Source organism: Ktedonobacterales bacterium, assembly GCA_036557285.1.
Taxonomy (GTDB): domain Bacteria; phylum Chloroflexota; class Ktedonobacteria; order Ktedonobacterales; family DATBGS01; genus DATBHW01.
In genome coordinates, this window is sequence record DATBHW010000082.1 from 1 (window position 1) to 55692 (window position 55692).

Here is a 55692-nt window from a genome sequence, read left to right on the forward strand (position 1 = left end):
CTCCCAGGCGAGGGGAAGGAGCAGCAGGATGCCGGTGGGGCGGGTCAGCATGCCCAACGCCGCCAATCCGCTTGCCTGCCAGAGTCGGCCCGCGCGGGCGCGCTCGATAGCCCCCAGGCTCAGCAGCAGGAAGAGTGACTCACTGTAGGGCGCGAAACTGAAGAAGCTAACAGGGGAGCAGACCAGGCAGAGCAGGGCAAAGCGGGCGACAGGTTCGCCATACTCGCGTTGGGCCAGACGGAAGAACCAGAGATAGCTGCCCCAGGCGCCCAGCCAGGAGACGAGCAGCGCGGCCAGCGTGAAGTGCCCGCCGAGCGGCCAGGCGAGGAGCCGGATGAGCAGGGGGTAGAGGGGGAAGAAAGCGCCCAGTCCTTGATCGGTGTAGCCCTGCTGAGCGATGTGCAGGAAGAAGGCGCTGTCGAACCGCGCCCAGGAGGCGGCGAAGCCGCTGCTCCAGTCGGCCAGCGGCGGCGCGTCAGATGGCGTTGGCTGGCTGCCAGGAATGCCAGCCAGCCAGAGATGCAGCGTGGTGAGCGCCAGATAGAAGGCCAACGCCAGTAGAAAGACCAGGGAGGGAAAACTGCTCAGCAAGACGCCTGCGCGCGATTGCCGCAGGCGTTGGAGCCAGGTAGGAGAAACGAGGCCGCCGCCCTGCTCATGCAGGACAGCAGGCGCAGTCGTTGTTCGATCTTCAGAAACGGTGGTCAGGTGTTCCATGCAGCCGGCCAATAATCCTTCTCTCAACTTCCCCTTGCTAAAAACGAGACTGGCGCGTGGCCGGTCACAGGGAACGCGCTGCTTCAGGGGTTGAGGGAGAGCAGACTGTTATCAATGCTGGCAATGGTGGGGCGGCCCGCCAGCAGCATCACCTCTTCCAGTTCATGGCGCAGCATCTCAAGCACGCGCTGCACCCCATCGGCTCCATCGAGGGCCAGACCCCAGAGGATGGGGCGGCCAATCAAGACGGCTCGCGCGCCCAATGCCAGGGCTTTCAGCACATCGGTCCCCCGGCGCACACCGCCATCCAGATAGACTTCGGCGCGCCCATCTGCCGCTTCAACCACTTCCGGCAGCGCCCGAATGGCTGCGATGGCGGTATCAAGCTGACGCCCGCCGTGGTTGGAAACGACGATGCCATCCGCGCCATATTCCACCGCCAGCCGCGCATCCTCGGCGGTGAGAATGCCCTTGACGAGAATGGGCATCTCTGCGATGGACCGGAACCAGGCGACATCCTTCCAGGCGAGGGTGAGGTCCATCATCCTGGCAACGTAGGTAGGCAGCGCGGAGCCGCTGTCCTGCCGGGGCATCATAGACATCTCCGGGCCGGAAAAGTTGGCAAGCTGGACCTCTGGCGGCAGCGCAAAGTGGTTGCGCACATCGCGTTCGCGTCGGCCAGAATGCGGCGCGTCTACCGTCAGGCAGAGCGCCTGGTAGCCAGCGGCTTTAGCGCGCTGCACCAGGGCGCGCGTGATCTCGCGGTCCTTGTTGACATAAAGCTGGAACCAGAGCGGGCCGCTGGCGGCGGCGGCCACGTCTTCCAGCGTGGTTGTGGCGAGCGTACTGACGGCCATAAGCGTTTCTGCCGCGCCCGCGCCGCGCACCGTGGCAAGCTCCCCTTCGGGATGGCCCAAGCGGTGCATCGCTGTCGGCGCAACCAGGATGGGCGCGGCTACCCGCTGGCCCAGCACCGTTGTGCTGGTATCTATGGCGCTGACATCCACCAGCATGCGCGGGCGCAGGGCAATGCGCTCGAACACGGCGCGGTTTTCGCGCAGGGTTACTTCGTCCTCGGCCCCGCCCGCGTAGTAATCGTAAACCATACCTGGCATGCGCTGCTGTGCCAGTGTCTCAAGTTCCAACAGGTTCACCCATTCTGCCATTGATCGCTTGCCTCCAAAAATCACTAGTATGACTGGCGTGTCGCGTGGATCACGATGAAGCTAGGTACAGAGACATCTCTTTCGTTGCCGATCTGCTGCGCTAATTCCTGGCTAAGCTGCGGTTCCACCATCTGGCGGAGCACGCAGCCCTCTTGAATCACCAGATTGATATAGCTGCTCAGTGGGCGATGAAAGAGGTAGCCGAAGGTCTGTGGCCTCACGTACTCGTGCAGATACTCGCGCACTTCGACATAGCCCTTACGCAGCCATTCGGCCCCTGGCTCCTCGAAGCAGGGATGAAGCAGGGAGAAGATGAAATCTCCCCCTCCCTTGAGGGCATGGATGCAGTTTCGTATAGCCGCTTTGTAGTCAGCAATGTCCATCAAGACCATATTCGCAATGACCACATCAAAGGAGTTTTCCAGGTCGGTGCAGGTGGAGAGATCGGCCTGAACGTAGGTAACGCCCCGTCGCTCGGCTTCCTCACGCTGAAGCGCGTAGCGATACAAGCCCTCGGCTGGCTCGATGCCGGTCACACTAGCCCCTTTTTGCGCGAGCAGCCGACAGAGATAGCCCTGGCCGCAGCCAGCATCCAGTATGCGCTTGTCCGTGACATCTCCCAGGAGCGCAAAGATCACCGGATTCAAGAGATGCTGGCGAGCGAAATCGCCCTCCTCGCCAAACGTCTCTGCCTGGTCGTAGGTTGCCCAGGAGCGAATCGCCTCGCTATTGCTTATGTCGGGCATAGAGATGATGTTCCTTCGGGTACCTTGTCTGGATGTTCTAACCATCATTCATGTTATTGACAGTTAGCATGTCCAGACAACGTTGTCCAGATATGCTAACCGCCATTCGGGTTATTGATGGTTAGTATATCGGGGCAAGGCGCTCTATCCTAACCATCAATACCCTGAACGCGCGGCCACTTCTGCGTGATCTGTTTGGAGCGCAGCCGCTGCTGAAATTGCTCGCTGGTCAGCTACCTCTTTGCTTTGCGGCCAGCCAGCGTCAGCAGCAGGCCGCCCAGCAGGCCAAGGTTTTTGGCAAACTGGATTTGCTGCGCCTTGCGCCCGGCTTCGGTCTCTTCTTTCCAGAAGGCGTGGCCCGCGATGGTCGTTGGAATCAAGGCGAGGAAGAGGCCCGCTGCGGCCATCCTGGGCAGAATCCCCAGGCCGAGCATAGCGCCGCCCGCCATCATGGACACGCCGTTGATTTTCACGGCCAGTTCTGGCTCTGGAATGCCAAGATCGGCCACCTGCTTGACGCGGTTGCCTGGCTGGGAATACGCCCGATAGCCCCCCAGAATGAAAATGATTGAGAGCAAGAGATACGCCAGTTGTTTGATGTTCGCCATACATACCCTCTTTTCACTGATATTCGGCTGCGCCTTCGGCGCCGGGCCGCTGCTGGCGCCCCGTCATCTCGCTCCCGTTGGTTTCGCGCGCGCCAGCCAGCGCCGGTTCTTTTTCGGTGAATACCGAAACCTGCACAGACCCCGGCCCCAGCGCCTCCTCCAGCGCCTGATGCAGTTCGGCGCAGTAGCCCACATGATTATCGTCTGGCGCGAGCCGCGCCTGCCAGAAGCCGTTGCGCACCAGCAGTTCGTACTGGTCGCCGCCGGAGTGACGCTGGATATGGCGATAGGCGTCCTGCACCTTGATCTTGTCAACCAGATCGTTGCCGGTGCGCGTGACGGTGATGCGCAGGAGATATTTCGGGCGGCTCATCTCCTCATCCGAGACCTCGAAGCGTTCCGCGCCATCGGCGATGATCTTGGGCTGATCGTCGCGCATCTCTACTTTGCCGGTGATGAGCAAGATGTTATCATCCTGCCAGAGATTGGCGGTCTGCTCGTAGGTGCGCGGAAAGATGGTCACTTCCACCTGGCCGTGCAGGTCTTCGACGATGGCCGCCGCCATCGTGTCGCCCTTCTTGGTGGTGATGCGCCGCGCCTCGATGATGCGCCCGCCAATGGTGATCTTCTGGCCCGCCCACTCTTCGTTCAACCTGGCGGTGGGAACCGCGCCCCGTTTTTCCAGCGCCTCAGCGACCCGCGCCAGGGGATGCGCGGAAAGATAGATGCTCAGCAGTTCTTTCTCCCAGGCCAGCCAGGTCTGGCGCGGAATCTGTGGGGCGTCGCGCAGCTTGAAGTCCTTGACGGGATCATGCCCATCTATCGCGCCAAAAAGGCTGTCCTGGCCGATCTCCTGCATCTTGCGGTGCTGCTGCCCGATGCTGATGGCGTGGTCCAGCGACTCCAGCAGTTGATGGCGCGGCCCAAGCTCATCCAGCGCGCCGACTTTGATCAGGCATTCCAGGGCGCTGCGCGTGACGGCGCGGCTGTCCACGCGGGCGCAGAGGTCGGCCAGCGAGACAAAGGGGCCGTCGGTCTTTCGCGCCGCCAGTATCTCTTCGATGGGCCGCGAGCCAACATTTTTGATCGCCAGCAGACCAAAGCGCACCTTGCCCTCTTCGACGGTGAAGCCGATGTCGCTCTTGTTGATATGCGGGGCCAGCACTTCTACGCCCATGCGGCGGCATTCAGCGACGGCGGCCATCACCTTTTTGGCGTCGCTGGCCTCGGTGGTGAGGGTGGCGGCCATAAACTCCGGCGTATAGTTGGCCTTGAGATAAGCGGTGATGTAGGCTACCCAGGCATATGAACAGGCGTGCGCCTTGTTGAAGCCGTAGCCGCCAAACGGCTCGATCAGCGTAAAAATCTCGTCGGCGATCTTCTCATTGATGCCATGCTTGACGCAGCCCTGGATAAACTTGCTGCGGTATTTGATCAACTCTTCGGGAATCTTCTTGCCCATCGCCTTGCGAAAAGCGTCTACTTCGCCCCAGGTGAAGCCCGCCAGTTCGACAGCGATATACAACACCTGATCTTGATAGACCAGGACGCCATAGGACTCTTTCAGAAACGGCTCCAGATCGGGATGCAGATACTTGATCTGGATTTCCCCATGCTTGGCTTTAATAAAGGTCGGGATGCTGTCCATCGGGCCGGGGCGATAGAGCGCAACCATAGCGGTCAGGTCTTCAATGCTGGTGGGTTTCAGTTCTTTGATGTGCTGGCGCATGGCCCCCGACTCAAGCTGGAAGATGCCCGTTGTTTCGCCGCTGCTGAGCAGTTCGTAGGCTTTGGCGTCATCGGTTGGGATGTGGTCCAGGTCCAGGTCAACGCCATGTACTTCTTTGATGAACTTGACGCTGTTCTGCAAGATGGTCAGGTTGGAAAGGCCCAGGAAGTCAAACTTGAGCAGCCCCAACTCTTCCAGATAGGCTTGCTCGTACTGGCTGACCAGCCAGCTTTTGGGGTCTTTGGCGTCGCGCAGTTGGAGCGGCACTGAATCCATCAGCGGCTCGCGCGAGATGACGACGCCCGCCGCGTGGATGCCAACGCTGCGAATGGTCCCCTCCAGCGCCAGCGCCTTGTCCAGAATGGTTTTGGTCGTTTCGCTGTTCTCGTAACGCTGCTGGAGGTCTTTGATCGTCTCCAGGGAGCCGCGCAGCGTGACCTTGGGGCCGGTGGGGATGAGCCGGGCGATGGTGTCGGCCTCGCTCTGGAGGCTCAGGACGCGCCCAACGTCGCGCACCGCTGCTTTGGCGGCCATCGTGTTGAAGGTCACGATCTGCGCCACTTTGTCCCAGCCGTATTTTTCAGCGACGTAGATCACCATTTCCTCACGCCGGTCATCGGGGAAGTCGGTGTCAATGTCGGGCATGCTCTTGCGTTCCGGGTTCAGGAATCGCTCAAACAGCAAGCGATACTGAAGCGGGTCTACGTTGGTGATGCCCAGCACGTAGCCGATCAGGCTGCCCGCCGCCGAACCGCGCGCCGAGCAGCGGATGCCGCGCTTGCGCGCCTCGTTATAGAAGTCCCAGACGATCAGGAAGTAAGCAACAAAGCCTTTCTGGCTGATAATCGTGAACTCGTAATTCAGCCGGTCCTTGATCTCGTCGGTCATCTTGTCGTAACGCTCCTCGACGCCTTTGACGCAGAGATCATAAAGGTACGCATCCGCGTCGCGGTAGCCAGCCGGAATGGGGAAATCGGGGAGCAGCGCCTGCCCGAACGTCAGGTCAATATGGCACATTTCTGCGATGCGCATGGTGTTTTTGAGCGCGTCGGGTACGTCGCCAAAGAGCGCGGCCATCTCGTCGGCGGTCTTCAGGTAGTAGTGCTGGCTGTCGAACTTCATGCGTTTGGGGTCGTCAATGCCTTTGCCTGTCTGCACGCAGAGCAGAATATCCTGCGTCTGCGCGTCTTCGGCGCGAACGTAGTGCAGGTCGTTGGTGGCAACCAGCGGCAGGCCCGTCTCTTTATGCAGGTCGTAGAGCATCTGGTTGACGCGCACCACCTCCGATTCTGGGGCCAGGTGATCTTGAACTTCCAGAAAGAAGCGGTCAGGGCCAAACACGTCACGATACCAGTTGATGACCTGGCGCGCGCCGTTGATGTCGCCTTTGAGCAGCAGCGAGGGGATTTCGCCGGAGATACAGGTACTGGTGGCGATCAGCCCTTCGGCGTGCGCGGCCAGGGTCTTTTTATCAATGCGCGGGCGCAGGTGATACCCTTTGGTATGAGCCAGCGTCGTCAGCCGCAGCAGGTTGCGATAGCCGACCTCGTTCTGAGCCAGCAGCAGCAGATGATAGTAATCGTATTTGCCGCTGTGGTCTTCAATGGCGTTGGGGGTGAGATAGCTTTCCACGCCGATGATCGGATTGACCCCGGCGTCTTTGCAGGCTTTATAGAAGTCAATGACACCATACATCGCGCCGTGATCGGTGATGGCAAGGCTTTTCATCCCATAGCTTTTGGCCTGAAACACCAGATCGGTAATGCGCGACAAACCATCCAGCAACGAGTATTCACTATGAACATGCAGGTGGGTGAACTCACTCGCGCTCATTGGCCGCTCCTTCGATAGATACCAGGCAGTAATCCATATTCATGATGCTCACTCTTCAGTAATACTTAAGAATGCCTCACACAACCGACGGTTGGCCCCACCCCTGCCGCCTGGAAGGACGGCGCTACAACCCCATCCCTGCTCGTGCGGAGGTTGTGTGAGGCGCTCTAAGAACGTTTGCGACAGCCCTGGTACTATTTGGCCGGTCAGGAACTGCCTCAAGCATAGGAGAAAAAGGCTGTTTCAGTATACCGTAGCTGAGGAAAGGGAGCAAGAGAATAACACGCGAGATAGACGCTATGATATGATGTCAACGCGGCGCAGGCGCTGCGCATAGCAAGGAGCGTTGGATGCGAATCGCCAGTAAAAAGGGGCTGCTCACGATGGCTCAGCACTTCCTCCAACCGACAGAGCGCACTATTTTGGTCATTGAAAATGATTGGAACAATCGTATTTTGATGGAGAATCTGCTGCGTATGGGGGGCTATGGGGTTGTGTCTGCAATGAATGGGCAAGAGGCGCTGGAGCTTTTGGATCGCGGCGTGCAGGTGCATCTGGTGCTGACCGATCTTTCGATGCCGGTGCTGGACGGCTATCAAGCCGCCCAGATGATTCGAGAGAAGGCTGGCTACAAAGAGCTTCCGATTGTTGCCGTCACCGGCTATGCCATGAGTGAGGATAAAGAATCGGCTCTGGCGGCGGGCTGCGACGAGTATCTGACGAAGCCATTTCGCCAGAGTGAATTGTTGGAGATAGTGGCGCGGCTCTTGCCTGCCTGCCCGGCTCCGAGGGCAGGCGGCTAAAACCGCTCGCACAGGAAATCTATGCGTTGGCTGGAATTGACGGTCTCTGCGCACCGTGAAGCCGTCGAGGCGATCAGCGAGCTGCTCAGCCGCTACGCGCCCGGCGGCGTTGCTATCGAAGAACCCATTGCCTTGCTGGATGATGGGCAGGAGTATCGTATCCTGCCCGATGGTGCGGCGCTGGCGCGCGCCTATCTGCCGGTGGATGGCTCTGAGGAAGAGAAGCGCCAGCAGATTGAGCAGGGGTTGTGGCATCTGGGGCAGATTGGGCCAGACTTTGTGGGCGAACTCACGGCGCGCCTGGTGGCTGAGGAGGACTGGGCCAACGCCTGGAAAGCGTATTACCATGTCCTGCGCCTGGGAAGGCGCGTTGTGATCAAACCGTCCTGGCGCGACTATACGCCCAGACCAGGCGAAATAGTGGTGGAATTGGACCCCGGTATGGCCTTTGGCACGGGGCTGCACCCCACAACACGCATGTGCCTGGAACTGCTGGAGCAGCGTGTGCAGCCGGGTATGCGCGCGCTGGATGTGGGGACGGGTTCGGGGATTCTGGCGCTGGCGACGGCGAAACTTGGCGCGGCCAGCGTGCTGGCGCTGGATGTGAGCAGTGTGGCCGTCGAATCCGCGCAGGCCAACGCGCGCGCAAACGGTTTGGGAGAGCGCGTCACCGTCAAACTCGGCTCCATCGAGGAGGCGTCGGGCGGACGCTATGATCTGGTGATCGCCAATATCATTGCTCGCGTGATTGCCGATCTGGCTCCCGCGCTGGTGGGGGCGCTGGCCCCTGGCGGCTTGCTCATTGCCAGCGGCATCATTGACGAGCGTTTGCCCCTGGCTGAAGACGCGCTGCGCGCCGCTGGCCTGACTCAGATCGAGCAGGTGCGCGATGGCGATTGGGTGTCGCTGGTGGGGCGGCGGTAGGGCTGTGCAGGTGATCCGTTTTATCCGCTTGCGCGCTTTTTCTGCTCCCGATTTTGTAGATGCTCAAGCAGGACTATGCGGGCTAGTGTTGATGGGCCAATGCCGCGCTCTCTGGCCTCGCTGCTGAGCGCCTCAAAAGAATTCTCCTCAAGCCGCACCGTGAGCGATTTTTTCTGACGAGCTTTTACGAATTTCACATCTGTAACCAACTCAAGCTCGTCAGCAAACTCCTCAATGGAATGTGTATCCCAGAACGCTGCTTCTTCCTCAATAGTATTGAATGTTGGTATGTGGCTTTTTCCCGGCTCTTCTTTTTGCTCTGGTTGTTTTTTTTCTGCCATCAGTGCTTAGCGCCTTCTGTGTTGCTGATAGGCTCGCCGTTCTGCGTCGTCTGCTTCTCGCGCGGTAACGAGAGCGTAGATGTCTCGGCCTCTTGGAGCGACAAACACAGCTACATATCTACCTGCCTCGGTTTGTCCAATGATGAGATAGCGCCCTTCTCTTGCCTTACGTATGAAAGGGTTCCCGAAAACGATTTGGTTCACCTCTTCAATACTGACATGATGGCGGGCGATATGTTCTTCACGATCAGGCTCAAAAATCAATTCAACGATTTTCACAAATCAAGCATCTTTTTGCCTCTCATTATAGTATCCAGGGTCTTTGCTGGCAAGGAGCCAACTGGGTTCAGGGGCGCGTTCATACGCGGTCGGGTGCAAAGAGCTATTTAATTTACAGGGTCAGAAACATTTCGTGCTGGCTGAAGAACTCGGTGAAGCCGAGATCGCGGCAGCGCGCCAGAAATGGGCTGTCCTCCGGTTCGTTGTAGACCTGAATCCCGGCGGCATCGCCCGCAGCGGCCCGCAGGAGCGCGGCAAGGTCGGCGTTCGTCAGGTCGCTCTGGAGGATGGCCGCCTGAATCTGTATCTTCTCGTTGTTGGCTCCCCTGCCGCCGGGCCTGAAGATCAGGCCGTTAAGCTGCCCATCCGCGCCCGCAGCAGCGACAGCTTCGGCGCGCATGGTCATGAGGCTGGGAAGTTCGCGCTCCCAGTCCGGCTGATAGCCTTCGTATAGCCCTGGAAAAAGGGTAGCGGGCGCAACAGCCTTCACCTGAAGCGATGGGAAGGCATCCGGCAAGGCAGCGGTGTCTACCTCAATCCCGATCAGCCGCCGCGCAGCGACAAAACCGGCGCGCTCGTACAGCTTGATCGCTTTGATGTTCTGCGTCAGCACTTCCAGTTGCAGCGTGGTCAGGCCGCTCTCGCGCGCTACCTGTATCATCTGCGCGGCGAGCAGCCTGCTGGCTCCCGTACCGCGAAACTCCGGCGTGATGCCAAAGCCACCACACCAGCCGCGCGCGCCGCGAACGCCCATGCGCGCCATGCCGACAAACGCGCCTTGCTCATCGTGCATGACGACGGAGCAGTTCGCGTCAATCTGATAGACGCGCGCGAAACCGGCGCTCATCTCGGCGGTCAGCGCCATCGGAAAATAGTAGCCGCTGAAGCTGGCGTTGAACATCTCCGCAAGCTGTGGCTGCGTGTAGCCTAAAGTGTTGGAAAAGCGATACGTAGTCATTGTGGGGCCTGGCCTAAACTAATTTGTCGTAATCCTGGTGAGAGCCAATCCATTGCCAGAGAAATGGGAAATTATCCAAACGAAGGGTTATTCCACTTTCTGCACGAGTCCCACCGCTTCTTGAGGGACATTTAGGACTCCAACGGAGATATATCTGAATCTCTCACCGGAGGATGTCATTCGAGAGTTTCACAGCAAGTGGTGATCTACATGGCGGCTGGTGACAGCAGTGTTGTAACTCCCCCTAGTAGCTATTCTTTCACTGGTCTTTTGTGTACATTATATCAAAGTCTTTCCGCCACGTTTTCCCCTGGTCCTCAGAAGCTTCCGCGACCGCAGCAATGGTGTCGCCGTTAATCTGTGCGGTAAACCGCTGGTAGAAATCCGGATCCTGTCTCAACATGCTCCAGTGCTTGCCATCAAAGCTCATGTCGAAAATTCTCGATACACCTCGGTTGTCGTAATAAAACACTTCGAACCGCTCCGTCGGGCTGCTATAGCCGATCACGTTGACCGCTTCCGGCACGTCACTGGTACCGAGCTTGTCGCGCCAAAGGACAAAGGCATGGTCAATCCATTCAAAACTGGCTGTGCCGACGACTTTGGTCTCCAGGCTGTCCAGAAACCAGGCGTTGGACATCGCCCAATTCCAGTTGCCTATCAAGACCTCTAGGTCTTTTAACTGTGGTTTGTTCATGACTTTAGTATACCATACAACCCCCGTATTGAAGGGTTCAAGTTAGTCGCTGCGCGAGGCGCCTGTAAGTGATGTTATGGGATTCCCCTCACAATTAAGGGGCTTTTTCAACGCCCTGAGTAAGCGTGAGACGTGGTGTTTCGACGCTGTGCTATCATGAGGTGGAAAGTGGATACCGATGTCAGAGGCAGAAAGAGAGGATAGCTGGATGTCTCATACGTTGACGATCTCGGATCGGGCTTATGAAACGCTTCAGGCGCTTGCAAGCAAGCAGGGGAAAACGCTAGAGGCATTCCTTGAATCATGGGCCGAACAGCACGAGCCAATATTGCAAGGCGTGGAGCGCAACCCCTATACTGACCCGCGCTATCAGACTTTTGAGGAGTTTTTCCATGAACTGGGTGTGAGTGAAGAGCGTCTTCGCCGCCTGGAGGAAGAGGCTGAGGCTGAGGACGATGCCAACGTATGATAGGGATGAGTCATTCAAGCACGATTGGGAGCGGTTATCCATTGTTGAACAAGATCGCTTCATCAAGACAGTGAAAAAGATGGTCTATGACCTTAAATCTGGTCAGGGCTTCCGCAAGGGCTTGCGTGTGAAGGGCGTTGAGGGATATGAGGGTATCTATGAGATGACCTGGGCGCCAGACGGACGGGCGACCTTCATCTTTGGCTCGTCACCGCATGAGGGCGATGTTCATGTTATCTGGCGAAGAATTGGCAGCCACGATATTTTGCTGAAGCCCTGAGTATACGCCATGTATGCTTGACACGAGTGGCAGCCATGCGGTAGGATGGCTGCATCAGGCGGCCCGCTGTCGGCGGGGGTCTGATCCGCGTCCCAATTGGGGGCGCTGGAGTTGTTCGACGCAGAGATGGCTGGCGCGGCAAGTGTATAAAGCACCCACCGCGCCATACCCCAGCCCTGGACAGACCAGGAGATGGAGCTATGAGGATTGTATCGTATTCTGAGGTTTCTCTCCTCCTGGCGGCCACCTTTTGGAAACACTGCGCTTGCTGTGCAGTTCTCCGGGGGTAGCCGCTTTGCTTTTGGCGCGCGGGCGGGAAGCGTGGCTTTCCGGTCCAGGGTGTTGCGCCCGGCCCAGGAGGAGACTCATGAGTCTCGTATCGCGGTATCGTTTGTCGTTTCTCAGCGCCTGGCTGGCGGTGGACGCCAGAACGCGGGCGCAGGTGTCGCCGCGCCAGATGGCGGGAATAGTGGGGCGGCTGGGACAGGCGCGTGCGGTGCAGGAGTGGCTCCAGCCCTGGCTGGTGGCGGTGTTGAGCCGACGCGAGCGGCTGGGGTGGACGCTGCATCCGCCGGTGTGGCGTGGGCGGCTGGCTGGGCAGATGGCGGAGGCGCTGACGCGGGAGCCATTTGGGGTAGGGGAACTGGACCGCTGGCAGACGGGGTGGATGCGGTATCTGTTGGAGGGGGAACTGGCGCGGCTGGTATGGCTGCTGGAGGCGCCGTGTGTGGCGCTGGGGTGTGCGGGGTGGGAGCGGTGGGAGGGGGTGGGCTGGGCGCTGGCGGGGAGTCTGGCGCGCGTGGGGCAGGTGGCGCGTGCGCTGGAGGAGCGGGAGGGGGTGTGGGTCGGGCAGGGAGGGACGCAGGCGGCGCTGGAGGCGGTCTGGAGGCGGCTCACGCGGGCGCAGGGGCCGGGTGTGGCCGCCGGACAGTAGGCGCTGGCCCAGCCCATTTTGTACCGCCAGCCTGCGTGCTGGCGCAGCGGTGAGCCGCCGAGACGGCGGCGGTACGGAGGCTGGCGGGACCGGCAAGAGTCTGCCGCGTGTCCCGCCAGCCTGTGTGCTGGCGAGGGTGGGGGGTGGCCTCACTCGCTGGCCGGGTCGTAGGGGATGACGTGTTCCTGCTCGTTGGCATCATTGCGCGCGACGATGGCGATGGCCGGTTCGGTCTCGCTGAGGTTGCGCGGTTGGTGGGGGACGTTGGCAGGGATATAGACGAACTCGCCAGGGCCGTTGATGATTGATTCGCGCAGGCCGGGGCCATAGTGTGTTTCCACGCGGCCCTGCACGATGTAGATGGCCGTCTCATAGCCCAGGTGGATATGGGCTTTGGCTGCGCCGCCCGGCGGGATGACGGTGCGCTGCATCGAAATACCGCGCGCGCCGGTGGTGCGGGCGGAGACACCCACAAAGTAGGGGATTTCCTGTTTGGCCTCGATAGCAACGCCCTCTTTGACGACGATGATGCCTGCTGGCTGCTGGTCACTCATAAAACGCTCCTTAGAATGCCTCACACAACCGACGGTTGGCCCCACCCCTGCCGCCTGGAAGGACGGCGCTACAACCCCGCCCCTGCTCGTGCGGAGGTTGTGTGAGGCGCCCTTAGATGCGCTGTTGGGCGCTGGCGGCTGAAGTCGCCAGCCACTAGCCGGTGTAGGTGATACGGTAAATGACGCCGTTCAGGTCATCGCTCACATAGAGCGATCCATCTGGCCCCACCGCCAGCCCAACCGGACGCCCCAACACCTGGCTCTGGTTGTTGAGCCAGCCAGTGGCGAAGTCCTGGGGAGCGCCAGCTACCTGGCCTTGCGCGTTCAGCGGAACGAAAATCACTTTGTAGCCGGTAGGCACGCTGCGATTCCAGGAGCCGTGAAAGGCGATGAAGAGGCCGCGATAGGCTGGCGGGAACGCGGAGGCGCCGGAAGCGTTATAGAACGCGAGGCCCAGCGGAGCCGAGTGCGCCTGCATCTTGACGAGCGGCTGCGCTATGCCATTACAATCGCCCGTATGCCCAAGGTCGGGGTCAATGATGGCGCCTGCGTGGCAGACGGGCCAGCCATAGTCGCTGCCGTCTTGCAGGGCATAGACCGTTTCAGGAGGCGTATTATCACCCAGCAGGTCGCGGCCCATGTCTGTGACCCAGATTTGCTGATTCCAGGGATTGATCGCCATGCCAACCGCGTTGCGCAGCCCGCGCGCGTAGAGCCGCCCGCCGCTGCCATCAATGTTATAAACCCAGACGCTGGCGCGCATCGGATCGGATTCAACACAGTCGTTGCAGGTGGAGCCGATGGAGACATATAAGCGGTTATCGGGGCCGATCAACACTGTGCGCGTGACGTGGTTGCCGCCAGTGGGCAGGTGCGGCACGATCACCTGTTTACTGGTTGCTTTCAGGTCTGGCCCCAAGGTGAAGCGCGTGACACGCGAGGCTTCGCCAACATAAAGGCTGCCATCGCGCCCGAAGTCCAGGCTGGTGGGATCGTTGAGGTCGCTGGCAACGACTACTGGCCCGGTGGTCTGGCCGTTGTGCTGGGGGTCAGGAAAGGCCAGGATGCGCCCGCTCCCGCGCTCGGCTACCAGCAGCGTGCCGTCGGGGCTGAAGGTGATGAAGCGAGAGCCTTGCAGGCCGCTGGTGAAGGCTGTGGCCTGGAAACCTGCTGGCAGGCGCAGATAGGAAAGCGGCGTCAGCGCGGCCCCAGGGGTCGAAGGAGGAGGGGGCAGCGGCGGCGTGACCGCTGTGGGCTGATTGACGGTTTGCAAGCCACAGGCGCTTTCCAACAGCAGCACGATGAGCGCCAGCACTACAATGAGCGCCTTCCCGCGCTTGCCTGGCAGCGGAAGATGGGCGCTGGTGGCATAGCGTCTCTGTTTCACGAGGAAGCCCTGCCTGCCTAGATCGAAAGGGGATGCTGCTTATCCCTAATTTACCCACTCATCGCTGCCGTTGATCACCCGCACGCGCCCCTTGCCAGCGCCCACTTTTTGCCGCTTGTCTCCAGCGTTTGCCTCTGACTCTTTCGGCTTGCGATCTACCCAGGAAGGGAGCAAGAGCGTCAGGAAGAGGAAGACGCCCAGGGCGATAAAAGCGTTGCCGGTGCTGCTCAGGCCCAGGTTGGTCATCAGGTGCAGCGAGAAGGCCCGCGACAGGAGGAATGCCATCAGCGGCGCTAAGCTGACCGCCCCCGCGAGCAGGCGCGCGGGCAAGACCCAGGGTCGGCTGCGGTGCAGCAGACCCAGCCCTACGTTAATCAGGCACGCGCAAACGCTGATGATATTGAGTGTGATAATAAATGCCCCTGTTGACACGATGGCCCTCCCTCGCAAATGCTTGACGCGCGCTTCGATGACCAGCGGCGCAACGCTTTCGTCGCGCGGCGGTAGTTTCTCATGCTACGCCTGTCAGACGCTTTCCGTCAAAAGCGGCCACAGGCTATCGTGGATAAGAGTCTACCACAAGAAGCGCCACAGCGGTAAAAAAACGGTACTATTTGGCTGAACTTGTGACCAAAAGAACCTGCCGCCGCAAGCCATGCCAAACACTGCCCTACAAGACCCGGCCCAACCCTGACGGGCCAGCAGGCCCGACCTGGCGCAGATGGGCCAGGTATTCGGCGGCTAATCCCAGGAGCAGCAGACCCAGCCCTATGAACCAGAGATACAGGCCAATAGTCACAGGTTCGCCAGCCAGCGGCGCATCAAGGAACTGCTGCCGAGCGAACAGAAAGACCAGCCCCAGCGCGGCGGCCAGCAGCAAGAGCGTCACGAGCAGGCCAGCAAAGAAGGTCAGCACCGGAATGTTCATCACCCGATTCAAGACGATCAGCAGGAGCAGAAAGACCAGCAGGCCACCGGCCAGGCTCACCGAAGGGATGTCGAGATAGACCACGCGAAAAATGTAGAGGCCATCGCGCAGCAGATCGAGGAGCAAGCCTTGCTGAACGAGAGCAACGGGGGAGCCGTATTTCGCGGGCGCGGACCAGGGCAGCGCCAGCCCCAGGAAGAAGATGAGCAGGCCCAGCAGCGCCAGGGTGTGCGCGAAGCCCGCGCCGCTGCGGCGCGCGGTTTTGCTGGCGGGCGGCTTTTCCTGCGCCCAGATGGGGCCAGCCGCTGCAAAAGGATTGCGTTCGCTGCGTTCAAGCGAACCCTCCAAGCCCTGCGGTTTCTCGTCTTTTGGTTTGCCTGATTTCACGGGTCTTTTTCCTCTGCCTGCCAGGCATCGAGCGCCTGGCCTGACGCGCTGCTACACCACGCCTGCTGCCTGAAGGGCGCGCACCGCCTGAATGGTGACATCCAACGTAAAGGGGTCGCCATCATCGCTGGCGAAACTGCCGTTCGAGTGCTGCGCGCTTTCCAGCAGGGCGCGCGCGTGGGCGAGCAAGGGGGTGGATGGCGCGATGCCCGCGTTGAGATACGTGTTCAACAGCCAGGCCAGCGCGCCCGCGTCCCACTGGCTGTCCAGGCGCGCCTCCAGGTAGTCGCGCGTCGCCTGGGCCACTTCCGACGCTTCGCCTTCGGCGATGGTGAAGAGCGCGCCCATGATCCAGATGGTCTGCGGATATTGCTCTTCCAGTTCAAGCTGATAGAGGTAGTTGCAGGCGCGGGTCACGGCGTCCAACTGCGAATCGCGGCCCACCGCCAGATGATAGGCGGAATCGGCGGTGAGATAGGCGTTTGCCATCTCGTTTTCAGGCGACATCCAATGCGGCGGATTCAACTGAAGAATCTGTTCGCTTTCGCGCCAGCTTCCATCGGGCTGCTGGGCGCTGAGCAGAAAGTCTAGCCCGCGCTGCACAATGGGATCGCTGCGCGGACCCAACTCGGCCAGCCAGGTCAGCGCGTGATGCGTTGCCGCCAGGCTGCTCGGTTCGCCTTCTTGCTGGCGATAGGGCCAGCCTCCATCGGGATTCTGAAGCGCGCCGACCTGCTGGCGCGCTTCCTCAATTGCTGTTTTCTCGCCCAGCGCGGCATGCAGCCGGGCCAGTTCAAGGGGGCTGCCATGCTGGCGGATGTAGGCAATTGCTTGCTCAAGGTTGGCTTGCATCTCGCTCTTTTCCTATACCTGATCGTTGAGAACGTCTGAAAGTTGCCTGAACGCCTGACAACAAGAGACCGCGCGCATCATCTGCATGCCTGCTGAAAGCAACTCAGCAACGTCTCTTGTCAGCATTGTAACATAGGCAATCTGGGAAGCACAATTGCCACCGCCAGCGGATTGATCGGTTAGCTTCTTCTGCTCTCGCTGCCAGACTTGGCGACAGCTTCATCGGATGCTATACTGGCGCGCGTAGAGTTAACGCTCGCGCGCAATCTGCCAGACTTGACCAGGAGTGACGGTGATGCTTGAACAGGGAGTGTCCGTTCAGCGTGTGAAGATATGGAGCCTGGGTTTTACTGCACTCTTTGTGCTACTTGTGTTTCTGGCGGTGCTGTTCATATCTCATTTATCTGAAGGGACTCTTCGTTTCTTTTTTTACCCGGTTCAAGCGGACCGTAATCAATTGAACTATCATATTTGCTCTGAATTCGGCGCTCAATCTACGGAGTGTCTCGATGTCCAGGGCGAGTCCATATTTATATATCCCGACGCATTTCTCCTTTTGCTCTATGCTCTGGGGCTGGTGGTCCTTATTTGCCTGGCGGGACTCTTTATAACTGGATCGAAGCTGATGCGACTTGGCGTATTTCCTTTGCAACTCCTCTCGGTGATAGGCGCGGGCATCCTTGTGGTCAGCGGAACTCCTCTGATAATCCATCAGGTCGTATATGAGGCAGAGCGGATTATTCGCCCTCTCAGCTTCATCATGCTTGGTCTTAACCATTTCAGCATGCTCTTGCTTTCCTATCGAATCAGGCCCTGGAAGAAGAGATGGTGGTCTTTGTTTGGGGTGATTCCTGTTCTTGTAGGTATAGTAACTCCGGTACTCTTACTCTTGTTCCGCCCATCGGGCTGGAAGTGGCGTCCTGAAGCCCTTCCACTGCTCATCCTGGGTGAAGCGGCCTTCTTCCTCACCTTTGGCTTTTCTGTTGAGAGCGAGCTTTCTACAGGTTTCTTCATCTCCACCTACCTGCCCCTTGGCCTGGCCTTCCTGTTGATTGTGCGGACCGAGCAAATGATAAAGAATGAGCTGGGGTAGGCCGCGTGATACAATACCAGTGTGAGAGGCGTTTCTACCCTGACGAGGAGGCCGCACAATGGCGATCACCAAACGGTATCGTATGCTCATTCATGAGCCGGGCGATTTGCTGACGGTTGCTGAGTTTGCGCAACTGCCAGAGGACCAGGATGGCTGGCGCACAGAATTGATACGAGGGGTGGTGCATCGCATGCCGCCAGTGAAAGATCCACGCCATGATTGGATACTCTTTAACCTGGCAACGGCGCTGGGCGCCTACCTTAAGACGAGCCAGTTGGGAGGGCGTGCCTCCTTAGAGCAAGTTGGTTACGCGCTGACCGCTGCTGATGCGCCCGGTGGCACAGCCGTTGCGCCTGATCTGGCGTTTGTGGCGGCGGAACGCTTGCCGCAGGTGCAAGAAGCGCGGCAGCGCAAGGAATATGTTCGGCTGGCGCCCGATCTGGTGGCAGAAATTGTTAGCCCTTCGCAGGCGACTGACCGGGAAATGGAAGAGCGCGCGCAGATGTGGCTGGAAGCGGGGACACGCCTGGTGTGGAACATCTGGCCGGATGAGCAGCGCGTTGACGTGTGGATGCCAGATGAATCGCTGCGCACGCTCGGCGGGCATGACGCGCTGGATGGGCGAGACGTTGTGCCTGGCTTTACGATGGTGGTTGCTGACTTGTTTGCTTAGAGTATCCCATCTGCACTTCATGCGTCAGCAAACCCTGGACGGAGTAGTCTGAAAAGGCAGCCAGGGGTGCTGGTTGGGCAGAGGCTGGCTCAGCGCCACTTGCAGTAAACAAGGGTATTGCGCATGCTCTCAGGACTGGTCGTGAGGGCCAGAAGTTCCAGGTACTCGATATATTCACCGATGCTTAATTCCTGCTGAAGCAAGACAACTCCGGCGTGTGGCTGCTGATCGTGCGCCAGCCTGATATAGTGACGGTCACTCGTGACCATGACCAGCCCCTGCGCAGCCGCGTAGGCTAGCTGGTCATCATCATGAATGCCCTGATGGGCGCGCCCGGCTTCCTGAGTTGTCAGGACAAAGACGCCGCGCGCGCGCAAGCCTCTGGCGAGAGCTGAGCGCATATGCTCGTCAAAATAGTAGCGCAGCGCCTCACCCATGCGCCGCGCGCCTCTGCTTTTCAGCGAGCAGTTGACGCATTCGCTCAGCTATCGGCGAAGTATCGGCATCGGCGCGTTCAGCAATGAACGTGTCGTGTTCCTTAATCTCGTCGTCTATCTCGTCTTTATGATCATAATAATAGGTCAGCGCAGCATGGACCTCGGCCAGCGTCAACTGGAAGTCGCGCGCGATCTCGTCGGGCGTCTCACCCTGCCAGGTCCAGACAGCGATGTCATGTACTGAAATCTTGTGGCCTTCAATGCAGGGTCTGCCCTCGTAAAATCCAGGGGTGCGCACAATATGCTTGTATCCCGTCTCCACCGTCATAGGGGGGTCTCCTCTCTGCCTGCATACGGAGGGCTTCTCCCTGTAGTATAGCATAGCGAGAGGGCGGGGGTACAAGGCCCACCTTCTGTCTGGACTCCCGGCCACTGCTTTTTATTCTCCTTCAGCCTGGCGGGCATCAGCGCCTGCCAATGCTTGCTTGCGGCGCTTGTCCATGCGGGGGTCGGGTACGCGCAGGCGATAGAAGAGGGCGGCGATTATCCCCAGCGCGGCGGCCAGCAGGAAGGGCGGGCCATAGCCCAGGTGGTCGGCCAGCCAGCCGCCCACGAGGGGCGCAAAGGTGGCGCCGGGCGCGTAGCAGAGCGAGGAGAGCGCAATATACGTCGGGCGCGCCTCCGGTGGGCCGAACTCGATGACGAACGAGAAGGACGCCAGCAGCGTGGCCGAGAGGCTGACCCCGGTGAGCAGAAAAATGCCTGCATAGAGGAACGGCCCATGCGCCAGCAGAGCCAGCAGGCCGGCCAGCGCGCCCGCCAGCGCGCCAATTTCCAGCACCAGCCGATGACCATAGCGATCACCCACCAGGCCAAGGATGAAGTAGCTGGCTGTGGAGGAAGCGATCAGGACGGTGTTCTGGATGCTCACCTGCGCGTCGGTCAGATGCGCTTCGTTTTTGGCCGAGAAGGCGTAAAGGCCAGTCGCCAGGGCTGACGCGCCAGCGATGGCGTTGGCGATCAGCAGCAAACGAAAGCCGCCGTCTTGTCGCAGGATGCGCAGCCAGCCGCGCGGGCCGTTTGCGCCAGCGGCCTTGCGCGCGGCTTTTTCGGCGGGCGGGTGCGGAATGCGACGTGGCTCGCGGGTGAGCGCCAGCCAGATAAACGAGATGATCATCATGCCAAAGGTCAGCGAGAAGCAGAGGGCAAAGTTTGCCGGGTAGCCGATGGTTGGGGACGAGAGGATCAGCGTTGCCAGCGCCGCGCCACCAATACCCAGGAGGCCGCCCAGGCTTGTGGAGAGGCCAAAGAATCGCCCGCGCCAGTTGTCCGGGATGGCGCGCGCTACCAGATCGAGCCAGGGCGTCATGGACAGGCCGCTTCCAAACGTCTGCATGAGGATGAGGAGAAAGAAGAGGGCCAGCAGCCAGAACGGATGTGACTCGGCCAGCAGCAGCGCCGCGCCAGCCAGGACGAGATACGGCAGGCGCTCGAAGGTTGTGACGATCAGCAGGATCGGTTTGGTGCGGCGCAGCCCTTCGACGTAGCCCGCCAGAATCAGTTGTGTGCCAAAGATGCCCAGCGCGCGTATCGCTGGCGCCAGCGCGGCAGCAATGTTGGAACTGGAGAGATGATGCACGAAGAGGGGCAGCACGACATATGCCGAGCTAATATTCATCCCTAACGTGAAAAAGGCGATGTCGAAACCCATCATGGCGAAGTTCCAGCGGAAATGGCGGTCACGCTCGGCAACGCTGGCCGCCATTTCCGCCGCAATCTCCGGCGGGGTCTCCTGGGTTAACATAGGACTCCTCTCAACTTCCAATCCCACAGAAGGTACTTGCTATCTCTTGCCTCCTCCTGGTGAGCAAGAGAGCTAGAGCGGCTCAGCAGAGCGCGCTTGCTCTACAGCGGCTTCTTTGTGTGTTCGGGTGTGAACAAATCAGCTTCGGTGTTTGGCAAGCCGCAGGCGAGGTCAGCGACCAGCCGGGCGCAGCGCACAGCCATAGCGTTGCCATGCCCGGTATAGCCGCCGCAGAACAGGATATGCTGCCTGCCAGGGGCCAGGCCGACCAGCGGCAGGCTATTGGGGGTGAAGGCCATCAGCCCCGCCCAGCGGTGGGTAATGGCCGTCGTGGCGGGCAGCCCCAGGGTCTCGTAGACAAAGCGATCAAGATGCTGTTGCACCGCGTCGGTAGGAACCTGGGTCGGGGTGCGCTGGTCGTGGTCGGGCGCGTGATCGCGCCAGCCGCCAACGACCAGCCGCCCGTTCTGCAACTGCCGCCAGTATTGATAGCCGTAATGCGCGTAGATGGGGCAATCGAACAGCCGCTCCTCGACAGGCGTGGTTGCCAGCATCTGGCCGCGTGTGGGTGTGACGACACGCCCATCGGGGCGCGCTTCTGGCGCTGGCTGGGCGTCGGCGCTGGCTGCTGATTCCGGCTGAGCAGACAGCAGATCGTCGAGCCAGGCATTGGTGGCAAGGATAGCTTTCTGGGCATGGACCGCGCCAGCCGGGGTTTCGATCACGACGCCATCGGCGCTCTCCCGAAGGCTGAGCGCGGGCGTTTGTTCGTGGATGATCGCGCCTGCCTCCTGGGCAAGTCTTACCAATCCAGCGACCAGCCGCGCTGGCTGGACTTCGCCGTCGCTGGGGTGATAGGAGCCGCCCATATAGTGTTTGCGCAATCGTTTTGGCAGGCGGGTTTCGTCGAAGACTTCGGTGGCCCAGCCATCTTCGGTCAGCAGCCGCGCCGCCGCGCGCACCTCGACCAGTTCTTCTGGCGCATCGGCCAGGCGCAGGCTGCCGGTATGGCGATAGCCGGTAGGCCAGCGGCGCGCCTCTAGCTCATCAATCAATGCCCGCACCATCACATTGTTGGCGACGCTGAAGGCATAGAAGCGCCGCGCGCGCGTGTGACCGTAGAGGGCAATGGCCCGGTCATAGGTTTCAACCGTTCCGGCGAGCAAAAAACCGCCGTTGCGCCCGCTCGCGCCGTGTGCCACCGTTTCGCGTTCCAGAAGGATGACACGTCGGTCATCGCGCGCCAGCCAGAGCGCGCAGGCCGCGCCGGTGATGCCGCCGCCGATCACGGCGACATCTGCGTGGACCGGGCCTTCCAGGGCGCTGTAACGCGAGGCGCTCTGCGCCTCGTCCTGCCAGAATGAGAGGCTATCCCCTTCGAGCCGTCGCATAGTCATCCTCCACAAGAGAAACAAAAGTACCTTCTATTATAGCTCATCAGGCGCTCTCAGGCAAAGCGAGGCATATACCTGGGTTTCTACCAAACATGAGGTGTTGGCAAGCGAGGTACGATACCTGTAGCGCCGCCTTCCAGGCGGCGCTACAGGTAATAGCCCTCAGTTTTGGAGAGAACCCTTCTGCTGCGGGCGCGCCCTCTGGATGAGCAAAAGCAAGCCAAGGACAAACAGCGTGGCGCCGACGAGGCCAATTCCGCTGGATACCTGGAGCATGTGGGCCGCAGAGGCGGGAGGGGAGAAGAGACGAGAGAGGACATTCCCGAAAAGAAGAGATGCGGTTGCCCCAGCAGTAAGACAGAGCACAATGAGTGGGCTTGCTTTCCAACACGCTGGCCGGAACAGCAGGCACGCTATTCCCGCTATTTCAAGGAAAGGGCCGGTAACAACCCAGAGCAAAAAAGCCGTATCGGAAATGGGGGGAATGGAGGCGCTCCAGAGGATCACAACCCCTGGCCCAAGCGTGAGCAGCACCTGGAGCCAGATAAACACGTTGTCTGACGGCTGCCAACGAGCCAAACCATAGGAAAGTCTGAGCTGGCTGATCACAGCAAGCGCGTTCATCAGGGACAGGAACCAGGGCGACAAAAAGAGGAGATCGCTCAACGCCAGCAGCAGGGGGCTGCGTACCAGCCCTAAAAGCGTCAGCGAGCTAACAATGGCGCTTATTTCTACGACGGCTCGCAAGAGGAACCCGGCGCGCAGCGGCTTGCTGCTGACAGCCCGTAGCCCGATCAGACACACAACGGTAAGCCCACCTCTTAGTATCAGTGATGCCTGGTTGGCTGATAGGAGTACGTTATACGGGCTGTTTCCAAGCGGGCTTCCTGAAACGCCCAAGAGGGTAGCTGCGCCCCCTGAGAGGGCAACAAGCGCGAAAATCAGGATAAATCGTGGTGTCCAGACCTGCGGCTGTTCTGGCGGCGCCGTCTCCGATTCATTGCCCAGCTTCTGAGCAGAAAGCGGCTCCGGTTCGACGGTCAACGCGCTCCTCCTCGCTGGTCTGTGAAGTCATCCTTCACGAACGTCTGCTAAGCGAGCGTCAGTATAGCAGAGGGCAGGCGAGATGTATAGAGGTATCGGGCGCTCCAGGAAAGCGCGCGATAAACATGAGACATCCCGAATTTTATCCTGCTATAGCGTGTGCTGGTAGGGCAAGCGAACGCCTCGTGCGCAGCGCCGCCGGGACGGCGGCCCATCGCTGGCAAGCCGAGCCGCTCACGGTGAGCGTGATCGCTGGCGGAGCGTTCAGCCGCCGGGACGGCGGCGCTGCGCAGGGGACGCTCCCGCTGCTCGCCAGCGGCGCCACCAGCCAGCAGCGTTGCCGAGCCGCATCTCATAACATTCGGGATGACTCATGTCAGCGGCGCTTATTTGGTTTCGGTATCGCCATAGATGAGGGCGCGCTTGACTTCTTCGATGGTAGCGGTGACGGGAATGTCGCGCGGGCAAGCCTGGGTGCAGTTGAAGATAGTGCGGCAGCGCCAGACACCCAGCCGGTCACTCAGAATGTTCAGCCGCTCGGCAGCGCCCTTGTCGCGGCTGTCGAAGATGAAGCGATGGGCGTTGACAATTGAGGCCGGGCCGACCCAATCCGGGTTGGCCCAGGTCGAAGGACACGATCCGGTGCAGGCTCCGCAAAGAATGCACTTGGTACTCTCGTCGTAGCGCGCGCGCTGCTCTGGGCTTTGCAGCCGCTCGGTGTGGGGCGCTGGCTCGTCGTTGATGAGATAGGGCCTGATCTTCTCGTAGGACGCCATGAAGGGGTCCATATCCACGACCAGGTCTTTGATCACCGGGAAGCCCAGCATCGGCTCGACAGTGATTTTAGCGCCCAGGTCTTGTACCAGCGTTTTGCAGGCCAGCATGTTGCGCCCGTTGAGACGCATGGAATCGGAGCCGCAGACGCCATGTATGCAGGAGCGGCGGAAGGTGAGCGTGCCGTCTTGCCGCCACTTGATTTCGTTCAGTACATCAACGAACCGATCCATCGGGTCGGCGTCGATCTGGTAGGTTTCCCAGTGCGGCTTTTTATCCACGTCGGGATTGAACCGCTTGATTTTTACGGTAAGATTCATCTCTATGCTCCTCAGAAGGGGCTGGCGGCTGACGCCGCGCCTAAGAATACCTCACACAACCGACGGTTGGCCCCACCCCTGCCGCCTGGAAGGACGGCGCTACAACCCCGCCCCTGCTCGTGCGGAGGTTGTGTGAGGCGTCCTAAGAGTCCCGCACAAAACCGGCGATTGCCCCACCCCAGAAAGCCTGGACGCTGGCGCTACAACCCCACCCGCAAGGGTGGACCGTTTTTGTGAGGCATTCTAAGAGTGAAAGGTGGGAACGATCTTCTTCCACGATCAGCCCTGGTACTGTTCGTCGCCGACCTGTTCCATCCAGTCGGCGGTCTTGCCGTCAAGCTGTTCCTGAATGGCGATGTGCGTCATGGCCGTAGTTGGCGTGGCGCCGTGCCAATGTTTCTCCCCTGGCGGGAACCAGATCACGTCACCCGGACGAATGTCCTCGATTGAACCTCCCCAGCGTTGCGCCCGGCCACAGCCAGCCGTCACGATCAGGGTCTGGCCCAGCGGGTGGCTGTGCCAGGCGGTCCGAGCGCCAGGCTCGAACGTGACACTGGCGCCGACCGCGCGGGCCGGATCGGGCGCCTGGAACAGGGGGTCAATGCGGACCGCGCCAGTAAAATACTCGGCTGATCCTTTGCCAGAAGGCTGTGAGCCACTGCGTTTGATGTCCATGTGCTTAATGCCTCCGCTGTGCCTGCCCCAAATACCTAGTATTTTCTTTCTTGCGGCTCAAAAGTGCCAAGGGCCACCGGCTTGTAGCGCAGTTCGATCTCGTTCATTTCTCGATAGGCGAGCGTGTGCTTCAGGAAGTTGGCGTCGTCGCGCTTGGGGAAATCTTCGCGGTAGTGCGCGCCCCGGCTCTCTTTGCGCGCCAGCGCCCCCGCAATCGTCGCCTCGGAGCAATCGAGCAGGAAGCCAAGTTCAATCACTTCCATCATTTCGGTATTGAACGTGTGGCCTTTGTCCTGAATGGCGACCTGTTGGAAGCGTTCTTTCAGTTCGACAAGCTTCCTCTGCGCGTGCAGCAGTTTCTGCTCGTCGCGCACGACGCCGACGTTCTCCATCATCTCATCGCGCAGTTCATTGCGGATGTTGATCTGCGCTTCGCCTTTGTCCCTGGCGCGCAGGCGCTCCACCATATCGCGGGCAAATGCCTCTGGCTCTTTGGGCAGCGGCAGGAAATCCCACTCGTTGATAAAGCGGGCGATATGCTTGCCCGCGCGGCGGCCAAAGACGATGAGATCAACCAGCGAATTCGTACCCAGGCGATTCGCGCCATGCACCGAGACGCAGGCCACCTCGCCCGCCGCGTAGAAGCCAGGCACGACGGTCTTGTGTTCATCCCTAATCACCCGGCCCTCGATGTCGGTGGGGATGCCGCCCATTGCGTAGTGCGCCGTTGGCTGGATAGGCACCGGCTCGTTAATCGGCTCGATGGTCAGATAGGTGCGGGCAAAGTCGGTCACATCGGGCAATTTCGCGTCAATCAGTTCTTTGCCCAGGTGGGTCAGGTCAATATAGACGGCATCTTTGGTGGGCGTGACGCCGCGCCCCTCTTTGATCTCCTGGATGATAGCCCGCGAAACCATATCGCGCGGGGCCAGGTCTTTGAGCGTGGGTGTGTAACGCTCCATGAATCGCTCGCCTGTGCTGTTGCGCAGGATGCCGCCTTCGCCGCGCGCCGCCTCGCTGAGCAGCACGCCGATGCGATACAGGCCGGTGGGATGAAACTGGTACATCTCCATGTCTTCCAGGGGGATACCCCGGCGATAGGCGATTGCCATGCCGTCGCCCATGCAGGCCAGGGCGTTGCTGGTGATGCGCCAGGCGCGGCCATAGCCGCCTGTAGCAAACAGGACTACTTTAGCATGGAAGGTGTGCATCTCGCCGTCGCGCAGGTCCAGCGCCACGACGCCTGTTACCGCGCCATCGCTCATCAACAGGTCCAGCGCCAGATATTCGTTGAAGAAACGCACCTGATTTTTGATGGATTGCTGAAACATGGTCTGGAGGATCATGTGCCCGGTGCGGTCAGCGGCATAGCAGGTGCGCATGACCGGCCCTTCGCCAAAGTTGCGCGTGTGTCCACCAAAGCGGCGCTGGTCAATGCGGCCATCGGGCATGCGGTTGAAGGGCAGGCCCCAATGCTCCAGGTCATACACCGCGTCAATGGCTTCGTGGGCCAGCACTTCGGCGGCGTCCTGGTCGGTGAGATAGTCGCCGCCCTTCACGGTGTCGAACATGTGCCATTTCCAGTGGTCTTCTTCTCGGTTGCCCAGCGCGGCGGCAACCCCACCCTGGGCGGCGCCGGTGTGCGAGCGCGTGGGATAGAGCTTGGAGATGACGGCCACGCTGGTATTGCCCGCAAGCTGGCATGCCGCCATCAGCCCCGCCCCTCCAGCGCCGACAATCACCACGTCGAACTTATGATAGGCCATGAGTTCCTCCCCCCAGCGGGCGCTTATTTCAGCAGCCCAAAGAAATTCGAGATGCCGCCGGTGACGCCTGGATGGAAGGTGATGATGGTCATCGTTCCCATCAGCCAGAAGACCAGGGCAATCGTCCAGACGGTGGACTGGGCCAGCAGCCGCCAGGCGCGCGCCCGCACGTTGTCGTCAATGACGATGCGCAGGCCGTTCAACCCATGCAGCAGGGCCAGGGTCAGCAGGACCAGATCATAAACGCGCCAGAACGGGTTAGCGTAGCGTTCGGCCACGTAATCATACACCGTCTTGGAAACGTCAGTGGTGATATGATTGAGAATCAGGTGAATAATCACCAGAAAGATTAAGATCACGCCGGAAATACGGAAGAAATACCAGGAAAAGAGTTCAAAGCCGCCGTTCGGCCTGGAGGCTGCGCCATAGGTTGCGGGTTTGCTGGTCGCGCTGCGCGCCCTGGCTGGCGCGTCTTCAGTGGTTGATTTTGCCATCGTCGTTTGCTCCTCTCAACAGACACGCAGCAGATTTAGCTGCCACACGCGCCGCCTGGCTGAAAGCAAGGCCCGACGATAAAGTAGACCAGGGGCGCCCAGGAGGCGATGGTTGCCACCAGCACGACGTAGAACATGGCTTGCTGGTATTTTGTGCCGATTGCGGGCCAGAAATCAACCAGGATGATGCGCACGCCGTTATAGGCATGATAAAAGACGGCGGCAATCAAGAAGAGCGTGGCGACGCGCACGTACCAGGTGCTGAAGATGGTGAGCGCGTCGTTGTAGACCTTGGGGCCAAAGCCAAGCAGGGTGATGTCCACGATATGCAGCAGCAGGAAGAGCAGGATGCCCAGCCCGCTGATGCGGTGGAACAACCAGGAAAACATGCCCGACTGACCTCTGTACATGGAAGTGTCTCCTTACCGACAAGATACGTTCGCCTCTAGGAACAACATGGAATCGTATGAGCAGCCTGCCGCGAGGGGCGGGGAGGGAGAAAGCATGGCCGACGCCTCTTTTCTCTCTGATTGTGCGAAAGGGTACGCTGGGGCGAGCGGGAGAAGCCTTGTGTGACGCCCAGCCGGGCCACCCGGCGCAGCCTCTGGTGAGGCAGAGTTGAAGCGGAGCGGCTTCTTCGACGCCCCATGTAGTCTTCATTATACGGCAAAGGAGGCGCGGCTGCAAACCTGTTTCGGTTTGTGCCGGTCGGTTTCTTTCTGGACACGGCGCTTTTCTGGGGGTATACTGTGTCTGTTGCACCAAGTTGTCTTGCCCTCCATTGTCCAGGCGCCTGTTTTTGCTCCTGCGCCATGAAGAGTTGCGCGTGACCGCTCTGTGCTGCTTGTTTTGCACACTGCTCATGGAAGTCGTCGCACTTGCTGCCCTCGCTCTCATGAGCTGCTTCGCAGCTATGGCTGTAAGAAAGGTTTTGAAGAAGGTTCGATGGGCAACAATCTTTTTGTTGGTAATCTCCCCTATGATGTTGACGATGCCCAGCTCTCGGAGATTTTTTCGCAGGCTGGCACGGTCACGTCCGCGCATGTGGTGACAGATAAGTTCTCTGGTCAAAGCCGGGGCTATGGCTTTGTTGAGATGAGCAGCGACGCCGAGGCCGCCCAGGCCGTGACCATGCTCAATGGGCAGGATTTGCGGGGTCGTCCCATGACCGTCAACGAGGCGCGCCCGCGCGAGGAGCGCGGCGGCTATCGCGGCGGTGGTGGCGGACGCAGCGGTGGCGGCTATGGCGGCTATGGGGACCGGCGCGGCGGTGGCGGCTACGGCGGTGGTCGTGGCGGAGACCGGCGCGGCGGCAATGGCGGCAGGGGCCGCTACTAGCCTTCGCTGGCCTGGCGCTTCACCGCGCCAGCTTCACCATCAGGCTTGTTCAGCAACGGGAAGGGCGCGCCCTTCCCGTTGCTGTTTGGGCGGAATACAGCATATTGCCGATGGCCTGACAGCCGAGGCCATGTATACTTCTTGCTAAGAGAGGCCAGGAGGCTTTGCTGTTCTTTGGGGGGGTGATAATTAAATCCTGATTTTGTTGTATAGTATCCACTTTTGTGGTATACTATGCCTATGAAGTTGAGCGACTATGCCAAACAGGTCGGCGTGACCTATAAGACCGCCTGGAAATGGTGGCAAGCTGGGCAACTGGATGCCTACCAGTTGCCCACTGGCACGGTCATTGTGCGCGAACCCCGTCCCGCTCCGTCTGGTGTGGCGCTCTATGCCCGCGTTTCGTCTGCGGACCAGAAGGCGGATGCCACTCGTCAGATGGAGCGCCTACGGGGGTACGCAGCCGCGCGAGGCTATCAGGTGACCGTGGAAGTGACCGAGATTGCTTCTGGCCTCAACGATGACCGCCCCAAGCTGAAGAAGTTACTCACCAGTCCCAAGATTAGCGTGCTGGTGGTGGACCATCGAGACCGACTCACCCGCTTTGGCTATGGCTACATTACCACCCTCTTGGAGCAGCAGGGCCGTCGGGTAGAAGCCATCTCTCCGAGTGATACCGGAGATGATCTGGTAGACGACTTCGTGGCGGTGATTACCAGCATGGCGGCGCGTATCTATGGCCGCCGGAACAGCAAACGTCGGGCAGAACAGATTAAAGCCTGCATTGAGCAGGCCATGCAAAGCGAGGATGTCTGATGCTGGTCACGCGGGCCTACAAGACCGAACTCGACTTAAATAACGAGCAAGTGACTGCCTGCAAACAGCATGCCGGGGCAGCGCGGTACGCTTACAACTGGGGCTTGAAGGTGAAACAGGCACACTACCAAGCCACTGGCAAAAGCCCCTACGCCATCGAACTGCACCGGGAACTGAACGCGCTGAAGAAAACCGACGTACCCTGGATGTATGCGGTCTCCAAATGCGCGCCCCAGGAAGCCTTGCGCAACCTGGACAGCGCCTTTGCCCACTTCTTCCGGCGTTGCCAACTCAAGAAAGAGGGCAAGCGGCGCGGCAAGGTCGGCTATCCACGCTTCAAGAGCAAGAAGCGCGGGCTGGGCAGCTTCCGCCTGACCGGCTCCATTGTCGTCTATCGAAATGCCATCCAGTTGCCGCGCCTGGGACGGCTGCGCTTGAAAGAGCGCGGCTATCTGCCTCCATCGGGCGTCAAGGTGCTGTCGGCCACCGTGAGCGAGCAGGCGGGGCATTGGTATGTCAGCATCCAGGTGGAGCAAGAGCAGGCGGCGTCTGAGAATGCTGGCCCCGTTGTGGGTGTGGATCTGGGTGTGAAGGCGCTTGCCACCTTCTCAGACGGAACCGTCATTCCCAACCCGCGCCACCTCAAGCGCCGTCTGAAAAAGATCAAGCGCTTCCATCGGGCGGTGTCCCGCAAGGTGAAAGGCTCCAAGAAGCGCAAGAAGGCGACAAAACGGCTGGCAAACCTCTACCGAAAAGTTGCCAATCAGCGTCAGAACACGTTGCATCAGTTGACTACAATGCTAGCGAAAACCAAGCAAACCATTGTGATCGAAGACCTGCATGTGACGGGTATGCTGAAGAACCATCACCTGGCGCAAGCCATAGCCGATGTGGGCTTTGGCGAGTTCCGACGCCAACTGATCTACAAAGCGGCCTGGTACGGCAGTACCGTGTTGCTCGCCAGCCGTTGGGAACCATCGAGCAAGACTTGCTCCGGCTGTGGCTGGATGGATGAAGGCTTAATGTTGGCAGATCGGACCTTTCATTGCCAGGCATGTGGCCTGGTCCTTGACCGCGATCTGAACGCGGCGATCAATTTAGCGAAGCTGGCCGGTAGTTTGTCGGACAGCTTAAACGCCTGTGGAGAGGAACGCTCTGGCACGCCTCGGAAGAAGCGTGTGAAACGGTCCCCGATGAAGCAGGAACAAGAGTCGTCTTATGCTTCGGCATAAAACGCCAGATTCTTGAGAACGGTGAGCTATGCCACGCGATCTGCCGGTTGGAAACGGGCGCCTGCTGATCACCTTCGATCAGCGTTATGTCTTGCGCGATGTCTATTATCCGCGCGTCGGGCATTCCAATCAGACGATTGGACACCCGAATCGCTTTGGCGTCTGGGTGGCCGAGGCCGACGGGGCCGATCCCCGCTTTGCCTGGTCGGGCGATGACTGCTGGGAGCGGCGGCTGGATTATTGGGGCGATACGCTGGTTACGGATGTGGCCCTCAGCAGCGAGGCGCTGGGCCTGCGGCTGCGCTGCCACGATGCCGTCACGCCGGATGATGATACCTATCTGAAGCAGATCGAGATCACCAACCTGGCAGGCCGCGAGCGGCTGGTGCGGCTGTTCTTTCACCACGACTTTCATATCGAAGAGTCGGGCGTGGGCGATACCGCCTATTATGAACCCTATAATGAGGCGCTGCTGCACTATCGCGGGCGGCGCTATTTTCTGATTGATATGGCGAACGAGCAGCGCGAGCGTATCGCTCAGTACGCCACTGGAACGAAGGAATACGGCGGCCTGGAGGGCGCCTGGCGCGACGCCGAAGATGGTCTGCTGAGCGGCAACCCTATCGCGCAGGGCTTTGTGGATTCAGTCGCGGGGATGGAGATGCGCCTGCCAGCGGGCGGGACGGTCACGGCGCATTACTGGATGGTCGCGGGGCGCGATTTCTTTGAGGTGCGTGACCGCAACCGGCGCGTCCGCGAGGTGGGCGTGCCTGCCTTGCTGGAGCGCACCCGCCGCCATTGGCGAGGCTGGCTGAAACCGGCGAAAGCCCGCGATTTCGCCGATCTGCCCGACGCGCTCATCCAACTCTATCGCCGCAGCCTGTTGATTATCGCCACGCAGTGCGATGCAGGCGGGGCGATCATCGCCGCGAACGATGGCGACAGCGCCCTGTCTAACGCCGATACCTACTCGTATATGTGGCCGCGCGATGGCGCGCTGGTGGCCCACGCCCTGGATGGCGCGGGCTATCCCGCGATTCCGCGCGCCTTCCACGCGTTTTGCGCCCGGCTGATCGCGCCAACGACGTATTATCACGGCGGCTATCTGCTGCATAAATACCACGCCGATGGCTCGCTGGGTAGTTCCTGGCATCCCTGGGTGCGCGATGGCCGCCCAACCCTTCCGGTGCAGGAAGACGAGACCGCGCTGGTTTTGTGGGAACTGTGGGGTCACGTCGAACGTTACCCCGACTATCCGGGCCTGGAACAGCTTTATGAGCAGATGGTGCGTCCGGCGGCGGAGTTTCTGCTGTATTATCGGCTGGAGGATGGATCGCTGCCGCGCGAATCCTATGACCTCTGGGAAGAACGCTATGGCATCTATACCTTTACGACCGCCGCGACTATCGCGGGGCTGAAGGCGGCGGCATGCTTTGCCCGGCGCTTTGGCGATGACGAGGCTGCCGGGCGCTTCGCTGAGGGCGCGGCGGCGCTGCGCGCTGGCCTGGACCAGCATCTGTATGACGCGGAGCGCGGCTATTTTCTGCGCGGCGTTACGTTGCAGCCAGGGGCGGGCGCGCGAGCCGCAGGCGAAGAATCGCCAGCCCTCTGCCCGGACGCAACGCTGGACAGCAGCGTGCTGGCCGCGCTGAGCTTTGGTGTGCTGCCAGCGGATGATCCCCGCGTGGTCTCGACGGCGCGGGCCATCGAGGAACGGCTCTGGGTGCGCACCGAGGTAGGCGGCATCGCGCGCTATGAAGGGGATCGCTTCCGCTACGAGGGGCGCGGCGAGCCGGAGGTTCCGGGGAATCCCTGGTTCATCTGCACGCTCTGGCTGGCGGAATGGTATACTGAGGCGGCGGCGCGGCCCGAAGACCTGACGCGGGCGCGCGCTCTGCTGGAATGGTGCGCCCGCTGGAGAAGCTCAAGCGGTGTGCTTACCGAGCAGTTGAACCCCTACAGCGGGCGTCCGGCGCATGTTTCGCCGCTGACCTGGAGCCACGCGGCCTATGTCCACGCCGTTGATGGCTATTGCCGCCGCGCCGCCGAACTGGCAGCAGCGCAGGCGCCGCAGGTCGCAGCCGTTGCAGAGGATGCTGGCGTGTAAAATCTACAGGATTTACAGAAGCTACGGTACTGGCCTATTGGCGAGGGCGACGGAATGTTTGGCTTGCACCTGCTCGATCTTTCGATCATTCTGCTGATCGTTTTGCTCTGGCTGCTGCCTGCCCTGATCGTTCTGCGCGATGCGGCGCGGCGTCCACCTGCGGGGCGACAGCTTGGCCGCCGCTGCGCGCTCTTTGGCCTGCCGGGCGCGCTGGTCTATTTTGGTTTGCTGCGCATCCATCATCGGTTGCAAGCGCAGAAACAGCGGCGGCCCCTGCGGTAAAAGCTGCCTGCGCGGCTGGCTCTAACCGCAGGGATGGGTATTAGGGACGGGCGGGCCTGGCACAAACGAGTTCAGGATGTGCTGCCAGATCGCGCCATAGCGCGTTCGCAGGGTGCCAGTTGGCGGGTTAGCAAAGAGGCTGATCTCTAGATAGACCCCTCCCGTTACCACATTGACATCAAGCCCCTGTGGGCCGCTCGCGCCACCACCAGGAGCAGGCGTGGGGTAATTTGGGTTATCATCTTCGTAGGCCGTCACGCCCGAACCAATCGTGATGCGCCTCCCCACCGTGCAAGGGTTGGGGTTCCCGCCAGTCAGTGTATCGGTTGCATGGTATCCAACGGTTATTTCTGCAAACAGCGCCTGGCCTGAAGGTGGCGGACCTTTCGAGGGATCATACTGCCAGGAGACATATGAGTCGTCTGGACCACTGGGTGCGACAGGAAAGGAGATAGAGAGGAGGGCTGGTACGTCCAGGTGGAAACCGTATTTTGGGTCGGTATAGGTCTGCCAATCGCCGTGAATAGAGGGTGTTGGCGAGGCTGACGCCTCCGTTGTGGCAGTGGCCGTTGGAGAGGGCTGCGCGCTGGTCGTGCCGAGGGCATCACAGCCCGCCAGGAATAAGGTCGCCAGGAGCAGCGCCAGCGCGCCGTCTGGCAGGTGGTTCTTCACGCGCATTGATCTCTTGCCTCCTTACAATGCTGTTCAGTTGGAAAGGGGGTCTGGAAACAGGTCAGCTTCCGATACGCCCAGCGTTTGGGCGAACAGGGACCAGAACGCCTTATTAGTCATGCGCATGTCCGAGTCGCTCAGCGTGACGCCACGACACCCTGTGCCAGCCACAGTGATTGGCTGCTTCGGTACGCCTGGCAGCGCAAAGGTCAGCTCATACGCCAAACCATCATCATTCGCACAAGCATAGACGCCTTGAAAATGAGGCAGCGCCTGGATGGCATCATACAGCCTGTTAACACCGGCGGAATCATCGCTCGTTTTCACAAAAGGAGGAAAGCGATTCCCAGCGGGCCATTGGCTGCGGGTGACGGTCAGCGCATGAGGCGCTGGCGTTGCTGCTGCCAGATTCGCTCCACAACCGGCAAGGAAGGGCAAGAGGCAGATCAGCCCGATCAACGAGCGATGCCAGCCTTTCGTTTTCATAGCTCCTCCTGTATCTGGTTGCTCTGGCTGCTGCGCGCCGATTGGCGGCACGGCTGGCTCTAACCGCAGGGATGGGTATTAGGGACGGGCGGGCCTGGCACGAACGAGTTCAGGATGTGCTGCCAGATCGCGCCATAGCGCGCCCGAAAGGCGGCATGGCTGAGCGGGGTTCCTGATGTGGCAATCAAATTCATATGGAAATAGACTCCACCAGCCTCCCAGTTGGCATCCAGTCCCCCTGGGCCTCTGGCGCCATCGCCAGGAGGGGGAGTAGGAGCATCCAGGCTATCATCTTCGTAGGCCGTTACTCCCGAACCAATCGTGATGGGTTTCCCCTGGGTACAGGGATGCCCGCCTGTTATCGAGGCAAAGAGCGTCAGACTCACTTCCGTAAAGAGCGCCTGATCTTTTGGCGGCAGCCCCGCGCCGAAATTATACGCCCAGGAGGCCATATGATTATCGCCAGTGTCAGGTGGAAGGGTCGTTTGGAGAATCGCAGGCACGTCCACGCGAAAGCCGTAGGTGGCATCCGTATACGTTCGCCAATCACTCTGAGGGGGAGTCGTTGGGCTGCCCGATGCCCCTGTTGTGGCAATGGCCGTTGGGGAGGGCTGCGCGCTGGTCGTGCCGAGGGCATCACAGCCCGCCAGGAGTAGGGTCGCCAGGAGCAGCGCCAGCGCGCCGTCTGGCAGGTGGTTCTTCACGCGCATTGGTCTCTTGCCTCCTTACATATGTCGATCTCTTGCCTCCTTGTTGATTATACCAACTTTGCCTGCCTTGTCAAGCAGCGGCATGGATTCGGTGGTTCCACCAACTATCGAGGGTTGCCACTTGTAGCGCCGCCGTACCAGCAGGCCAGCGTTGAGCCGCCTGGAAGGCGGCGCTACAAGTAATACGCCTCGCTTGCTAACATCTCATGTTGGTGGAACCGGGCGGTTTTGCGCGCTCATGCGGGCATAGGATGTGACGTTGTTAACATCTGTGCATGCCAAACGTAGTATATGATTGGACGTAAAGAACTCAGCAAGTAGGATGCAGGAGCGAGAGCCGATGTGGATACCACCCTGGGCGCGATCTGAAGCCTATCAGCGTTGGAGACGACGCCAACGGCGTTTAATTATCTTACTGGCGGTGCTGGTTTTGTTGGAGATCGGGTTGGTCACACGCGGCATTATGCTGCTCCAACCGGATAATGCGCTCGCGCTCATCCCCACCTCTACTGCTGCGCTGACGCCGACCCCTACGGCGACCAGCGCCCCGACGCCCATCCCGACGCCGACCACGCCTGCTCCAGCGATTGAGGCAAATGCCGCGATGCTGGTTGATGCGGAGACGGGTACGGTCTTCTTCACCCTGAACGCCAATAGGAAACTGGCGATGGCAAGCACCACGAAGATCATGACGGTTTTGCTGGCGCTGGAGTATGGGCATCTCGATGAACTGGTGACGATTGGCGCGGATGCTGTCAAGGAAGGCTCAGGAGACGCCAGCCGCATGGGGGTGCGCGAGGGCGAAGTGCTGACGATTCAGCAATTGCTGTACGGATTGATGCTGCCATCGGGGGATGACGCGGCGGTGGCTGTCGCGGATGCGATTGGCAAAGACCTGGGGAAAAACTTTGTCGATCTGATGAATAGTCAGGCGCGTTTCCTGGGCCTGACGCATACCCATTTTGTGAACCCTGATGGGCTGGACGCGCCTGGGCATTATACTTCTGCGGGCGATCTGGTTGCAATGACACGCTATGCTCTGATGCTGCCTATGTTTGCTTCCATCGTAGATACCTATGAGTATACCATCCCCGCTACCAGCCAGCACCAAAAATATCATCTCAAAAATACCAATCAGCTTCTCTGGCCGAACAGCGGCTATCCCGGCGCGGATGGCATCAAGACCGGCACGACGGGCAACGCTGGCGATTGCCTGGTTTTTTCGGCGACACGCAAGGGGCATCAGCTTCTAGGGGTGATTCTGGGCGCGCCGAGCGATTTCGCTCGCTTTCGTGATGCGCGCTTGCTGCTGGATTGGGGCTTCACGGCATAGATGCTGCATGCTACTATATCCGCGCGCAGCGCCGCCGCGACTTCCGGCGAAACGATAAGCCGCCTGGAAGGCGGCGCTCCAGGTGGCAGCGTGCGCCCTGGCGCAGCGTTGCGCCGCCAGGGACGGCGGCGGTACACGCCCCCTCAGCCCCCCTGCCGCCTTCCAGGCGGCGCTGCAAGTGGGTTCGCTGCCAGGGACGGCGCTGCACGCGAGGCGCGATCCTTCAAGGGGATGTCGTATCATCTGGTGATAAGGAGCAACCGCATGCAGACGCTTGAGGGGACTCTTGTGGAGAAAGAGGCGGGCCTGCGCGCCAGCTTTCAAGGCGCAGAGCGCCCCTATGTTCGCGCCACCATTGCCCGGCTGGATGCCCCCGAAGTGATGCGACACGCGCGCATCTACGATGTGGAGCAGATTGCGCAGCAGGTGGGCGATCAGATCAGCCTGGAAGTCTTGCGCGTGACAACTGATCGCAAGACGGGTACGGTCTGGTTTGATTGCAAGCTGCCCTGAGCGCCCCTAGCCTTCGACCCATTCTTCCCCGTCCTCGGCCACCTCTTTTTTCCAGATGGGTACCGTGGTTTTCAGCGTGTCAATGGCGTAGCGACACGCCTCGAACGCCTGGGCGCGGTGCGGCGTTGCCACGACAACGATGACGCTGGCCTCGCCAATCTCCAGCCGACCAATGCGATGCCAGATGGCGATGCGGGCTGGCCCCCAACGCTCTTGCGCTTCGGCGGCGATGCGCGCAAATTGTTCCTCGGCCATTTCAGGATAGGCGTCGTATTCCAGGTAGCGAATCTGCTTGCCGCGCGCGTGGTTGCGCACGACGCCCTCGAAGGTGACGATGCCGCCCGCTTCAGGGTGCGCGACAGCCGCGATGATGGCGTCGCGGTCCAATGGCTCGCGGGTAATCTTGATGAGTGGGATCATTGACGCGGCGCCTCCTCCCATTGGCGGGATAAAGACCAGTTCGTCGCCTTCCCGCAGGGGTGTGTCGGCAGGCACGTACTGCCGGTTGACGGCGTAGATCGAGCGCGGCAGCAGTTCTGCCAGATCGGGATAGCGAGCGATAAGCGCCTGACCTGCCTGGGCGACGGTCGCGCCATCTTCCAGGGCGAATGGCTCGGTGTTTCGCCCGGCGATTTCTCGATAGCGGGCAAAGTAGCGGATGGTAATGTTCATGATGCCTTCAGGAAATCCAACACAAGCCGGTTGAATCGCTCAGGATTCAACCGATGGGGCCAGTGACAATGATAGTTCTGCTGCTCTGGCGCGGGACGATCAATCCCCGAAAGGAGTTCAAAGCGGCTCCCAGGAATCAGGGCGGCCAGCGCCCGGCCATCTTCAACGGGGCTGACCTCATCGCCTTCTTGCCAGATCAGCAGGGTCGGTGAACGAATCTCGCTGGCGTGCCTGCGCAGTAATTCATTCTTTGCGGCATTGCTATCCACCAGCGCCAGCCGTCGCACCAGCGCGGGATTATTGGCCGCCGCCAGCAAGCTCGCGCCGCCTCCGGCAGAGGAGCCGATGAGGGTCGCCGGGCCGATGCGCAGTTCGGCGACAAAATCCACCAGCGTCATGGCAAAGTGTTCATAGGGATAGGGGTCCAGCGATACCCCTTCGTGCCGCGCCGATTGCCCATAGCCAGGCATATCCAGCGCAAACACTTGCAGCGTTTCAGCCAATCCGCCGATGTTCTGATCCCAGACTTTCCACGTAAGCGAAGGATGGGCGCCATGTACCAGGAGGACTGCCGGATGGTCTTGTCGTCCGGCTACCGCGTAATGCAACTTTCGTCCGTTCAGGGTCACAAACTGCTCTTCAATTTGCGGGTGCTGCGCCACAAAAATCCTCCTGCTGCCTGGCTCGGCTGATCGTCTGGAATGCCAGGCGCGCTTTTCTCTAGCAAAACGACGCTGAGGTGTACTTTCAATGATACCCGAAAAGCGCCCGGGATGCCAGTCTGTCTTTATGACTGGTTCTACCAAATCTGAGGTGTTGGCAAGCGAGGCGTGTTACTGGTAGCGCCGCCATCCTGGCGGCCAACGCTGCGCCAAGGCGAGCGTGCGCCCTCCAGGCTATCGGACCAGCAGGCCAACGCTGGCCGCCAAGATGGCGGCGCTACAAGTGACCCCCGATAATTGGTGGAACCTTTATGACTCCATTGGTGATATGCCTACTCGCTGCACATGAATGTAGGCTATCTGGTTCCATTGCTCGCGCACACCGATCATAGCGAAATGAAAGCGATCTGCGGCCAGGAAGGCGGCAATGTCCTCGACGGGAAAATCGGAGGAGCCGCTCTCAAAAATAGCGAATCGTCCTGACGCGCGGAGCCGCGCGATGCCAGCGGCCAGAACCGCTGGCGGATCGGCTTGCCCGGTGAGCAGCGCCTCCAGATAATCGGCGCAGAGCTGGTCTTCCATCGGCTGCACGCCCTCGCTCCCTCTGGTTTCCGTCGGCATCAAGGTAATGAGTCCGTCGGTGGATGTTGCTAGCTGGCGCGCATAAGCTGCTGTGGCGCGGGCATTGACGAGCGAGCAAGGCAGCAGATGGGTCGCGTTGATGGCGCCGACGGCTCCCTGTGTTCCCGCGCCTGTGCGCTGAATGAGCAGCCGCCCCTGGATACGCGCCTGGGCCATCTGCGACGGGGAGTTGTTGAAGTCGAAGCCGGGGATGAGCCGCCCGCCAACCTCGCCCGCCAGCAAGGCTTCTGGTTCTCGCTGGCGCAGCGCCAGGGCATCTTCTACTGCGCGCACCAGCCAGAGCGCCCGCGCGCCGCCTGCGAGGGCATAGGCCGCCACGCTAAAGGCGCGGATAACGTCAATGACGATGACGACGCCGCGCGCCTGCGCGGCTTCCATCCGATGGACGCGCTGAATCTCCATAGCGTCCTTTCTCGTGTTGCTAGCGGTGCTGCGCTCCGGCGCGCTGGCGCTGCCAGCCTTCAGCTAGCAGGAACGCGCCAATCAGGTTAACTCTCCCGTGAACGTACAACGGCTGACCGCCAACGACGTAACACCAGTAGAATCACGCTAGCCTGCCTGAAACGGCTGAAGAGGGAGAACCGGTTTTCGGCTGCTTGCCAGGGCGCGCCTGATCTGGTATAATGGGGGCCAGCAGTTAGAACACCAGTTTCAGTCAGAAGGAGCCGCGTCGTGGCTGACCGCATCCTTTCCCCGCAGGTGAGCGAGGAAGAAGCCGTCCTTGATGGCAGTCTGCGCCCGCGCAGACTGGAAGAATATATCGGCCAGGAGAAAGTCAAGGCGAATCTGCGCATCCTGATTGATGCCGCCAGGGGGCGCGATGAGTGTATTGATCATGTGCTGCTCTATGGGCCGCCGGGGCTGGGGAAGACGACGCTGAGCATGATCATTGCTTCGGAGATGGGTGTCAACCTCAAGACGACCTCCGGTCCGGCGATTGAGCATGCCGGAGACCTGGCCTCGATTCTGACGGCCTTGCAGCCTGGGGATGTGCTGTTCATTGATGAGATTCATCGGCTGAGCCGGGTGGTCGAAGAGCGGCTGTATTCAGCTATGGAGGACTTCGCGCTGGACCTGATGATCGGCAAAGGCCCCAGCGCCCGCAGCCTGCGCCTCAGTCTGCCGCACTTTACGGTGGTGGGCGCGACGACGCGCGTAGGCGCGCTGACCGCGCCGCTGCGTGATCGCTTCGGGGCGATCTACCGATTGGATTTCTATGATCCTGAAGCGCTTCAGCAGATTCTGCGGCGCTCGGCGGGCATCTTGCGCGTGCCGATGGATGAGGAGGGCGTGGGGGAGATTGCCCATCGGGCGCGCGGTACCCCACGCATTGCCAATCGCCTGCTGAAGCGCGTGCGCGATTACGCGCAGGTCAAGGCCGATGGCAAGATCAATGGGCCGCTGGCCGAGGAGGCGCTGGCCGCGCTGGAAGTTGATAAAAAAGGACTGGACCAGAGCGACCGCACGCTGCTGCTGACCATCATTCAGAAGTTCGATGGCGGGCCGGTGGGGCTGGAGACGCTGGCGGCCAGCACCAGCGAGGAGAGCGAGACTATCGAGGATGTCTACGAGCCATATTTGTTGCAGCTTGGCTTTCTGGCGCGCACGCCGCGCGGGCGCATTGCCACGCGCCTGGCCTATGAGCATCTGGGCCTGCCTGTGCCGAACAACCCGGCGCAGGGCAGCCTGTGGACCATCTGAAGCTGCACACGCGCGCACGCAGCAGAACCGGCACATGGCTTCAAGCCATGTGCCGGTTCTGCTGCGTGTTGTCTGCGGTCCCGGCCTGGCCGGGTCGGCCTACGTCTTCGATACTGTTCAGTTGTTTGCGCATGACGCGGGCGGGCCTTGCACCGCAAATTCAATGGTCTGAGAGAGCTGGTTGTTCCAATAGAGTTCGGCTTTGCCCATCCCACTCGTAGGATAGCACAGGGCGAAGCGGCCATTGAAGGGGCCAGCCTTGGGGAATTTCTGCTGGGTATTGAGCGTGTTGTTGGTGGTCACGGCGCTGTCGCCTTGATACCAGATCACCGAGATGACATCGTTGGCCTTCGCGTTCTTCACTTTCCACAGGACATTGACGTTCTGGCCTGTCTGGAACGTTCTGGTCGGATTGATGGGATCAAAGCTGCTGCTGTAGTGCAGCGCCGTAGTGACGTTTGTAATGGCCTTGGCAGCCGGGTTGTCAGAGGGAGTCGCCTGCGGTGTGCCAGTAAGCGCGGGCACCGGGGTCTGCTGGAAGGAGGGAGGGCGCGCTGCGAGCGGTGAGGAGCCTAAGATGCGCTCGGCCAGCCCGCTGTGGACCCCCAGGAAGGCCAGCCCACCGACGACAGCCATCAAGACCAGGGCAAGGCTGATCGTTCCGCTGATAACCCGGTAGCGGCTGAGCCGATAGGGGCGGCGCGGGCGTGTGGCGGGAATAAAGGCGGGCGCCTTGCGGCCAGGGGCAAGCTGATAGAGCATGGAATCGTCCATCATAGGGAATGCCATGCTGTTCTGCATGCCCATTGGCGCGGGTAAATTGGTGGAACTACCGCCCTCTACATCTAGTTCGCCGTATTCGGCAGACTGATTCCAGGATCGGCGTCCGCCCTGGTAGGGAACTGGCAGCATGGAACCGGAGCGGAAGCGCCCTGATGCCTGGGGGGGCATGTCTTCTTCCTGCTCGTCGTTCTGATAGCCATCCTGCTCGTCGTATTCGGCTTCGTCCATCTGATGCGAGAAGCCGCTGCCTCCAGTCGCGCCTTGATTGCGCCACTTCCAGGATGTGGAAGTATTACCTGCCTCGCTGCCTGGGTTTCGGCTGAGCATGCCGCTGTTGCGACCAGGATTGCTCAGTGGGCCGCTGGTTCGGCCCGGCGGTGGCGGGGTGGGGGCCGTTGCGCGCTGCCATAAGGACGATGAAAGGCTGCCCGACTTGCGCCCGGGCGGCATCGTCCCAGGCGGGGGCGTCAGCGGGCCTGAGAGGCGGCTGCCAGAGGTGGATCTGGGAGGAATGGAACTGGAGGGCGATTCATTGCCCCAGTCGGGGTTGGATTGTCCTTGCCCTGATGTCAGCGGCCCACTGGTCCGGCCTGGGAACTGGCGGGAATTGCCTATACCTGATGCTCCTGGTGAGATGCCAGGTAGCTGCCCCGTTTGATAACGCTGTTTCCATTGGCGCAGCGATGTGCCGCTTCCTGCGCGTTTTCCCCCGGCAGAGGCCGGAGCATCCGCTCCACAAGAAGGGCAGGGGTCGGCGCTGGCTGGACGCAGTATACCGCACTCAGGACATTGGATACGCATCAGAGACCTCCTGCTAACCTTACGCTACCTTCCCTGGTAGAGAGTCATCACCTATCAGGCGCTTGAGGCATCCATGCGTCGCCAGGGCCACCCGGCTCTGGCGAGCAAAGATTGGTCCGCGCTCGGTGTTGAGTGGGCTGCTCTCAGGCGACCCAGGCGAGCATCAGAGCCACGTACTCAGCCACAGACCCCTCTTTTGGGGGGCGGGCTGAGACCTTACGAGGGTGATGATAGCATTGCCTTTTGAGCAGGGTCAAGAAATGGGGCCAAGATAGGCCATTTGGCCTATGTGTATGTTGCCAAGGTGAACAAAGGGTGATAGACTTGGGTATGTTGCAATACCAAAGAGCACGCGCAATCTGAGCGGGGCCGTTACCCAGGCTTCTCTGCCCGGCTGAACGACGAGAGTATGCGGGGGTGGGGTGTTTGATCCGCCTCTCGATTTTAGGAGAGCGAAAGTGAGGAGCGCTCGTGACCACTTGTAATCGTTGTGGTAGTGTGCTGCCGGCAACGGCAACTGTCTGCCACCACTGTGGCACTCCGGTGATGAATATCGTGCCTGGAAGTAGCGCCGCTGGATCAATGGGAGCGCGCCAACGCGCCCAGGAGAAGCGGGATTCTTCTCTGCTGCCACCACTGCCCGGCCCACTTTCCGGGTTTCCGCCCCCTCCATCATCTGGTCCTGCCAATCCGAACCAGCCATCCTGGCCGTTCAATTCGGGGCCATCAGTTCCCCCCTCCAATTGGCGGGCGCCTTCTTTGATTGACCCCGCGCAGCTTCCTGACTGGTTGAATCCTTCAATGCCGGGGCCTGCTCCGCGTGGGGGGCGGGGAGGTGGGCGCTTTCCACGACCATCAGGCAATGCGCCCAGAGACGCCTGGCCGGGCGCTGCTGCGCCCGGCGCGCCAAGCCAGCCAACTTCGCCCAGGTCGCCGACCTCTGGTCCCTCACCCTATCTTGCTGGTGGCAGGCGCGCGACAGATGACCTGTTTTCCTCCTCTTCACTCCTCGATCAAGGGCAGTTGCCAGATTGGCTCTCGCAGCGCCCGCCTCGGACGCCTCGGCCTGCCGCGCCCCCGCCGGGAGGCAGCGGCCCGGCCTCTCTCAGTGGGCCGCGAGCCAATCCTGGCCGTGGGCAGGACTCTGGACACGATGCGCATCTCCCCGATTGGCTGCGCGCTATGGACCCTGGAGCGCCGCCTGATCTGAGTCACTTGAACACCGGGGCTTTACGCTCCGGGAGAAGATTTCCGGCAGGCTCTTACCGCCCGCCAACGCCTGATAGGCGCGACCCTTCCGGCGGCTCCGCCCCAGGAACAGACCCTTTTAGCGTCAGCCGTGTGGATGCCGCTTTGCCCCCGCTGGAGGGATTTGACTTTGGCGGCAGCGCGCGCCAGCCCAATACCGGGAACCAGAACCCGTTTGCGCCCCGTTCGCCTTTTGACCAGCAGCCCAGGCACACTGATCCCTTCCCAGGAATGCAGCGGAGCCAGGGTTTTCCTCCAGCGGGCGCGCAACGGGCTGGCGAGGCAGGAGCGCCGGAGGCATGGCGTTCCGAAGGTGGTCAGCCTGCTTCTCCCTTCGCCCAGCCTGCCGGTGGCCTTTCCGCTGGCTCGTTGGTGGATAAAGATGCGCTGCCAGAGTGGCTGCGCCGGGCGGACCAGGGCGGAGACGCGCCCGCCAGCCCATCACCGTCGAATCCCCAGGCTGCCGCGCGCCCGGCCACGAGCGATTCCTCCTCTCTGGCTCCGTCACCGTCCTCACCTTTTGATGGCGCGTCGCTGATTGATGAGTCATCGCTTCCCGATTGGCTGCGCAGCAGGGGCGAGACGGAGCCGCTGCCCCTGCCATTCACGGTTTCAGATTCAGTGAGGGCCGGAAATATCGGCGCTGAACGTGGTAGGAAACAATCAGCCGCCGCTTCTGATGAAGGCGCAGCCGATGATGAGGCGCTGCCAGAGTGGCTTCAGCAGGTGTATGCCGATGCCAATGTGCCGCCGCTTTATGCAGAAGGGGCGTCGGCTGGCTCTGGCCCGCCGAAGCTCTCAGGTTCGGATCTGCTTGATAAACGCTCTATACCTACCTGGATTCAGGAAGCGACTCAGACATCGCCGCTTCCCAGTATCGGGGATATACTCTCGTCCCCTCCACTTGCTGCCCAGCCAGAGGCGCGCGCCAGCCTGGGATTCGAGCAAGCGCCATTTTCGTCAGCCAGCGGAGGCGCTGCTGAGCCGATTTCGGGGAATTCGCTGATTGATGAAGCGCATTTGCCCGAGTGGCTGCGTGATCTGGACGATGGAGGGGCGCCCGCGACGGCAAAAGACGTGTTCTCCCCTGCATTTGAGGGCGGGGCAGACCGCGAAGGCGGCGCGTCGGGGGCTTTTTCAGCGGCGGAACTGGTGGATACGCAGGCGCTGCCCACCTGGCTCAAGGACCAGGGGCCGCAGTTGGGGTCAGAGATGACCGCCGGAGCGATGGAGCCGCCTGACGAGCCAGGCGGCGCTTCAGAGGGCTTTTCAGCGGCGGAACTGGTGGATACATACGCTTTACCTGCCTGGCTGAAGAATCAGGAGCCGCAGCGGCTGTCAGATCAGTTCCCTGGACCAGATCAAGCCGGTCCATCGGGGGGCGGCTCCGGCCTGTTCTCAGCGGCAGAATTAGTGGATACGCAGGCGCTGCCTACCTGGTTGAAGGATCAGGAACCTACGTTGGGTTCTGGCATGGCCTCTGACTCGCCTGGGCAGGACGCGCCCCTGGGCGGCGCGTCGGGGGCTTTTTCAGCGGCAGAACTGGTGGATACGCAGGCGCTGCCCACCTGGCTCAAGGCGCAGGAACCGGGCGCGAGTCAGTCCCCAGGAGCTTCGGCAGCGCCGTCGGCTCCAGAGATGCGCCCGCCAAGCTCGAAGATCACCCCTATCCCTGCTGGATTTTCCAAACAGCAGACGGGCGAGTTTTCTGCCATTGATCTGGTGGATACTGGCGCATTGCCTGTCTGGCTGAAAGGCGCTGAAAACGCTGGCGCGGGCGTCAGCGGTCCTGGCGCGCCTGCTGGCTTTGGGCCTGATACCGGGCGCCCGGCCTTCGGAGGCCCTTCCTCATCCGACCCATCCTCAGATCAGACGGGCGGTTTTTCTGCCGCCAGCCTGATTGACTCTGACGCGCTGCCCGACTGGCTGCGACCAGCCCAGAGCGGCGCGCTCCCTCCCCACCCGGAGATGAGCGCGGGTGGGTCTGAGGCGGATTGGAGTCGTGGCGATCCTGACGAGGGTGGCTTTTCGGCGGCGTCGCTGATCAATCCCAGCGATCTCCCGGAATGGATGCGCAGCCAGGAAGGCGTTCAGCGGCCTGGCTCTCAGCCGATGGAAGGCGGCCAGGAAGAGGGGCCGCAGGCGCGCGTGCCTCGTCGCCCACGCCTGCCAACCGAGCCAGATCGCGCTCCCAGTCAGGCAGCGGCCAGTGTCTTCTCGTCGGTGCTTGGTCCTACTGCTGGCGAAGATCAACGAAGCCAGCCCCAGGGCAGGCGCCCTTCGCGCGAGATGCCAGCGGTAGATAGAAGCGGCCCCCTGGGTCAGCGCAGTGGCCCGCTCCAGGGGCAGGAGTGGGGAGGCGGCGAGATGGGCGGTTGGAATCAGCCGCCGATGTCGGGCTATCCCAACCAGCCACAGAGCGCCTTTGCGGGTGAACAGGAGTGGGGAGGCGATCAGAGCGGCGGCCCGCGCGCTGCTGGCAGTTGGCCGGGTGGTTTTGAGGGGAGAGGGGTGGCCGAGGCTCCGCGAGAGTACAGAGAACCTGGCTCTGGCATCACCGGGGGCCGCGAACAGGCTCCCTCTGGTGGGCGCGGGTATGGGGATTACCCTGGAGGCCCGCAGGGGCGCGGAGCGCCACAGAACTACGGGTATCGCCCAGAAGATGAAGGCTGGGAGGGCGGTCCAGGGTATGAGCAGGGCTATGAGGATGATGAGGTCGGACCGCCGAGTGGGATGTTTGCAAAGCTAAAGCGAATGCTGGGATTTGGCGGCTCATGAGCATCCAATCATCGGAACAGAGAGTCAGAAAACCGCCCGCGCCTGGCGGCCAGTCCGTGTTGAGCGCCGCCCTTGGCGTTCGAGGGGCTGTTTCGCGTTCGATTCTCGCGGCTGACTGCGGCTCGGTGTTTACCAAAGTGGCGCTGCTGGGAGTGGTCGAAGGGCAATATCGCTTGCTGGCGCGCGCGGAGACGCCAACAACTGCTTTTCCCCCCTACCGTGATATTACCGTTGGTTTGTTGCAGGCCATCTATGAACTGGAACGCATCACTGGCCGCAGAATCGCCAGCCGGGGCCAGATCATCACCCCGGAGCAAACCGATGGCGATGGCGTGGATGCCTTTGTCGTGGCGCTCAGCGCCGGTGGCCCGCTGACGGTGGCGATGATTGCCTCAGTTTCCACCAGCGCGCGCGGCGCGGTAAGCAAAGATGAGCAGGCGCTGGCCGAAACCGCCCAACAGGCGGTTGCTGGCGTCTACGCGGATGTGGAGCTTGTGCAGCTTCCCCCTGCGGAGCGCGCCAGCTCTGGTCTCAACGGTGGCCCGGATTTGCAGTGGCTCTTGCAGGTCGAGCAGCTTCGCCGCCTGAATCCCCGCGCTATCCTGCTGGCAGAGTCGGGCGCGGCGCGCGGACAGGGTATCTCTTCGGCAACCGCCCAGGCGCTGGCGCTGGCCTTGAAAGAGGTATTGAGCGCGCAAAGCGAGAACCCCAATGTTCCGGGCGTCTCTTTCGCGCATGCCACCGCCAAAATCCCTGTCCTGCACCCGATGGAGCGCATGCCGGTCATTTACACCGGCAGCCCGCAGCACTATGAGCGCCTGCGCCGGGAACTGGGGCCGCAGGCCGATGTACGCCAGGCAGAGCCGTTTACGCCGCACAACCTGCGCCCGCTCGGCGTGGCGGTCAGTTCGCTGCACGAGCGCCAGATCCTCAGTTCCATTCCAGGGTATCATCGCCTTAACGGCTGGATGTCTTCGCCGCCGATGGCGACGGCCACTTCATTCAGCAGCCTGGTTCGCTTTCTGGCGCAGCATTATGGCATGAATGTCGTGGGGGTTGACGTGGGGGCCAGCGCCACCTCGGTGATGGTTGCGGGCGAACACGGCGAGTTCTTGCCATCGGTGCATGCCAACGCGGGCGTGGCTTCGGGACTGGGCGTGGTGCTGCGCTCGGTGGGCTATGAGCGTATCGCGCGCTGGCTGACGTTTGAGATCAGCGAGGCGGAACTGCGTCAGTTTGTGCTGGAAAAGATGATTCAACCCCGCTTGCTGCCCTATACCGCGCGCGAGTTGGAGATCGAGCATGCTCTGACCCGCGAGGCCGTCTTCCTGGCGCTGCAACAGCCCGGCGCAGAACTGGGTACGCTGCCCCATCTGGACCTGATCCTGGGGGCAGGTGGTGTGCTGGCGCATGTGCCTCGCTATGGGCAGGCCGCGCTGATGCTGCTCGATACCATTCAGCCGCGCAGCGTCTCTTCGCTGGTGCTGGATACCGTCGCGCTGGCTCCGCAGCTTGGGGTCGTGGCGACGGTGGACCCGGTGGCCGCCGTACAGGCGACAGAAAACGATGCCGTGTTGCAGCGGCTGGGTACAGTCGTATCGCCCTTTGGCAAGGCCGAAGATGGGGAACCGGCACTGAAATTGCAGGTGGACTATATGGATGGCCGCAAGAAAACGTTGGAAGTGGCCTACGGCTCCATCGAGGTCGTTCCCCTGGCGGCAAATGAGCAGGCTATGCTTACCCTCTTTCCGGCCCGTACCATTGATGTTGGTCTGGGACCAGGCGAGCAGGCTCGTGCTGGTGAAGCCATCGAGGGCGGCATCATTGGGCTGATTATTGATGCGCGTGGTCGGCCTCTCTCGTTGTCTCCTCAGCCTGCCTATCGCCGGGCAAAATTAGCCCAGTGGAGGCAGGCAATCGGAGGCTGAACCCCAACGATGGCACGCGCGCAGGCGGAGGAGAGCGAATGAACTACCCCCTTGGATGGCCGGTTATTCCAGGGATTACGGTGCGGCGCGAGCGGCGCATGGACCGCCCCGGATTGACGCTGGTGGAAGTCGGCCAGGAAGTCCAGGCCGACCAGACGATTGCTCGCCTGAATCCGGTAGGTACGGCGGGCAGCGCGCCGTTTGCTCCTCACCGATTTGGCGCTCAGACGCTCCGCGCTGGTCTGCGTGGGCAGGTGTTGGAGGCCAACGCGCGCGGCGTCACCATCGAGGGGCTGGTAGCGGTGGTACAGGGGTTGATCGGGGTAGGTGAACAGGCCGTCGGTGAGTTGAATATTCTCTCGAAAGAGGCGCTGAAAGTGCCTGCGGACATGATTCCCCTGACGCGCGGTGTCATTCTGGTGGCGCCAGGACCGCTGACACGCGATCTGCTGGAACACGCGACCAAAGCCGAGGTCGTCGGGCTGGTGGCAAGCAGCATGGCAGTTGCGGACCTGGAGGCCGCGCTGGGGCTGGACCTGACCGCTTTGCTGGATGGCCTGCCAGTGCCTGAGAGTCCACGCCCGCTGCCGACGCTGCTCTTTACTGAAGGGCTGGGCAGCCATCCGATGGCAAGCTCGACGCTGGCGCTGCTGCGCCAGCATGGCGGCGACTATGCTCTGCTGAGCGGGACAACAAATCCACGTCGCAACCGTCGCCCTGAGCTATTGATTTCGCTGCCGCCAGGGGCGCGCCCGCCTGCGGTGAAGGCCGACCCACGCATTATGAACAACGCTATTGTCCGGGTGAGCAGCGGTGAATACGCGGGGGAGATCGGCCAGGTTGTGCAAACGTTTCAGCGCCCCCAACTGCTCCCCTCTGGGGTTCACGCGCGGGCCGTTTACGTGCGCCTGGAACGAGGGGTGAAAGTCACGCTGCCCATTTATAATCTGGAACGCATCTCATAGCAGTATCCGAGTATTCTCTGAAAACTATCTGGCCCTCTCTGGAGCGGAGGCAATCGTGGAACGCTACGGTGAACACCATTTCCCAGGGCGGCTGTTTGTCGTTGAGGGGGTGGATGGGTCGGGCAAAAGCACGCAAATTGCCCTCCTGCGCCAGTGGCTGGTGAGCGAGGGCTACCCCGTCTTCTTTAGCGAGTGGAACTCTTCGCCGCTCGTCCAGCGCACCACCAGGCGCGGCAAGAAAAAGCAACTGCTGACCCCCACTACCTTTAGTCTGCTGCACGCCACCGACTTCGCTGATCGCACCGAACAGGAGATTATCCCGCCGCTGAAAGCGGGCGCGATTGTGCTGGCCGACCGCTATATTTATACGGCGTTTGCCCGCGATGTGGCGCGCGGCGTGCATCCGCAGTGGGTGCGCCATCTCTATCAATTTGCCGTGAAGCCAACTATCGCCTTTTATTTTCGCGTCCCGCTGGATGAATCGCTCAAGCGGATTTTAGGCAGCCGGGCGGAACTCAAATATTATGAAGCGGGGATGGACCTGAACCTCTCAACGGACCCCACCCGAAGCTTTAAGATGTTCCAGAAACGCATTGTCACCGAATATGAAAAAATGGTTGATGAGTTTGGCCTGACGGTTCTGGATGCCTTGCAGCCCATCACCGAGCAGCAACTGCACATCCGCGACATGGTGCGGCCCTTCCTGCGTGGCCTGCATCGTGACCGCCAGAATCATGCAGGCCGGTGGCAGATGGGCGCTGCTGCCAACGGCGGCGAGAGTGTCGGGCGCAAGCGCAAAACGGAGCAGCTTCTATGACGCAGGTGGCTTTCTATGGCATTGATACCGTGCGCGTGCGCTCGGAAGAGGGGCTGCTCCCCGGCAGGCTCTTTGCCATCGAGGGAACAGATGGCGTCGGACGTTCGACGCAGATTCAGCACCTGCGCACCTGGCTGGAGAGCAGCGGCTACGCGGTGATTGATACCGGCCAGCGCCGCTCTGCGCTGGCCGGGCGCGGAATTGATGAGGCCAAGCAAGGCCATACGCTCGGCCCGCTGACGATGGACCTCTTCTATGCCACTGATTTTGTGGACCGCTTTGAGAATCAGATCCTGCCTGCCTTGCGCGCCGGTTTTATTGTGCTAACGGACCGCTATATCTATTCGCTGATGGCGCGGGCCATCGTGCGCGGGGCCGACCGCGAGTGGGTGAAGCAGGTGTATGGGCTGGCCTTGAGGCCCGACGCCATTTTTTACCTGGATATTGACCTGGACCCGCTGATCCGGCGTATCCTGCGGCGGGGGCGCTTCGATTATTGGGAGTCGGGCATGGATATGCGCCTGGGGCCGGACCTGTATGAAAGCTTCATCATCTATCAGGGGATGATACTCACAGAGTTTCGGCAGATGGCGCCTGAATATAGCTTCCAGGTGATTGACGCCATGCGCCCGATCCCCAGGGTTCTGGCCGACATCCAGGCGCGCATGGAGCCGCTGCTCCCCGCCGGATAATATCAGCATCCTTGAATGGACTTATGAAATCAATGAGCGACGCAGAAAATCAGGCACAACTGGAAACACGATCAGCGGGTACTTCTTCGCTTTCTTCACAAAACGACCATGCTGGTCGCCGCATCGCCTGGCTCTTGGGATGGGCGCTCGTGTTGGGTCTCATGGGCGCATGGCTTGTTGGATTTGAGACGCAAGTCACCAGATTTGCCTACCCGATCACGTGTGGCCTTGGTAATCCCCCCTGCTCATCATCCTCTACTTCTCTCAGTGTAACTTCCGGCCCGGAGATGATTCATCCGTGTACCGTTGTCGGGCTGCTCGTTATCGCCTGCGGCGTGATTTGCCTTTTACGCTGCCTGATGATCTGGTACAGAGACCACAAAGACAAAGTTGAGATGCTCTGATTCAGGGAGGCTGCTATTCTGCCCGCTTTTCCAGAAAACGCGCCTGGCATTTGTATGCTTTCTCAAAGAGATCGGCCTTCTGGCGGGCACGATCAAGCTCCACGTCGGCGTGCAAGCCATGCTGCGGGATGATGAAGAAGCGCACAGCGTCTTGCTCGATCTCGCCGCTGATATATTCCACGCGGCCATCGTGGCCGTAATCGAGCGCGTCGGCAATGCGTATCAATGCAGCAAGCTGGTTCACCCGCTTGCGCGCCGCTTTATCCAACTGCGCGTACTCCGGGTGGCTCTTTTTGGGCAGGGCGCGGCGGTGATAGCGCGCAATGCAGGCGATCTCGTGGCGCTCCTCCTGGGAGACATCGGGCAGGGGCGTTTTGCTAATCAGCGCAAATGAATGCTTGTGATGCGCTGTTGGCGAAATGAGCATGCCCGCGTTGTGCAGCAGCGCGCCCCGCTCCAACAGCAGGGCGGCGCGCTGGTCGAGCGCGTGCAGCGGCTGCGTCGCCTTGAAGAGCATCAGCGACAGCCGGGCAACCTGCCGGGCGTGCGGCCAGTCTTCGACCTCCAGACCCCCACAGAGCATCGTTTCTTTTGGGGTGGGGTTGGGGCTGAGGTTGCGAGTTGGGTAATGATTGAGCGCCATACCTGCCTTCCCCTTTATCATTTGCTGTTTATAGCTGCTGCGCTGGCTTGAGCGCATCATGGGCTGCAACGGGACGAGCCTGGAAGCGGCCTGTTGTCTCGGCCCCCTCCACGAGATGAAGGATGGCTGCGCGATTTTCGCGCTCTTCCATTTTGTCCCAACGCTTTACAAACTGCCGATAGAGGCTCTCACGTTCGCGCGCTTTGGCGATCAAGAAGTGTTCCAGAGCCGCTCGCTGCTCGTCGTTGGGGCGCGCTGGCGAGCGCGCCTCTTCGGCCAGCATGATCGCGCGTTTTCTCCGGCCCATTTTCGTCTGTTTTCGAGCCTGCTTGTGCGCGTTTGGGCGTTTCTTCGCTGGTGCGTCCTTGCTCTGTTTTCCTTTCTTCCGCTTCCCGGACGACCTGGAGGACAAGCCATCCAGGCGCGTCGGCTGACCCAGCGCCTCCAGCAGCGCGGGGGGCAGGTCTTGCGCTTCGGGGACCACCGCAAACAGGGCGGTCTCCTCATCGGGCGCGAACGAGGCGCTGCGCAGGATGGCGATGAGAACATCGCAATCATGGAGCAGACCCAGCACGTCCTGTACCCCTTTCAAGGCTTTGATACAATCGCCAGCCTGTTCAGGCAAGAAATCGCGGAAGAGTTCCAGCGTGTAGCGCAGCCGTTTGGCGGCAATACGCATCTGGTGCTGCTCGCGGACCCGGCTCTCGTCGTGCGCATACTGCGCCCAGACGTAGAGTTCCGCCAGCCGCGCGCGCAAAATGCGCCGAGCATTTTCAGTGACGGTCCCATAGGGCCGAATATGCGCTTGTATCCTGGCGTTTGCCATCGCTGATCCTTGCTGCGAGATGAACGCAGATTTGGGCGAACAGGGGTGTTTATCCATACTTTCTCGCAGAAGATGCGCCCACCTTTTATTATACCCCCAATCACTGCGTTCTCAGGATTGACAATAAAGAACATTTGTGCTACTTTTGTGGCGAATGATTGGCTGTATAGCTGGAGGTCTGCTTATGCTGCATCCCCTCGTCCTGCAACTGCGCTTTACGCGCAGCGAGTTTCAACGCGCGCTCGCGGGCCTTACCGATGAGGACGCGCGGCGGCGCGTCATGCCGATGAATTGCATCAGTTGGAACATTGGGCATCTCGCCTGGCAAGAGCAACGCTACTGGCTCTGGCGCGCCCAGGGGCAGATGCTTTTGCCACACGTCAATGATCTGTTTGCCTCTGGCGGACCGGCCAGCACGCCCGCGCTCGATGCAGCCTGGGCGGCCTGGCAGACGATTACTCAGGCCGCCGATCCCTGGCTGGATATGCTGACCACTGAAAAACTGCAAGAACACGTGATCATAGATGGTCAGCCCAGCGGCATCACCTTTGGAAACCTGCTTCAGCGCGTCATTTATCATTATTGGTATCATACCGGTGAAAACATAGCGATCCGGCAAGTGCTGGGGCATACGTCGCTGCCAGATTTCGTTGGTAATATTGATGACGAGGCCCCGTATCGCCCGGAGCATCAGGCGTAGCGCGCGCCAGGATGGCGCTGCTGCGCTCAAGCTACGATGTGGGGACAGCGCGCGGCGTTTGTCCCTGCAACGCCAGAAAAGCGGCCTCCATGCCTTCGATTTTCGATTCGCGGAGCTGGCTGCGCAGGTTCTGGAATTGTTCGGCGCGATAGACCCTGACGCGCTCGATGAGCCAGGCGATGCCTTCGCGCTGGTCGTCGGGCGCGTCGGCCAGGTCGGTGGTCAGCCGCTCCAGCAAGACATCGGTATCGCGCACCTGGCCCAAGGCGCGCAGCAGCCCTTTCACCTGTTTGTTGAATGCCTGAAAGGGCGCGTGTGGATAGCAGGCGGCAAAGGTATCCAGCGCGGTGCGCAGTCGGCGCGCCGTCACGCGCATATCGTGCAGTGCTTCCGGGTCTTCGTCGGCCAGTACGGCGGCGCGGAAGGTAATCATCTGCTCGAAACGCTGCGCCAGCGTGTCGTGGCCCACTTCGCGGAAGCTGCCGGATACCCCCGGCAGTTGCGGGGTGTAGCGCGATGAGAAGCCCAGCGCCCTCATGGTCCGCGTTGTCAGGCTCAGTCTGCCGGTGGGGGCGCTGCCGGTGCGCAAAGAGGCGCGCAAGCGCCGCTGAAACTCGGACGAGCGCGCATCGGTCAGCCAGTTGTCGCCATAGCGCGCGTAGGAGAGGATGATGCCCTCGCGGATACCATGCGGCGTGATCTCCACCTGCACGACACCCAGGCGCAGCATTAGCGCCAGCACGACCATTGCGCCCACGCCCAGCACGCGCGCGCGCTCGACGCGCAGATCATAGCGCCGGGCAATCGTCTCCGCCGGGCTGGTCTGGAGCAAGAGCAGCGCGTCTTCCAGGTCATCGGGAGTCAGCGAGGTATGGCTGATCTCGATGTTGCGCGCCCGCTGAATCAGCCGCAGCAGCGCGTTGACTGTGCCGCCCGCGAAGATAAGCTGCTGGGGGCGCGCCGGAATGGCAAGGTGCGCCAGATAGGTGTTGAGGAAGTAGTGCAGCGCCGCCAGTTCTGCGCGCTGCGGCGGGTCGGCGGGCGCGTATCGCTCGCGCAGGAACGATCCGCCCAGCGGCAAAGAGACGCTCCAGGGCATCTGGCCGATTTCGGCAATGAGCAGTTCCAGGCTGCCGCCGCCCAGATCAGCGACGGCAACAGTTGCCGCCAGATTCCGCCCGTGTGTGGCCCCCAGGAAGGTGAAAGCCGCTTCGTTCATCCCGGAGATGACCTGTACCTCGATCCCGATCCCGCTGCGGATGGCTTCCAGAAACGGTTCGCTGTTGCGCGCCGCTCGCACAGCCTCTGTAGCGACCACGATCAGCGTTTCGGCGTGAAGCTCCTCGCTGAGCGCCTTGAAGCGGCGCAGCGCCTCCACGCTCTGCTTCACTCTGGCGTCGGGGATGCGACCGGATGCCGCCACGTCCTGGCCCAGTTGCAGCATTTCCGATTCGTCGCAGAGCAGCGTCAGTTCCTCGCCATCGGAGGCGCCAACGGCAAGGTGGATGGTGTTGCTGCCAATATCAATTGTTGCAATCGTTTTCTGGCTCATTGTGCGCGCTGGTAGGGAGAAGATATAGGCTGGTCCGCAGGTTCCATCGTACCATGCGCACTATGGGAGCCGCAAACGGGAGTCAGTGGCCCCTGCTCAGACAGAAACTGAAGGAAGGCGGATACTCTTGCCCATCTCTCTGCCGCCGCCCAGGACCATGCGCACCGTAGCAACCAGGGTGGAAGGCAGGAACGGTTTGTAGATCAGGCCGGCAAAGCCTGCGCTGCGCGCCATGGCGGGGGTCACTTCCATATAGGTTGTGCAGAGAATGACCGGCAGGGGCGAACGCTGCTCCTGGGCCACCTCCAGAACGGGCCGCAGGCTCCCCAGGTCTTCAGCCGAGGGCGCGCCCTTGATGGCGGGGACTTCGGCCACCACCAGATCGGGCGCCCAGCGACGGAAGAGGCTGGGGATGAGCCTGGGGCCTGGCACAGAGACGGCCTGAATGCCCAGCTCGAAATCGAGGAGATAGGCGATCAGTTCGGCGATTTTGCGATGGGGTTCTACGATGAGCGCCCAGCGGCGTTCGCGCCCCAGGTGTTCACCATACCATCGCCCCAGGCGCTCGGCATTGGGCGCCAGCAGGGAAGAAAAATCCAGCGGTCCAGAAGGGGAGGCAGCGGGTGCGTGGAGCAGGCCGCTTACGTCTGCTGGCAGAGATTCGGAAGAGATGTGCATCGGGATTCACCTGCTTTCTGAGAGGTGCTGTGTCCTGCGCCGCCGGATGACCGCTCTTCCTTTCGCAATTTTTGTACCGAAGCAGGCTATGTGAGCCGATGCGCCTCTACTTTGTGCTGATAGGCTTTGCGGGTATTGACTCGCTCTTCGTACACGCCGCGCAGGGCGCTGAGGCTCTGCTTATCATTCTTGCCATCGGGACGATATTGGAGCCAGGCCAGATAGGCTTCGTTTTCTGCCTTGAGGAGCGCCTGGTAGGTTGGATCGTCGGTAGGAGGGGGTGTTTCGGCCTGCTGGGGAAGCGGTATTTCATTGCGGGCGGAACGTGCTGGTTGACGGCGTGGCATGATGAGAGTTCCTTTCCTTGCTTCCATGCGGGTACTTGAGAGCGCCGCATTTTCGGCGCTTTTCCAGAAAGAACAACGGATGAGAAATGCAGCGCGGTGGCCTCTCCATTTGGAAAGGCCACCGCGCGTCGCTACTGTACACCTTGACCGCTGAAGAGTGGCAGGCAAAGAGCAGGCGACTAACCACGTTTCGGGATTCGGAACAACGCTCTGGCGGACAAGAACAGGAGATCAGGAAACCTTGCGATTTCCCGTTCGACCTGGGATCTTCCCACCGCGACGGGCGGGAAGAGACTCC

60 protein-coding genes are annotated in these 55692 nt (G+C 60.9%); 22 read left to right on the forward strand and 38 right to left on the reverse strand.

Annotated elements, in window-relative coordinates:
* The 5 genes from VH599_22315 to VH599_22335 all read right to left on the reverse strand — a co-directional run.
* The coding region (locus VH599_22315) for a mannosyltransferase family protein (GenBank protein ID HEY7351060.1) at window positions 1–717 on the reverse strand (717 nt) is incomplete at its 3' end.
* 83 nt (window positions 718–800) lie between these two features.
* On the reverse strand, window positions 801–1883 hold the full coding sequence (locus VH599_22320) for an alpha-hydroxy acid oxidase (GenBank protein HEY7351061.1): 1083 nt from the start codon (window positions 1881–1883) through the stop codon (window positions 801–803).
* A 23-nt stretch (window positions 1884–1906) separates the two neighbouring features.
* Entirely contained in the window at window positions 1907–2629 is a 723-nt protein-coding gene (locus tag VH599_22325) for a class I SAM-dependent methyltransferase (GenBank protein HEY7351062.1), read from the reverse strand.
* Window positions 2630–2862: 233 nt separating this feature from the next.
* Window positions 2863–3237 carry a DoxX family protein gene (locus VH599_22330; protein HEY7351063.1) on the reverse strand — a complete coding sequence of 125 codons (375 nt, stop codon included), beginning with the start codon at window positions 3235–3237 and terminating at the stop codon, window positions 2863–2865.
* 13 nt (window positions 3238–3250) lie between these two features.
* Window positions 3251–6799, reverse strand: a complete 3549-nt coding sequence (locus VH599_22335) for a DNA polymerase III subunit alpha (protein HEY7351064.1) — start codon at window positions 6797–6799, stop codon at window positions 3251–3253.
* A 350-nt stretch (window positions 6800–7149) separates the two neighbouring features.
* Between VH599_22335 and VH599_22340 the strand changes: the two genes are divergently transcribed.
* On the forward strand, window positions 7150–7602 hold the full coding sequence (locus VH599_22340) for a response regulator (protein HEY7351065.1): 453 nt from the start codon (window positions 7150–7152) through the stop codon (window positions 7600–7602).
* 21 nt (window positions 7603–7623) lie between these two features.
* Window positions 7624–8526: a 50S ribosomal protein L11 methyltransferase gene (prmA, locus tag VH599_22345; GenBank protein HEY7351066.1), complete on the forward strand. Its 903-nt coding sequence runs from the start codon at window positions 7624–7626 to the stop codon at window positions 8524–8526.
* Window positions 8527–8546: 20 nt separating this feature from the next.
* On the opposite strand, the gene VH599_22350 is transcribed toward prmA, so the two are convergent.
* The 4 genes from VH599_22350 to VH599_22365 form a co-directional block, all read right to left on the reverse strand.
* Complete coding sequence (locus VH599_22350) at window positions 8547–8867, reverse strand: CopG family antitoxin (GenBank protein ID HEY7351067.1); 321 nt, start codon at window positions 8865–8867, stop codon at window positions 8547–8549.
* Window positions 8868–8873: 6 nt separating this feature from the next.
* Window positions 8874–9146 (reverse strand): BrnT family toxin, encoded by a 273-nt coding sequence (locus tag VH599_22355; GenBank protein HEY7351068.1) that lies wholly within the window; start codon window positions 9144–9146, stop codon window positions 8874–8876.
* Window positions 9147–9258: 112 nt separating this feature from the next.
* Window positions 9259–10104, reverse strand: coding sequence for a GNAT family N-acetyltransferase (locus VH599_22360; protein HEY7351069.1), 846 nt, complete (start codon window positions 10102–10104; stop codon window positions 9259–9261).
* A 259-nt stretch (window positions 10105–10363) separates the two neighbouring features.
* Window positions 10364–10801: a hypothetical protein gene (locus VH599_22365; protein ID HEY7351070.1), complete on the reverse strand. Its 438-nt coding sequence runs from the start codon at window positions 10799–10801 to the stop codon at window positions 10364–10366.
* Window positions 10802–11009: 208 nt separating this feature from the next.
* Between VH599_22365 and VH599_22370 the strand changes: the two genes are divergently transcribed.
* The 3 genes from VH599_22370 to VH599_22380 all read left to right on the forward strand — a co-directional run bounded on the left by VH599_22370 (window position 11010) and on the right by VH599_22380 (window position 12484).
* Window positions 11010–11270, forward strand: a complete 261-nt coding sequence (locus VH599_22370; protein HEY7351071.1) for a hypothetical protein — start codon at window positions 11010–11012, stop codon at window positions 11268–11270.
* Window positions 11257–11550: a hypothetical protein gene (locus VH599_22375; GenBank protein ID HEY7351072.1), complete on the forward strand. Its 294-nt coding sequence runs from the start codon at window positions 11257–11259 to the stop codon at window positions 11548–11550. Before VH599_22370 ends, VH599_22375 begins: the two co-directional genes overlap by 14 nt.
* A gap of 367 nt (window positions 11551–11917) precedes the next feature.
* A complete protein-coding gene (locus tag VH599_22380) occupies window positions 11918–12484 on the forward strand; it encodes a hypothetical protein (protein ID HEY7351073.1) in 567 nt (188 codons plus the stop codon).
* Window positions 12485–12633: 149 nt separating this feature from the next.
* On the opposite strand, the gene VH599_22385 is transcribed toward VH599_22380, so the two are convergent.
* From VH599_22385 to VH599_22405, 5 genes are all read right to left on the reverse strand, one after another.
* Window positions 12634–13038, reverse strand: a complete 405-nt coding sequence (locus tag VH599_22385) for a cupin domain-containing protein (GenBank protein HEY7351074.1) — start codon at window positions 13036–13038, stop codon at window positions 12634–12636.
* A gap of 154 nt (window positions 13039–13192) precedes the next feature.
* Window positions 13193–14425, reverse strand: a complete 1233-nt coding sequence (locus tag VH599_22390; protein HEY7351075.1) for a PQQ-dependent sugar dehydrogenase — start codon at window positions 14423–14425, stop codon at window positions 13193–13195.
* Window positions 14426–14470: 45 nt separating this feature from the next.
* Complete coding sequence (locus VH599_22395; GenBank protein ID HEY7351076.1) at window positions 14471–14857, reverse strand: hypothetical protein; 387 nt, start codon at window positions 14855–14857, stop codon at window positions 14471–14473.
* Between the two features lie 238 nt (window positions 14858–15095).
* On the reverse strand, window positions 15096–15740 hold the full coding sequence (locus VH599_22400) for a hypothetical protein (GenBank protein HEY7351077.1): 645 nt from the start codon (window positions 15738–15740) through the stop codon (window positions 15096–15098).
* A gap of 51 nt (window positions 15741–15791) precedes the next feature.
* Window positions 15792–16592, reverse strand: coding sequence for a prenyltransferase/squalene oxidase repeat-containing protein (locus VH599_22405; GenBank protein ID HEY7351078.1), 801 nt, complete (start codon window positions 16590–16592; stop codon window positions 15792–15794).
* A gap of 295 nt (window positions 16593–16887) precedes the next feature.
* Between VH599_22405 and VH599_22410 the strand changes: the two genes are divergently transcribed.
* Together VH599_22410 and VH599_22415 are read left to right on the forward strand one after the other, a co-directional pair.
* Complete coding sequence (locus VH599_22410) at window positions 16888–17685, forward strand: hypothetical protein (GenBank protein HEY7351079.1); 798 nt, start codon at window positions 16888–16890, stop codon at window positions 17683–17685.
* A gap of 58 nt (window positions 17686–17743) precedes the next feature.
* Window positions 17744–18358: a Uma2 family endonuclease gene (locus VH599_22415; GenBank protein HEY7351080.1), complete on the forward strand. Its 615-nt coding sequence runs from the start codon at window positions 17744–17746 to the stop codon at window positions 18356–18358.
* Between the two features lie 89 nt (window positions 18359–18447).
* Here the strand turns inward: VH599_22415 and VH599_22420 are convergent, their stop codons facing one another.
* The 11 genes from VH599_22420 to sdhC form a co-directional block, all read right to left on the reverse strand.
* Window positions 18448–18795: a DUF5615 family PIN-like protein gene (locus tag VH599_22420; protein HEY7351081.1), complete on the reverse strand. Its 348-nt coding sequence runs from the start codon at window positions 18793–18795 to the stop codon at window positions 18448–18450.
* Window positions 18788–19123, reverse strand: coding sequence for a DUF433 domain-containing protein (locus VH599_22425; GenBank protein ID HEY7351082.1), 336 nt, complete (start codon window positions 19121–19123; stop codon window positions 18788–18790). The genes VH599_22420 and VH599_22425 overlap by 8 nt, the downstream gene beginning before the upstream one ends.
* A gap of 111 nt (window positions 19124–19234) precedes the next feature.
* Entirely contained in the window at window positions 19235–20599 is a 1365-nt protein-coding gene (locus tag VH599_22430; protein HEY7351083.1) for an MFS transporter, read from the reverse strand.
* Window positions 20600–20700: 101 nt separating this feature from the next.
* The gene (locus tag VH599_22435; GenBank protein HEY7351084.1) at window positions 20701–21990 is read right to left on the reverse strand and encodes an FAD-binding oxidoreductase; all 1290 of its coding nucleotides are present in this window, start codon (window positions 21988–21990) and stop codon (window positions 20701–20703) included.
* A 165-nt stretch (window positions 21991–22155) separates the two neighbouring features.
* Window positions 22156–23037, reverse strand: coding sequence for a hypothetical protein (locus VH599_22440; GenBank protein HEY7351085.1), 882 nt, complete (start codon window positions 23035–23037; stop codon window positions 22156–22158).
* A 47-nt stretch (window positions 23038–23084) separates the two neighbouring features.
* Window positions 23085–23393, reverse strand: a complete 309-nt coding sequence (locus tag VH599_22445) for a hypothetical protein (GenBank protein ID HEY7351086.1) — start codon at window positions 23391–23393, stop codon at window positions 23085–23087.
* 30 nt (window positions 23394–23423) lie between these two features.
* Window positions 23424–24131 carry a succinate dehydrogenase iron-sulfur subunit gene (locus tag VH599_22450; protein HEY7351087.1) on the reverse strand — a complete coding sequence of 236 codons (708 nt, stop codon included), beginning with the start codon at window positions 24129–24131 and terminating at the stop codon, window positions 23424–23426.
* Between the two features lie 279 nt (window positions 24132–24410).
* Window positions 24411–24806: a cupin domain-containing protein gene (locus VH599_22455; protein HEY7351088.1), complete on the reverse strand. Its 396-nt coding sequence runs from the start codon at window positions 24804–24806 to the stop codon at window positions 24411–24413.
* 35 nt (window positions 24807–24841) lie between these two features.
* The gene (gene sdhA, locus VH599_22460) at window positions 24842–26572 is read right to left on the reverse strand and encodes a succinate dehydrogenase flavoprotein subunit (GenBank protein HEY7351089.1); all 1731 of its coding nucleotides are present in this window, start codon (window positions 26570–26572) and stop codon (window positions 24842–24844) included.
* A 23-nt stretch (window positions 26573–26595) separates the two neighbouring features.
* Window positions 26596–27066 (reverse strand): succinate dehydrogenase, encoded by a 471-nt coding sequence (locus VH599_22465; protein HEY7351090.1) that lies wholly within the window; start codon window positions 27064–27066, stop codon window positions 26596–26598.
* Window positions 27067–27101: 35 nt separating this feature from the next.
* On the reverse strand, window positions 27102–27476 hold the full coding sequence (gene sdhC / locus VH599_22470) for a succinate dehydrogenase, cytochrome b556 subunit (GenBank protein HEY7351091.1): 375 nt from the start codon (window positions 27474–27476) through the stop codon (window positions 27102–27104).
* A gap of 535 nt (window positions 27477–28011) precedes the next feature.
* Here sdhC and VH599_22475 point away from each other — a divergent pair.
* The 5 genes from VH599_22475 to VH599_22495 all read left to right on the forward strand — a co-directional run bounded on the left by VH599_22475 (window position 28012) and on the right by VH599_22495 (window position 32841).
* The gene (locus tag VH599_22475) at window positions 28012–28404 is read left to right on the forward strand and encodes an RNA-binding protein (protein ID HEY7351092.1); all 393 of its coding nucleotides are present in this window, start codon (window positions 28012–28014) and stop codon (window positions 28402–28404) included.
* 234 nt (window positions 28405–28638) lie between these two features.
* On the forward strand, window positions 28639–29220 hold the full coding sequence (locus VH599_22480; GenBank protein HEY7351093.1) for an IS607 family transposase: 582 nt from the start codon (window positions 28639–28641) through the stop codon (window positions 29218–29220).
* On the forward strand, window positions 29220–30452 hold the full coding sequence (locus tag VH599_22485) for an RNA-guided endonuclease TnpB family protein (GenBank protein HEY7351094.1): 1233 nt from the start codon (window positions 29220–29222) through the stop codon (window positions 30450–30452). Before VH599_22480 ends, VH599_22485 begins: the two co-directional genes overlap by 1 nt.
* A gap of 28 nt (window positions 30453–30480) precedes the next feature.
* The gene (locus VH599_22490; GenBank protein HEY7351095.1) at window positions 30481–32559 is read left to right on the forward strand and encodes a glycoside hydrolase family 15 protein; all 2079 of its coding nucleotides are present in this window, start codon (window positions 30481–30483) and stop codon (window positions 32557–32559) included.
* Window positions 32560–32613: 54 nt separating this feature from the next.
* Complete coding sequence (locus VH599_22495) at window positions 32614–32841, forward strand: hypothetical protein (protein ID HEY7351096.1); 228 nt, start codon at window positions 32614–32616, stop codon at window positions 32839–32841.
* Between the two features lie 21 nt (window positions 32842–32862).
* Here VH599_22495 and VH599_22500 read toward each other — a convergent pair whose 3' ends face one another.
* Genes VH599_22500 through VH599_22510 form a run of 3 tightly spaced genes read right to left on the reverse strand, consistent with a single transcriptional unit; the run spans window position 32863 to window position 34709 of the window.
* The gene (locus tag VH599_22500; protein ID HEY7351097.1) at window positions 32863–33519 is read right to left on the reverse strand and encodes a hypothetical protein; all 657 of its coding nucleotides are present in this window, start codon (window positions 33517–33519) and stop codon (window positions 32863–32865) included.
* Between the two features lie 27 nt (window positions 33520–33546).
* Entirely contained in the window at window positions 33547–33999 is a 453-nt protein-coding gene (locus VH599_22505) for a hypothetical protein (protein HEY7351098.1), read from the reverse strand.
* Between the two features lie 59 nt (window positions 34000–34058).
* A complete protein-coding gene (locus VH599_22510) occupies window positions 34059–34709 on the reverse strand; it encodes a hypothetical protein (GenBank protein HEY7351099.1) in 651 nt (216 codons plus the stop codon).
* Window positions 34710–35049: 340 nt separating this feature from the next.
* Here VH599_22510 and VH599_22515 point away from each other — a divergent pair, with 340 nt between their 5' ends.
* Window positions 35050–36042 (forward strand): D-alanyl-D-alanine carboxypeptidase family protein, encoded by a 993-nt coding sequence (locus VH599_22515; GenBank protein HEY7351100.1) that lies wholly within the window; start codon window positions 35050–35052, stop codon window positions 36040–36042.
* 13 nt (window positions 36043–36055) lie between these two features.
* Here VH599_22515 and VH599_22520 read toward each other — a convergent pair whose 3' ends face one another.
* Entirely contained in the window at window positions 36056–36250 is a 195-nt protein-coding gene (locus VH599_22520) for a hypothetical protein (protein HEY7351101.1), read from the reverse strand.
* 56 nt (window positions 36251–36306) lie between these two features.
* Here VH599_22520 and VH599_22525 point away from each other — a divergent pair, with 56 nt between their 5' ends.
* Entirely contained in the window at window positions 36307–36555 is a 249-nt protein-coding gene (locus tag VH599_22525; protein ID HEY7351102.1) for a hypothetical protein, read from the forward strand.
* A 6-nt stretch (window positions 36556–36561) separates the two neighbouring features.
* On the opposite strand, the gene VH599_22530 is transcribed toward VH599_22525, so the two are convergent.
* The 3 genes from VH599_22530 to VH599_22540 all read right to left on the reverse strand — a co-directional run bounded on the left by VH599_22530 (window position 36562) and on the right by VH599_22540 (window position 38933).
* Window positions 36562–37227, reverse strand: coding sequence for a molybdenum cofactor biosynthesis protein MoaE (locus VH599_22530; GenBank protein ID HEY7351103.1), 666 nt, complete (start codon window positions 37225–37227; stop codon window positions 36562–36564).
* Complete coding sequence (locus tag VH599_22535) at window positions 37224–37889, reverse strand: alpha/beta fold hydrolase (GenBank protein HEY7351104.1); 666 nt, start codon at window positions 37887–37889, stop codon at window positions 37224–37226. The genes VH599_22530 and VH599_22535 overlap by 4 nt, the downstream gene beginning before the upstream one ends.
* Before the next feature lie 309 nt (window positions 37890–38198).
* Complete coding sequence (locus VH599_22540) at window positions 38199–38933, reverse strand: 2-phosphosulfolactate phosphatase (GenBank protein HEY7351105.1); 735 nt, start codon at window positions 38931–38933, stop codon at window positions 38199–38201.
* A gap of 270 nt (window positions 38934–39203) precedes the next feature.
* Between VH599_22540 and ruvB the strand changes: the two genes are divergently transcribed.
* Complete coding sequence (gene ruvB / locus VH599_22545) at window positions 39204–40232, forward strand: Holliday junction branch migration DNA helicase RuvB (protein HEY7351106.1); 1029 nt, start codon at window positions 39204–39206, stop codon at window positions 40230–40232.
* Window positions 40233–40349: 117 nt separating this feature from the next.
* Here the strand turns inward: ruvB and VH599_22550 are convergent, their stop codons facing one another.
* Window positions 40350–41816 carry a hypothetical protein gene (locus VH599_22550; protein HEY7351107.1) on the reverse strand — a complete coding sequence of 489 codons (1467 nt, stop codon included), beginning with the start codon at window positions 41814–41816 and terminating at the stop codon, window positions 40350–40352.
* A 471-nt stretch (window positions 41817–42287) separates the two neighbouring features.
* On the opposite strand from VH599_22550, the gene VH599_22555 reads away from it, so the two are divergent.
* The 6 genes from VH599_22555 to VH599_22580 are packed head-to-tail and all read left to right on the forward strand — an operon-like array spanning window position 42288 to window position 50648.
* Window positions 42288–45842 (forward strand): hypothetical protein, encoded by a 3555-nt coding sequence (locus tag VH599_22555; protein ID HEY7351108.1) that lies wholly within the window; start codon window positions 42288–42290, stop codon window positions 45840–45842.
* Window positions 45839–47770 carry a glutamate mutase L gene (locus VH599_22560; GenBank protein ID HEY7351109.1) on the forward strand — a complete coding sequence of 644 codons (1932 nt, stop codon included), beginning with the start codon at window positions 45839–45841 and terminating at the stop codon, window positions 47768–47770. The genes VH599_22555 and VH599_22560 overlap by 4 nt, the downstream gene beginning before the upstream one ends.
* Window positions 47771–47808: 38 nt before the next feature.
* Window positions 47809–48735, forward strand: coding sequence for a hypothetical protein (locus VH599_22565; protein HEY7351110.1), 927 nt, complete (start codon window positions 47809–47811; stop codon window positions 48733–48735).
* Window positions 48736–48790: 55 nt separating this feature from the next.
* On the forward strand, window positions 48791–49552 hold the full coding sequence (locus VH599_22570; GenBank protein HEY7351111.1) for a thymidylate kinase: 762 nt from the start codon (window positions 48791–48793) through the stop codon (window positions 49550–49552).
* Window positions 49549–50244 (forward strand): thymidylate kinase, encoded by a 696-nt coding sequence (locus VH599_22575; protein ID HEY7351112.1) that lies wholly within the window; start codon window positions 49549–49551, stop codon window positions 50242–50244. Before VH599_22570 ends, VH599_22575 begins: the two co-directional genes overlap by 4 nt.
* A 32-nt stretch (window positions 50245–50276) precedes the next feature.
* Window positions 50277–50648: a hypothetical protein gene (locus tag VH599_22580; protein HEY7351113.1), complete on the forward strand. Its 372-nt coding sequence runs from the start codon at window positions 50277–50279 to the stop codon at window positions 50646–50648.
* A 13-nt stretch (window positions 50649–50661) separates the two neighbouring features.
* Here VH599_22580 and VH599_22585 read toward each other — a convergent pair whose 3' ends face one another.
* Together VH599_22585 and VH599_22590 are read right to left on the reverse strand one after the other, a co-directional pair.
* A complete protein-coding gene (locus VH599_22585) occupies window positions 50662–51291 on the reverse strand; it encodes a hypothetical protein (GenBank protein HEY7351114.1) in 630 nt (209 codons plus the stop codon).
* A gap of 28 nt (window positions 51292–51319) precedes the next feature.
* Entirely contained in the window at window positions 51320–52117 is a 798-nt protein-coding gene (locus tag VH599_22590) for a CHAD domain-containing protein (GenBank protein HEY7351115.1), read from the reverse strand.
* 184 nt (window positions 52118–52301) lie between these two features.
* On the opposite strand from VH599_22590, the gene VH599_22595 reads away from it, so the two are divergent.
* Window positions 52302–52817 (forward strand): DinB family protein, encoded by a 516-nt coding sequence (locus VH599_22595; GenBank protein ID HEY7351116.1) that lies wholly within the window; start codon window positions 52302–52304, stop codon window positions 52815–52817.
* A 31-nt stretch (window positions 52818–52848) separates the two neighbouring features.
* Here VH599_22595 and VH599_22600 read toward each other — a convergent pair whose 3' ends face one another.
* From VH599_22600 to VH599_22610, 3 genes are all read right to left on the reverse strand, one after another.
* On the reverse strand, window positions 52849–54369 hold the full coding sequence (locus tag VH599_22600; GenBank protein HEY7351117.1) for a CHAD domain-containing protein: 1521 nt from the start codon (window positions 54367–54369) through the stop codon (window positions 52849–52851).
* Window positions 54370–54465: 96 nt separating this feature from the next.
* The gene (locus tag VH599_22605; protein ID HEY7351118.1) at window positions 54466–55047 is read right to left on the reverse strand and encodes a hypothetical protein; all 582 of its coding nucleotides are present in this window, start codon (window positions 55045–55047) and stop codon (window positions 54466–54468) included.
* Window positions 55048–55133: 86 nt separating this feature from the next.
* Window positions 55134–55394, reverse strand: coding sequence for a hypothetical protein (locus tag VH599_22610; protein HEY7351119.1), 261 nt, complete (start codon window positions 55392–55394; stop codon window positions 55134–55136).
* Between the last annotated feature and the right edge of the window lie 298 nt (window positions 55395–55692).

Excerpts from the sequence above, each read along its gene's own strand:
- VH599_22320 (HEY7351061.1), bottom strand. The coding sequence starts at position 1,883 with ATGGCAGAATGGGTGAACCTGTTGGAACTTGAGACACTGGCACAGCAG.
- VH599_22325 (HEY7351062.1), bottom strand. The coding sequence starts at position 2,629 with ATGCCCGACATAAGCAATAGCGAGGCGATTCGCTCCTGGGCAACCTAC.
- VH599_22330 (HEY7351063.1), bottom strand. The coding sequence starts at position 3,237 with ATGGCGAACATCAAACAACTGGCGTATCTCTTGCTCTCAATCATTTTC.
- VH599_22335 (HEY7351064.1), bottom strand. The coding sequence starts at position 6,799 with ATGAGCGCGAGTGAGTTCACCCACCTGCATGTTCATAGTGAATACTCG.
- VH599_22340 (HEY7351065.1), top strand. The coding sequence starts at position 7,150 with ATGCGAATCGCCAGTAAAAAGGGGCTGCTCACGATGGCTCAGCACTTC.
- prmA (HEY7351066.1), top strand. The coding sequence starts at position 7,624 with ATGCGTTGGCTGGAATTGACGGTCTCTGCGCACCGTGAAGCCGTCGAG.
- VH599_22350 (HEY7351067.1), bottom strand. The coding sequence starts at position 8,867 with ATGGCAGAAAAAAAACAACCAGAGCAAAAAGAAGAGCCGGGAAAAAGC.
- VH599_22360 (HEY7351069.1), bottom strand. The coding sequence starts at position 10,104 with ATGACTACGTATCGCTTTTCCAACACTTTAGGCTACACGCAGCCACAG.
- VH599_22365 (HEY7351070.1), bottom strand. The coding sequence starts at position 10,801 with ATGAACAAACCACAGTTAAAAGACCTAGAGGTCTTGATAGGCAACTGG.
- VH599_22370 (HEY7351071.1), top strand. The coding sequence starts at position 11,010 with ATGTCTCATACGTTGACGATCTCGGATCGGGCTTATGAAACGCTTCAG.
- VH599_22375 (HEY7351072.1), top strand. The coding sequence starts at position 11,257 with ATGCCAACGTATGATAGGGATGAGTCATTCAAGCACGATTGGGAGCGG.
- VH599_22380 (HEY7351073.1), top strand. The coding sequence starts at position 11,918 with ATGAGTCTCGTATCGCGGTATCGTTTGTCGTTTCTCAGCGCCTGGCTG.
- VH599_22385 (HEY7351074.1), bottom strand. The coding sequence starts at position 13,038 with ATGAGTGACCAGCAGCCAGCAGGCATCATCGTCGTCAAAGAGGGCGTT.
- VH599_22405 (HEY7351078.1), bottom strand. The coding sequence starts at position 16,592 with ATGCAAGCCAACCTTGAGCAAGCAATTGCCTACATCCGCCAGCATGGC.
- VH599_22410 (HEY7351079.1), top strand. The coding sequence starts at position 16,888 with ATGCTTGAACAGGGAGTGTCCGTTCAGCGTGTGAAGATATGGAGCCTG.
- VH599_22415 (HEY7351080.1), top strand. The coding sequence starts at position 17,744 with ATGGCGATCACCAAACGGTATCGTATGCTCATTCATGAGCCGGGCGAT.
- VH599_22420 (HEY7351081.1), bottom strand. The coding sequence starts at position 18,795 with ATGGGTGAGGCGCTGCGCTACTATTTTGACGAGCATATGCGCTCAGCT.
- VH599_22425 (HEY7351082.1), bottom strand. The coding sequence starts at position 19,123 with ATGACGGTGGAGACGGGATACAAGCATATTGTGCGCACCCCTGGATTT.
- VH599_22430 (HEY7351083.1), bottom strand. The coding sequence starts at position 20,599 with ATGTTAACCCAGGAGACCCCGCCGGAGATTGCGGCGGAAATGGCGGCC.
- VH599_22435 (HEY7351084.1), bottom strand. The coding sequence starts at position 21,990 with ATGCGACGGCTCGAAGGGGATAGCCTCTCATTCTGGCAGGACGAGGCG.
- VH599_22445 (HEY7351086.1), bottom strand. The coding sequence starts at position 23,393 with ATGAGATGCGGCTCGGCAACGCTGCTGGCTGGTGGCGCCGCTGGCGAG.
- VH599_22450 (HEY7351087.1), bottom strand. The coding sequence starts at position 24,131 with ATGAATCTTACCGTAAAAATCAAGCGGTTCAATCCCGACGTGGATAAA.
- VH599_22455 (HEY7351088.1), bottom strand. The coding sequence starts at position 24,806 with ATGGACATCAAACGCAGTGGCTCACAGCCTTCTGGCAAAGGATCAGCC.
- sdhA (HEY7351089.1), bottom strand. The coding sequence starts at position 26,572 with ATGGCCTATCATAAGTTCGACGTGGTGATTGTCGGCGCTGGAGGGGCG.
- VH599_22465 (HEY7351090.1), bottom strand. The coding sequence starts at position 27,066 with ATGGCAAAATCAACCACTGAAGACGCGCCAGCCAGGGCGCGCAGCGCG.
- sdhC (HEY7351091.1), bottom strand. The coding sequence starts at position 27,476 with ATGTACAGAGGTCAGTCGGGCATGTTTTCCTGGTTGTTCCACCGCATC.
- VH599_22475 (HEY7351092.1), top strand. The coding sequence starts at position 28,012 with ATGGGCAACAATCTTTTTGTTGGTAATCTCCCCTATGATGTTGACGAT.
- VH599_22480 (HEY7351093.1), top strand. The coding sequence starts at position 28,639 with ATGCCTATGAAGTTGAGCGACTATGCCAAACAGGTCGGCGTGACCTAT.
- VH599_22485 (HEY7351094.1), top strand. The coding sequence starts at position 29,220 with ATGCTGGTCACGCGGGCCTACAAGACCGAACTCGACTTAAATAACGAG.
- VH599_22490 (HEY7351095.1), top strand. The coding sequence starts at position 30,481 with ATGCCACGCGATCTGCCGGTTGGAAACGGGCGCCTGCTGATCACCTTC.
- VH599_22495 (HEY7351096.1), top strand. The coding sequence starts at position 32,614 with ATGTTTGGCTTGCACCTGCTCGATCTTTCGATCATTCTGCTGATCGTT.
- VH599_22500 (HEY7351097.1), bottom strand. The coding sequence starts at position 33,519 with ATGCGCGTGAAGAACCACCTGCCAGACGGCGCGCTGGCGCTGCTCCTG.
- VH599_22505 (HEY7351098.1), bottom strand. The coding sequence starts at position 33,999 with ATGAAAACGAAAGGCTGGCATCGCTCGTTGATCGGGCTGATCTGCCTC.
- VH599_22510 (HEY7351099.1), bottom strand. The coding sequence starts at position 34,709 with ATGCGCGTGAAGAACCACCTGCCAGACGGCGCGCTGGCGCTGCTCCTG.
- VH599_22515 (HEY7351100.1), top strand. The coding sequence starts at position 35,050 with ATGTGGATACCACCCTGGGCGCGATCTGAAGCCTATCAGCGTTGGAGA.
- VH599_22525 (HEY7351102.1), top strand. The coding sequence starts at position 36,307 with ATGCAGACGCTTGAGGGGACTCTTGTGGAGAAAGAGGCGGGCCTGCGC.
- VH599_22530 (HEY7351103.1), bottom strand. The coding sequence starts at position 37,227 with ATGAACATTACCATCCGCTACTTTGCCCGCTATCGAGAAATCGCCGGG.
- VH599_22540 (HEY7351105.1), bottom strand. The coding sequence starts at position 38,933 with ATGGAGATTCAGCGCGTCCATCGGATGGAAGCCGCGCAGGCGCGCGGC.
- VH599_22550 (HEY7351107.1), bottom strand. The coding sequence starts at position 41,816 with ATGCGTATCCAATGTCCTGAGTGCGGTATACTGCGTCCAGCCAGCGCC.
- VH599_22560 (HEY7351109.1), top strand. The coding sequence starts at position 45,839 with ATGAGCATCCAATCATCGGAACAGAGAGTCAGAAAACCGCCCGCGCCT.
- VH599_22565 (HEY7351110.1), top strand. The coding sequence starts at position 47,809 with ATGAACTACCCCCTTGGATGGCCGGTTATTCCAGGGATTACGGTGCGG.
- VH599_22575 (HEY7351112.1), top strand. The coding sequence starts at position 49,549 with ATGACGCAGGTGGCTTTCTATGGCATTGATACCGTGCGCGTGCGCTCG.
- VH599_22580 (HEY7351113.1), top strand. The coding sequence starts at position 50,277 with ATGAGCGACGCAGAAAATCAGGCACAACTGGAAACACGATCAGCGGGT.
- VH599_22585 (HEY7351114.1), bottom strand. The coding sequence starts at position 51,291 with ATGGCGCTCAATCATTACCCAACTCGCAACCTCAGCCCCAACCCCACC.
- VH599_22590 (HEY7351115.1), bottom strand. The coding sequence starts at position 52,117 with ATGGCAAACGCCAGGATACAAGCGCATATTCGGCCCTATGGGACCGTC.
- VH599_22595 (HEY7351116.1), top strand. The coding sequence starts at position 52,302 with ATGCTGCATCCCCTCGTCCTGCAACTGCGCTTTACGCGCAGCGAGTTT.
- VH599_22600 (HEY7351117.1), bottom strand. The coding sequence starts at position 54,369 with ATGAGCCAGAAAACGATTGCAACAATTGATATTGGCAGCAACACCATC.
- VH599_22605 (HEY7351118.1), bottom strand. The coding sequence starts at position 55,047 with ATGCACATCTCTTCCGAATCTCTGCCAGCAGACGTAAGCGGCCTGCTC.
- VH599_22610 (HEY7351119.1), bottom strand. The coding sequence starts at position 55,394 with ATGCCACGCCGTCAACCAGCACGTTCCGCCCGCAATGAAATACCGCTT.